Raw genomic sequence first — 57,504 nt, forward strand, 5'->3', positions numbered from 1 at the left:
GTAGCAGTGTCACGGATAACACTTTATTTTTGCTGGGAATTTCATCTGAGTACACTGTGTTGCGCCCTTCGTCGCAAACTATTATTAGCCAATATCCTGAAATGCATACGAGCCCGATGGTTGCAGCCCAACTTATTGAACTGGACCATGCGCTTAACCTAGTTTCCGCTACTACTATTTTCCTGCCGGAGTCCGAGCTTCCCTACGCGACAGTAAAGCCTCAAGAGTGGGGAATTTTAGTTGCCACCGCAGAGGCCGCAGCCAAATCAACCAGCTATAGCTATCTAGCCAATCAATCTTCGGCAGCAATGGCTGGGTGTCCTATGATCACAAGCGGCTACGGCTATGGCTTGTTGTGTTGGAAAGCACTCAACAACTCAACACTCACGTATACGCCCGCAAATAGCACCATGATCCCCGTAACGGTGGTTGACAACACAACACCTAGCCTGATGAATCAACTAGAAGACAACCAACACGGCATCATTTTTAAAGACGGTAGCAATCCCGTTGACCCCGGTGGCACTTGGACGCACCCAGATAATATTGCTACCAGCAAAGAAGACTTAGCACTGGCAATTGCCATGTATCATTTTCGCTGGGGTTCTCCTGTTGCAGCAAACATCATTTATCCAGCGGGTAATCCAGCACAGCCTGTGATGTTTAGAGAAGTAGAATATCAAGCAGCCAACAGCAGTAATTTGCCACATAACGTTTGTAATCACTTTGCAGCAAGCTCGGGTTACCCTGAATATCAAGCCGCCGATGCCTGCATGACACAAACCGGATTTGGGCTATTTTCACTTACAAGTCTGACCTTTGATCGCTGGCAAGGTGGTAACTATTACCCTAATCAAAACGTAGGTGGGCAAGATAATAGCTGGTTTCCGTGGTTCACTAACTTCGTGGGTGACCCGCCAGTGACTGACCCTTTGCAAATACAAGCAAGTATAGAAATGGTCTCTCGGATTAAGCACCACAGTGCAAATTATGGTCGCTTAAGACAAGATACATACCTTAATGGCCAATTATTTAGCCAAGGCACGGTAGCGGGGTATTATCTAACTCGAATGTGATACGTGTTGCCAGCCAATGCACATCAACTGAGTGATAGCACCTTAGCTATCACTCTTGGTATCATTATTGTGCTTGTAGTTGTTGTAACTGATTTTGCACAGATTGCCACGTTTGCTCGTCATTAATGATCCGACCATGTCCAAGCCCTTGTGTACTCATAAGCTGCACGTGAGGGTATTGTTTAACCACGGTTTGAGTATTGTCATAGCGCGCAAAGCGGTCTTGTACATCATGGATGATAAGCACGTTGTCATGCTTGGTTAAATGCAGCTCTGGCAACAAGCTTTCAAAGGGCATTTGGTGCTGCTGTTCGACAGATTGGATCACACTCTTAAACAAAGTCTTTGATATACCAGTAGATAGAATGCGTTGCTCGAAACCATTGTAAAAGTCAAATGGCGGGGCTATCAATATATGTGACCGAGAACAGATGGTGTTCAGTGCCGCAACACACCCCATAGAGTGGCTAATCGCAGTGTAAACAGGCTCATTAAGATGTGTTTGCACCGCATCAAGCGCACGAATAAACAACGGTAAATTTGCCTCCTTTCCTGCACTCATACCATGGCCATAGTGATCAAATGCAACCGCTTTAAAGCCACTTGCCGCAACCCTTTCCATTAATGGATAAAACTGACTGGCACTGCCCGACCAACCATGGGTAAATAGCACCACAGGCCCTTGCCCAAGTTCATACATATGTAGCGCTTCAAATTCGGTGTTAATTGTATAATTTGACATGCCTTGAGGTTTACTCACTTTAGCGCGGTGACGCACAGGAGTCAGTAACAGTCGGCGTGCAAACTTTTTGCCAATCGCGGGGGCAATACGAGCGACCGTGCTAGATAAGGCTTTGATACCATAATAACTGAGCGGTTTTGCACCTGACCTGTCTGAAAAATAAATTTTACTGCTCATAATGTGCTCCTTGGTGGCGCTCAACCAACTGTTGTATAGCTCGGTTAAACCTTGAGTGGCTATCATCCTCAAGACCAACCCAAGCCATATGCTGTGACCCCAAATACAAAGAATACAGCTCATAAGTGAACTGCTTAGCATCGGTTTGCGCATTTAGCTCTTGCTGTGCGATAGCATCAGACACAAGTCGATTTAAGTAGCTGATCCAGCTTTGTAGTTGTGCTTTGACTGAGTCGCGTACAGCTCCTGGCTGGTCGTCAAACTCAACAGCTGCTGAAATAAAAATACAAGTACAGGCCTGCTCTTGATACCAGCTTTGCCAAAGCTCGCAGGTTTTGAGCAATTTAGCTAACGCAGAAAGATTTTCATCTACAGGCTTTATCACCGTGTTCACAAAAATACTCTTTGCATGTTCTAGCACAGCCAGTTGCAAGTTCTCTTTCGAGTTAAAATGGGCAAACAGCCCTGATTTAGACATGCCAGTGGCAGCGGCCAAACCACCTATCGTCAAGTCATTTAAGCTGGTTGCTGTGGCAATATTCAATGCTGTAACGAGCACCTGCTGCTTAGTTTGTTTACCTTTTCCCATAAAGCCCCGAAAAATAGAACGAACGTTCGTTTTTTATAATACAACAAAATTCTGTGTTTGCAATGACCCACGCTCAACTTTCTCGCTCAGGGGTTATTCAGGTAAGTGGTTGTAGGGTTTAAAGCATGCCAATCACGCCGCCTTACGGTAGAGCTATACTTTTGAAAAATATCTATACACCTGGTCGTTATGAAATTACTATCCATTGTCACAGCGAAACATAGCGATTTACTATGAAAAAATTCCCCCTTTTTGTGTTACTTTTACCGTTTATGTTGCGGGCCAGCATTGAGCCAACAACGCTTGAAATCCACCCGCTGAAAGAAAATATATATCAACATATTTCCTATTTGGATGTGCCACCATGGGGGCGTGTTGCTGCAAATGGCCTTGTCGCTGTGCATGAGCAGAATGCTTACATTATCGATACACCATGGACAGTTACAGACACAAAACAATTAGTTGCTTGGATCAAAGCACAAGGGTTAACTCCAAAAGCGGCTGTTATCAGCCACTTTCACGAAGATGCTAGCAATGGTATTGCCTATCTCAAAAGCGTCGGAATTGACACCTATGCCAGCACAATCACCAACGCCTTATTGGCCGACAAACACCACCCCCAATCTAATATTAGTTTCTCAAGTCAAACCTTAGCGATTGCCAACGATACAATTGAAATATTCGCCCCTGGAGCAGGCCACACTGAGGACAATATTGTGGTCTGGTTAAATCAGCAAAAAGTGCTTTTTGGTGGTTGCTTTGTTAAAAGCCTTGAGAGTACAGGTTTGGGTAATATTAAAGATGCATCTATTGCCCAATGGCCTACATCAATCAGTAACGTATTAAAGAGATATCCAGAAATTAGGCAGGTAGTACCGGGGCATGGAAAGGTTGGCAACATGAGTTTACTAACCCACACAGCAGAACTGGTTCACAAACAGATAATTAAAAAGGCGCCCCACTGACACTAAATAAAGCGGCTGTATTTAAACAGCCGCTACAACATTGAAACTGTGCTTAATGACCAGTTTCATACCATGCGTTTGCGGTATTGGTTTGTTCCCACGTACCATCTTTGTAAAGAATAAGTGCTGACGCACTATTTGGTGAGTACGCTCTTATTGTAACGCTACAGCTTGTACCACCGCTACAGCTTGCTTTACCATCCCAACGTACTTCCTGAATCGGCTTAGAAATGTTGCTTAAATAAAACTTACCCGATGTTGAATTACCAAATGAGTAGTCAAATGCGCCACAGTTTTTAGTGCCATTTCCATATGAATTACCACCACGTTTGGGGTATACATCACACACTAAAGTTGTCGCAAATGCCGAGCCAGCAAATAGAGTACCCGCGATTAGAGTCATAGTTTTGAATGTTGTTTTCATTTTATTTCCTTGTATTAAAACTTAGTTATTATTAATGCAACTTTGTTGCAACATAAGGAATAGACAAAGAATGAAAATAATGCAAGTTGTAGAGATAATTTTTTTCATACTCCCAAACAGAGTGGAATACACTATTCTTTTCGATTCATCCAGATGATATCACTGCACCAGTTCCCTTTTGAGTGAATATAGGGTCTCGCTATCTGTGACAAACTGGGGGGCGTGCGGGTATTTTTGCAGTAGTTTGTCAGATACTTCAATGGCTTTATTTAGCTCATTAATCGCCTTTTCTTTATCTTCGCCCTGATTCAAGAGGACTATGTGATAATATGCGGCATAAAGATCTCGCTGCCACTCACTGTTGCTGGGGTCTCGCTCTGCTAGTCTTTGCGCTATCTCCAACCTTGCGTGAAAACTTTGCTCTGCGCTAACTAAATCACCCCGTTTCAGCTTGATATTACCCAGCCTTTCAAATGACAATGATAAGTCCCTTTGCCACTGGCTGTTGCTGGGGTCACTTTTCGCCAGCGTTTGTCGAATCTTCAAAGCGGCTAAATAACTTTGCTCTGCGCCGCTGAGATCCCCCTTTTGCTTTTCAATATCACCCAGATTATTGAGTGAAATCGATAAATCTCTTTGCCACTCACTGCTACTGGGATCACGTTCCGCCAATTTTTCCGCAATGCTCATAGCAGCTAAATAACTTTGCTCTGCGCCGCTGAGATCCCCCTTTTGCTTTTCAATATCACCCAGATTGTCGAGTGAAATCGATAAATCCCTTTGCCACTGGCTGTTGCTGGGGTCACGTTCCGTCAATTTTTCCGAAATTCTCAAAGCGGCTAAATAACTTTGCACTGCGCCGCTCAGATCGCCCTTTTGCTTTTGAATGCCACCTAGATTATTAAGTGAAAGCGATAAATCCCTTTGCCACTGGCTGTTGCTGGGGTCACGTTCCGCCAATTTTTCCGCAATGCTCATAGCAGCTAAATAACTTTGCTCTGAACCGCTCAGATCCCCCTTTTTCTTTTGAATGCCACCTAGATTGTCGAGTGAAAGCGATAAGTCCCTTTGCCACTGGCTGTTACTGGGGTCACTTTTCGCCAGCGTTTGTCGAATCTTCAAAGCAGCTAAATAACTTTGCTCTGCGCCGCTGAGATCCCCCTTTTGCTTTTCAATATCACCTAGATTATTAAGTGACACCGATAAGTCCCTTTGCCACTGGCTGTTACTGGGGTCACTTTTCGCCAGCGTTTGTCGAATCTTCAAAGCAGCTAAATAACTTTGCTCTGCGCCGCTGAGATCCCCCTTTTGCTTTTCAATATCACCTAGATTATTAAGTGAAAGCGATAAATCCCTTTGCCACAGGCTGTTGCTGGGGTCACGTTCCGCCAGCGTTTGCCGAATCTTCAAAGCGGCTAGATAACTTTGCTCTGCGCCGTTGAGATCACCCTTTTGCTTTTGAATGCCACCCAGATTGTTAAGTGAAAGCGACAAATCCCTTTGCCACTCGCTGTTACCAGTATCACGTTCAGCCATTGATTGTGCTAATTTCAAAGCTACTTTATAGCTTGACTCAGCGCTTGCTAAGTCACCTTTTAAGGTTTGAATATCGCCTAACTCATTTTGCACCGCTGTTTTTAGCCTTAATTCTGAGTCAGGTATCAAAGCCAATGCTTCATTTGCGACCAACATTGCTTTGTCAGTAAAACCATAACTTTGAAACAGCCTGATTAAGTAAATTCTGTCCCAGTGAGTTGCCTCTCCAAGGTTATAGAGCTTCTGATAGGCATTGAGTGAAGTATCAACAGATACACCATATGATAACTTCGCCAAACGACGCAGTTTGTCGATATTTGTAGCCAAACCTTGCTCAACTTCTTTTGCCAATAAGTCAAAACCTGCTTGGGCATCTCCCTGTGCAATTAGCTCCAACGCTTGTTGCTCTTGCGTATTGCCCTGCTCTACGGTTTCTCTGACCGCTTGTTCAGTTCTTGATTTATCCTCAGCAGACCAGCCTTTACTGAGCTTCTCAAGTTTAGCTAGCACCTCTGTAGTTCTTTTGTGTCGATACGTATCCAACAATCCGAGCTGCGCCTCACTGAGCTTACCTTGCTGCTCTAGCTTTTCGAGCCACTCAAGCTCAGCTTTTGATATTTTGGTACATTCAAGGCCAACAGATACCACCGCCTGCAAATCACAAACAATGCCTTTCCCCTTGTTTTTAATATCATCGTAATAGCCAATAACGGCAGCTATACCTGCTACAAGTGCAATGATTTTCGCCCAAAACCCCATTGGGGATTGGTTTGATGAAGACGAGGCTTGCGCTGGTATTTGCTCACTCATAAAACGTCCTTTACGATAAGTGATTAAGTTATGGTTATTTTACTGTTGGGTAGAGATATACTTTTATCCTAACTTATTTTTTATAAAAATAGTGTGGTTAATTTCACCTTATAACCACGCAAGAAAAAAGCAGCCATTGTTGGCTGCTTTTAGATAAGTATGGTGCACACACCATACAAAGGTACTTGTTACTCTGTAATTTCAGTCTCCTGGGCTACCACCCATCTGACTTTGAATATAATTGGGTAAGCCAACTAGTTTGATCAGGCCTAAATGTTGTTCAAGCCAATAAATGTGATCCATTTCGGTATCATCTAACAGCTTTTCAAGCATCTCACGCGTGACATAGTCTTTTTCTTTTTCACACTCAGTAATGATACTTTTTAAGCTTGCGGCCACCGTCATCTCGGCAGCTAAGTCATTTTCAAGCATTTGTTGCACGTTATCACCCACATGAATGGGTTTTCTGCTAGCCGTATCAGGTGTGCCTTCTAAAAACAAAATACGCTCAATAATGTTTTTTGCATGATCCAACTCTTCGTCGTACTCATGCGCCAACTTGTGACCTAATTTGCCAATACCCCAATCTTCATACATTTTAGAATGCGCTAAATATTGATCCATTGAAGTCAATTCAAGTGTTAGCTGCTGGTTGAGCAAATCGATAATCTTTTTACTACCTTGCATGCTTTACTCCTCAATCTGCGATTGCAGATAATTTTCAATGCCAATGTGCTTGATCAGGTATTGCTGCGCTTCAATCCAATCTACATAGTCTTCTTCATATTCTAGAATATCTTCTAGTAGTTCACGGCTCACGTAGTCGTGCTCTTGTTCACACAAAGCAATGGCTGATTTAAGCTCTGGAATTTGCTCCATTTCAAAGGCGAGATCGCAACTGAGCATTTCTTCTGCTTGTTCACCAATACGTAGCTTTTCTAGATGCTGTAAATTGGGTAAGCCCTCTAAAAACAAAATACGTTCTATCAAATCGTCGGCTTGCTTCATGTCTTTGATAGACTTTTTATAGGCTTTTTCGTTTAGCTCCTCCAATCCCCAATTTTTGTACATACGAGCATGAAGAAAATATTGGTTTATTGAGGTGAGCTCTAACGTCAGTATTCGATTTAATACATTTAAAACTTGCTTGTTACCCTGCATGGGGCCCCCTAAGAATACAAACACACGCCCATTAAAGCTAGTCGAAAATAAGCACAACGCAAGACTGATTCGCACTAAACAGAAATTTAATATATTCTTTTAAAATAAATAACTTATAACATTATTGAGAGTGATTCACATTGTTAATTGCAGTTGTAATTACAATACTTTTTTCGTAGTGCTCTAAAGCTAGTTGAAAGCCATTCTTGATGCAAGTATTGCTAACTGACAAAACTCACTCCTCGATTAACTTACAAGTGCTTTTTAACTTGAACATTTAATCGTTTAGCTAAACGCACTAGATTGGCTCTGTCTAGCTGCAACGCTCTGGCAGCCGCTGACCAGTTGAGGTTATTTGCCTCAAGCGCTTGGATGATCCGCTGTCGCTGAAACTCATCTACAGCTGGTTTTAGAGGTTCAATATCGGTGCTAATTCGCTCATCAGCCAACTGCTTTGTATTTACTGAATTGAGTGTCTGCAATTCACAATGCACAGGCTCAATACAAATAATTTCCGTAGGCCACTGCGCCTGCTTTGCCTTGAGTGCACTGCGACTTATAACATGCTCAAGTTCTCGTATGTTACCCGGCCAGTCGTAGTTCATAAGCAATTTTGACAAGTGGCTATGCATAGTAAGCTGTTTAATTCCAAGCTTTTTCCTAACCCGCTCGACAAAAAATCCTGCTAATAGAGGGATATCTTCGCGCCGTGCCCTTAATGGTGGAACACTGATAGGGTAAACACTTAAACGGTGATACAAATCTGCGCGAAACCTGCCTTGAGTTACTTCATGCTTGAGATCACGGTTGGTGGCCGCTATTACCCGCACATTTACTTGTTGTGTTTGATCTGCTCCTACGGGCTGAATTTCGCCACTTTGCAACACCCGTAATAACTTACTTTGAATACTCGGTGGTAACTCTCCTATCTCGTCTAGAAAGATGGTTCCTCCATCGGCCAGCATAAATTTGCCTTCTCGATGTTTATCAGCGCCCGTAAATGCGCCCTTGCGATGACCAAAAAATTCACTCTCTGCCAAGTTTTCGGGCAATGAGGCACAATTGACTTGCACAAATGCCTGCTCAGCTCGTTGTGATGCATTATGAATATTTCTTGCCACCAGCTCTTTACCCGTGCCCGTTTCACCCAAAACAAGCACAGTGAAGTCTGAGCTGGCTACCAGTTGCACATCATTGTTTAAAACATTCATACACTCGCTTTGCCCCACCATGTCATGGGTTGCTTGATTTAAGGCGGTCATCAAGGCATTACCGTGCTGTGCTTTTCTAAGTAATTGCTCACCGTAGAGCACACATTTAAGTTGTTCATTTACGATGTCATTGATGTGCTGCAAAAAAGAATCACTAAAACCATCAAAACTGCCGATGGTCAAACTGTCAAAAGTTAATAACCCCAGTAATTGTTGGTCATCAAACAGCGCCATGCCCATGCAAGAATGCACAGGCATATCTCCTTCTGTTGCCAACAACAAGCCATCGTAAGGATCTGGTAAGTCGCTATGTTCATCAAACCGAACTGGGCCACGCGCTTTGCTGATTGCCTCAAGCCTTGGATGCGCGCCAAGCTCAAAACGACGGCCAAACGTATCTCGCGTCAAGCCTGCGAGTGCCACAGGCGTCAACATCCCGTTTTGATTGAGCAATAAGGCCACTGCATCGGCGTTGATACAAGCTTTAACCGCTTGGATCAGAGCGCTGTAAAAACCATTCACTGAATGTGATGTGTGTGAAGGCTGAGCACGGGTTAGGGTCATACTCAGGGTGAATAATTGAGAAAGCGTTTGCGGATTCAAGTCAAAATGACCTATTTAGTTTATTTGGCTGCAAGTAAAGATATGTCAAATTGACTCAAACCGCAAACGAAAATTATTTAAAACACTGAAATGCAACAACTTTTAATTTGGCATAAAGTCTGCAAAAGCTAAGTACTGTTAACCTCTAGAAGTGTTTACTTATGCAAGATGCCACTTTTTTGCTCAAAGCCGCCAATTTCACTCTCGTATTGCTGGCGCTGTGTTTTAGTACCAGTGTGCTGGCAAGCTACCCCTTGGCACCATATTTTGCCTTACCTACGCAGATAGCGCTGCATATCTCAAGTATCATCATCGCTGCACTGTTTAAACTCAGCTATGTTGTGCGCTGTGTTTGTCAGTATCAATTAGGCATGGAGGTGAAGTAATGCGCCCCATCAACTTGATTGAACCTATCACTGAGTACAAATGGTATCAAATACAACATTGGCCTTTATTAATGCTGGCGTTTCGACCGATGTTTTTATGTGCGGCTATTTGGTCTGTGCTAAGTATCGCACTTTGGGCCGCAATGCTAGCTGGCGTCCTTAGCTGGCGCGCCGACACCCCCGCAACACTTTGGCATGCTCATGAAATGATCTTTGCTTTTGCAGGCGCTGTTGCTACAGGTTTTTTGCTTACCGCCGCGCAGAACTGGACCAATGTCCCAAGTGTTAGCGGCTATAAACTCGGCTTATTGGTGGTAATTTGGTGTCTCACCCGCGCCATATTTTTTGTTCAGCCAAACCTTGTTTGGTTAGTACTGATGGGGCAATTGGCCTTTTGGCTCGCCGCCATCGCTTACCTGAGCACTATGTTGCTGCGTGCTAAATCTAAGAACAATTATATATTTATCTTCATTCTCGCTGCGCTTTGTACATTCAACTCACTGTTTTTATTATTAATTGAGCAAGGTGATTTTGCACTCGCGCGCTCGTTTAGCCAACTGGCAGTGTTGATGTTTATGTTACTGATTGGCGTCATCGGTGGTCGAGTGATCCCATTTTTTACCGCGCGAGGTTTAGCGCTTGATACGCAGGTGCGAACACCGAAACTTGACCGTCTATTGCTTTGGATAAGCCTCTTTGGCGTGGCCGGATTTGTACTCAGTGATGTATTTAAACTCTCGCTTAACCCTGGTTACTTGCTTGGCCTTGCAGCTTTGTTACACCTCACTCGCAGTGTACTGTGGTTTAAGCGTAAAGTGCTGAGCGTTCCACTGCTTTGGTCTTTACACCTTGGTTATGCCCTTGGTGCTATCGGTTTACTACTGCTGGCTGTCAGCTTTTTCAACCCCATTATTGCCTTTACCGATGCGCTGCATTTAATCACGCTCGGTGGTATTGGCTTGCTCATTATCGCCATGATGGCGCGAGTGTCATTGGGTCACACTGGTAGGCCGCTACAAGTCCGGCGCAGCATCAGTATTGCCTTTATAGCCGTTGCTTTGGCAGCGATATGCCGAGCGTTTCTCCCCAGTTTGATAAACCCACACCTAGCATGGCTGTACAGCGCTGCGCTGTGGTGTGCTGGTTTTACCTTATTTGTTCGTTACTACTTTACCGTGCTCACGCAAAAGCGTGTCGATGGTCGTCGTGGTTAATTTTTATTTGGAGTTTATATGTTATCTGAACGCACTATTTCGTTGGTTAAAAGCACCGTTCCTTTGTTAAGTGACGCAGGCACAGCTGTGACTGCTCACTTTTATCAGCGCATGTTTTCACACAATCCTGAGCTGAAAAACATTTTTAATATGACCAATCAGCACACGGGTAAGCAACAATTCGCGCTGTTTAATGCCATCGCCGCCTACGCAACGCATATTGATAACCCACAGGTTTTACAAGATGCCATCGGCCGTATTAATCATAAGCATGTGAGTTTAAATATTCAGGCGGAGCATTACGACATTGTTGGGCACCACCTTATTGAGACTCTTAAAGAACTCGCACCTGAGCAATTTACACCAAAGATTGAACAAGCATGGCGTGAAGCCTATGGTTTTTTGGCGGATTTGTTTATCACCCAAGAAGAAGGGCTTTATCGCACCGTTGAGCAACAACACGGGGGGTGGCGAAATGGTCGTGAGTTTGTGATTGCCAAACTTGTACAAGAATCAGAAAACGTGAAAAGCTTTTACCTTAAACCTTGCGATGAGCGTGCTATCAGCCACTACCAAGCGGGCCAGTTTATTGCTGTGAGCGTACAGCCTTCACAAAATGAGCATACGCAAATTCGCCAATACTCACTGTCACAATCGTCTAAACATGATCATTATCGCATTAGCGTAAAACGTGAAGGGTTGGTCTCAACTTATTTACACCAATTGGCTGTTGGCGATACCTTAACCCTTTACCCACCCGCTGGTGATTTTGTGCTGAAAAACACCACGAATGACAAGGTGTTTGTTAGCGCAGGCGTGGGCATAACTCCCATGATGGCAATGCTAGAACAAGCGCTAACAAATGAAACTGAGGCTCGTCTGTCATTCATTCATGCCTGTGTTGACCCGTCCCAGCACAGTTTTAAACAAGACATTGAGCAGCTCGCAGCGCAGCATTCAAACCTTGCCAAAGAAGTCTGGTATGAACACAGCGATAAAGGTGATAAAACCGGTCGAATCGAACTACAACAAAGTGCACTATCACTCCCCTATGAACATGGCGAGTTCTATCTGTGTGGCCCCAGCGCGTTTATGGCGGCGATTAAGCAGCAGTTGCTGGCGCAGGGCGTCGCGTCAGAGCGAATTTTATATGAGGTGTTTGGGCCACATGAGAGTTTGTAAGCGCTCATCACGTTAATGGGTAGCGCTTTTGCGCCACCCTACTTACGCAGCATCATCGCTATCACCCAGCCCAAGTGCAGCAGCCAAGGTTTTAACGTCTTGGTGCTGTTCAAAAAACGCCACCACTGCCTGAATATGGCTCTGTTTTTCACCTTCAAATTGTTCAAGATAAGTGCGAATTTCAGCAAACTGCCAAGTAAGTTCAGCATCTGTAGGGGTAGCAGTAATAGCGGTAAAAACACTTGCAATGGATACATCATCTAGTAGATATTGAATAAATGCCAAAACGGCTAAATGCTGTTTGTTCGTGATATAATGCTGTGCTCGCTCAATACGCTCACGCACCTGTTCAGGCGGCTCATGTAATAGTGCCATTTCGGCCGCATTGGCTAGCACATTAGCTAACACGCTTTTTATCTGCTCGTTTTGCGAATCTTTATACTGAGCAAATAGCAAATCAAAACTCTGAATTGCTGCATCCAGCTTCCCAAGCCGTCCCAGTGCCACCCCTTTATTCGACTTCGCTGAAGCAACTCGCAGTTTAATTTCTTCATTGTCTGAACTTTCAAAACGGGTGATGAGGGCATCATAAGTGTCGATTTCTTGCTCATGCATTTCGAGCTGACCTTGAGCAACTCCTTTGTTTAACATGGCCATAGCAACGCGTTGCAGGATTTCTTCATTGTCTGAATTGTCAAAACGGCTAATAAGCTGCTCATAAGTGTCGATTTCTTGCTCATGCATTTTGAGCTGACCTTGAGTTATGCCTTTATTTAACATGGCCATAGCAGTTTGTTGCAGGACTTCTTTGTTGTCTGAATTGTCAAAACGGGTGATAAGTGCATCATAAGTGTCGATTGCCTGCTCATGCATTTCGAGCTGACCTTGAGTTATGCCTTTGTTTAACATGGCCATAGCAGTTTGTTGCAGGATTTCTTTGTTGTCTGAATTGTCAAAACGGGTAATAAGTTGCTCATAAGTGTCGATTGCCTGCTCATGCATTTCGAGCTGACCTTGAGTTATACCTTTGTTTAACATGGCCATAGCAGTTTGATGCAGGATTTCTTCATTGTCTGAATTGTCAAAACGGGTAATAAGTGCGCCATAAGTGTCGATTGCCTGCTCATGCATTTTGAGCCGTCCCTGAGCGACTCCTTTATTAAACATGGCCATAGCAACTTGATGCAGGACTTCTTTGTTGTTTGAATTTCCAAAACGGCTAATAAGCTGCTCATAAGTGTCGATTGCCTGCTCATACATTTCGAGCTGACCTTGAGTTATGCCTTTATTTAACATGGCCATAGCAACGCGTTGCAGGATTTCTTCATTGTCTGAATTGTCAAAACGGCTAATAAGCTGCTCATAAGTGTCGATTTCTTGCTCATGCATTTTGAGCTGACCTTGAGTTATGCCTTTGTTTAACATGGCCATAGCAACGCGTTGTAAGACTTCTTCATTGTCTGAATTGTCAAAACGGGTGATGAGTGCATCATAAGTGTCGATTTTTTGCTCATGCATTTCGAGCTGACCTTGAGTTATTCCTTTATTAAACATGGCCATAGCAACGCGTTGTAAGACTTCTTCATCGTCTGAACTTTCAAAACGGGTGATGAGTGCATCATAAGTGTCGATTGCCTGCTCATGCATTTCGAGCTGACCTTGAGTTATTCCTTTATTAAACATGGCCATAGCAACGCGTTGTAAGACTTCTTCATCGTCTGAACTTTCAAAACGGGTGATGAGTGCATCATAAGTGTCGATTGCCTGCTCATGCATTTCGCGCTGACCTTGAGTTATTCCTTTGTTTAACATGGCCATAGCAACGCGTTGCAGGATTTCTTCATTGTCTGAATTGTCAAAACGGCTAATAAGCTGCTCATAAGTGTCGATTTCTTGCTCATGCATATTGAGCCGTCCCTGAGCAACTCCTTTATTACACATAGCCTTCACGACACGTAGTTGAATGTCTTCGTTGTTTGAATTTCCAAAACGGGTGATGAGTGCATCATAAGTTTCCATTTCCCGTTCATGCATTTCGAGCTGACCTTGAGTTATTCCTTTGTTTAACATGGCCATAGCAATTTGTTGCAGGATTTCTTCATTGTCTGAATTGTCAAAACGGGTGATAAGTGCATCATAAGTTTCCATTTCCTGTTTATGTATTTCGCGCTGACCTTGAGTTATTCCTTTGTTTAACATGGCCATAGCAACGCGTTGCAGGATTTCTTCATTGTCTGAATTGTCAAAACGGGTGATGAGTGCATCATAAGTGTCGATTGCCTGCTCATGCATTTCGAGCTGTCCCTGAGCGACTCCTTTATTAAACATGGCCATAGCAACGCGTTGCAGGATTTCTTCATCGTCTGAATTTTCAAAACGGGTGATGAGTGCATCATAAGTGTCCATTTCCCGTTCATGCATTTCGAGCTGTCCCTGAGCGACCCCTTTATTAAACATGGCCATAGCAACTTGTTGCAGGACTTCTTCGTTGTTTGAATTTTCAAAACGGGTAATAAGCTGCTGATAAGTGTCAATAGCTTCCGCCGATAGCTTTAGCTCACCCAACGTCACACCTTTATTAAACATGGCGATGGAAACAAGTTCATCGGTGCTAGCACTTTTTGAAGATTTAAAGCGTGAAATTAATGTGTTATAGGTTTCTATTTCATTTTCAGGCTTTTTAAGTTTATGAAGGGTAAATGCTTTATTTAGTAACACTCTGGCAAACAATACATCGTCAACATCTTGATTCTTTGCAGCTGCAATTGCTTTGTTAAATAGCTCTAAGGCTTGTTGGTAGTCTTTCTTACCATAACTTACCGAGGCAAGCTTAAATAACTCTTTGACGGTTGCCTGCTCTTTACTCACTGTTCGAGTACTGCGCTCAATGATGCGCAACGACTCAGGGTCTGGCTCCGTTTTCTCTACAATAGATTGCTGCACGTTTTCAAACGCTTCATCTATTTCCTGCTGTTTTGCTTGAATAAGTTGACGTGCTTCTTCAATATATTCCTTAAGTTCTGCAACCGACAAGTCAGCCTTCTTTAACCGCGCTTCTACCACATTCTTAGCTTTATCTATTATTTGCTCAGTGTGCTTTTCAATAAACGTATCCATTTTCTCTTCGGCAACGTTCAGCGCTTCTTTTTTACTTTGTTTGTATACCACAACACCAATAAGGGTGATAAACAGAGCTAGCAGCGAAAACCACCAACTAATCGAATCTTTTAAATCCGACGTTCTGCTATCAAAGCCATTGATGCGGGTATTATGGTTTTTCTCTTGCTCGGTAAACTGAGTTTGTAGATTGGCCAGTTGCGTTTTTAAACCTTGCTGAGCGCTTTGCAAAGCTTTTACATCACTCCCTTGTATTTGTTGCAACTTGAGTTGTTCATCAAGCCGCCCTAGTTGAATACGCACCTCAACCAGTTGCTCTCGCAGTACTTCGGTTTGTGCTGAAGTTAAATTTATGGGTGTTGATGTAGCGCTTGATTGCTGCACCACAGGGTTATTTGCCATGCCTTTTTCTGGGAGTGAGAGCAACAACAAAAAAACAAGCAACAAAAAAGTACGCATTGAAGATCCTTATCTAATTGGCTTTATTTCGCAAATAAGTTGATAAAAGCTCAGTAAATTTAACGTAATTATTATCTATGCACCAGATATAACACTCAAATACATATTTTGCCTGTCGTTTATTATTAGCCATTCAAACACGAAATCTCCCGCCTGAGGCTTTAACGCGTTATTTTCTTAGTATGTAAAGGGCCTTGACAACTGTCAAAATTAACAGGTTCAGCCTCCTTCCTAGAATACACCGGTGATGTCTGAAAAGGGAGTTTCAGCGTTGTTAGAAGCCCAAGATTGAATCGGTATGAAGCTGATAGGGATACATATCAGCCTAGATAATAGATTTACTGGTAAATGCTAGCGCGTACCAGACAACCAGTGCATCACATTCAGTAAAAACTGCTCATTTTGCTCAGCTTCTGGAGATACAACCCCCATTTTTTTACCGGTTGGTAAATAGACTTGCGAGGTAAACATCGCCGCTTCTGCGAATACCGCAACTCGACCTTTGCCAAGTTCTAATACCGCGCCCTGAGACCAGCCGCCGATCGCCTGCTTTTTGGTATCTTGATTGATAACGAACGGTTTGTCTGGCACCAACGCCCACGCACCTTGAGGCAGTTGTAACAAAGACACTGCTTTATCAGGTGCTTTGAACGCATCGCCACCCAAGGTCCTGACTTGGCTTATTTGTTTTGATGCCACAGGTCCATCGGTGATCTCGTGACTTTTTAGCAATTGGTTATCGGTGTTATAGGTGACTTCCTGTACATGGCCGTTAACAAACTCAAACCCAAAGGCCTGCGCCAGTGGTTCAATCGCTTTGGGAAAGGGTATATGGTCAGCAATTAGCAACAAAGCGCCACCTTGCTTCACCCACAGCTGTAAAGTATCTACTTCTTTTTGCGTAAACGCGCTGTGAAATGGGCCATCCCAGTTACGACTATTATCTTTGTGCAGTGCATTGGCTATGACCAGCACATCAACATCTTTTAAACTGTCAGAGGTAAAGGCTTTTTTACCCTGCTTAAGTGTGTAACCGTCGCTTTTCAAAACCTGTACAAAAGGCTTGTAACGTCCCGTTGCGGTATGAAAGTTATAGTGAGCTTGGTCAAGTACCACCACGGGGCTTTGTTCATCATTAAAGGTAACAGTGGTATTTTTGGGAATAAAGTCGGGGTCTGCCTGCTGAGGTAAACCATCATTGCTGTCACAACCAACTAGGTTAAATATCAATACACCAAACAGTAACCGTTTTAATATCGCCACAACCATGTCCTTTTATTATTTAATGGCACCACCATAGCGTATCGCGCGTTTAGCGAGAATCGGTTTTATGTATATTTTTGTAAGTGCTCTAGTTACGCAAATTCTTCCACAAGGTTTTCAGCACCTGTGTCAAATGAACAGGAATTATCACAAACAGCGCTTTGCCCTTGTGAAATTCGGGGTTCACTTGGCAGTAGTATTTGATCTCAGCCTTATCGCTATTTTTAAGCGTTTCTAATTCCTGTTGCGAATAATTGCTCACTCTGTTGACTGACACCAAACAACGCAGCATGTTAGCACCACTTACCTCACCGCCTGAGTTAAATTGCTCAAATATCCCGATTGGGGCTTGATGCGCAAAGTGTGGCCAAATTATGGCTGTTTTCTTGGCAATCGCGCGATACATCGCGGGGCTGAGCATGGTATCGGCATAATAATGCTTGCGCCAAGGCTTTTTCAGCCAACAAAGAACGCTATGCACAATTGAAAATACAAATGTATTACCACCGTTACGGTAGTGAGGTAAAAACGCAGCAGATGCGCCAATAACAGTGATATCAAGCTCATGACTGAAGGTCAATAAACAGTATCCAACTAGTTTATTATCGACATAATATAAACGCAGTTTGCGCTCAAATGGCTCGTCGCTATCAAAATATTTGGCAAGATATTGCTCAGGCGCAATGTTGGCAAAGCTTGCCGCTATGATGTCTGATATATCACTGCGTTGAACTTGAGTTAACCACTGTTTCGTTTGGGTGAGATCCCTTGTTGTCAATGTCATTGTAGTAGGTTATTCCTGACCTAAAAGCGGGTATCAAAAGTTACCCACAACATGGTTTAATTTGCTATTTTTATCAATCTTCAAAACAGTACTCTGACTGTGCTGAGGCCTGAAATTATAGTTTACCTGATAAATGGGGAAGGAGTGCAACCAATACTTGCTGGTACATTTTAGTTGCAACAAGAGCTTAATAGCCTGAAAAAACCGTGAGCAACGGTGTTAAATGGCTGGCTTACGCGCCAGCCAACGTCAACATCCTACATTTTATTTTTTGCTTCTGTAGGCAGCTCACAGAACATCCAACTACCACAACCAAATTGACCTGCTCGACTGTAATAAATACCACCAGCAACCTGTGGTGTCATTTCCTGTTGTAATTTATGTGAGTCATTCGACAAGTTTTTAATTTTCTTTTTATTGAGTTTTAGTTTCATCACTTATTCCTTTTTTAAAAAAGTCTGAAAAATTGCAGACCTCCCATATTAAAATGAAACGCTCACAAACTCGCCCGACATAACTTGCAGTTGGCAAGAGGTGTAATACATGTATGTCGTTATTCAAATCTTAAGCGTCATTATGTATTTATCATTTGAGTATGTTAGATTGCTAAAAAATAAATGATTTGAGCAATTAAGGGGCATCACCTATGAATAAATCCGTTTTATCTGGCGCAGTAAAGAAGATACTCGTGGTTTGCATGGGTAACATTTGCCGCTCTCCTACTGGTGAAGCGGTGCTCAAACACAAACTTACACAAGCACAGCTAGATATTACTGTCGATTCGGCTGGCACCATTGCCTACCATCAGGGTAATCCTCCCGACAAACGTAGTGTTGCTGCGGGGGAAAAGCGTGGATATAACTTTAGCGGTATGACGGCCAGACAAGTCAAACCCCAAGATTTCACTGATTTTGATTTGATCCTAGCCGCGGATAAAGCCAACCTAGCTGACTTAATGGCGCTTTGCCCTACACAACACCAACATAAGATAATGTTATTTCTGGATTTTTCTGACGGAGAATCCGGCGAGGTCCCTGATCCATACTATGGCAGTGGCGATGGTTTTGAAATGGTACTAGACCTCATTGAGAACGCTTGTGACCAGTTAATTAATGAACTTCAAAAAAGAACCTAAATAACCGTTTATTTTTCTCGCCACATGCGGGGTCTTATGGTAAATATACCGCCCCGTTTTTGAGAGCGACTCCTTTGGCAACATCAACCAATTTATTTGAGCAAATCGCACTGGACCTTCAGGTTCATGGTGTCAGTATTCAGAGTTTAGATTTACAAGAACCCGCCCTTTTGGCGTTGACTGAAAGACTCGATATTTTATCACAACGAGACTTTCATAGAGCCGGTATTGGTCGCCAAGAAGAGCACATGAAAAATGAGCAAGTTCGCCGCGACAAAATCCATTGGTTAGAGACCAGCGACACTCATGAATCGCTGTTTTTGAGCTATATGCAAGACTTGAAAGTCTATTTGAATCGTCGCCTGTTTTTAGGGCTGTTTAGCTACGAATGCCACTTTGCTCACTACGAATCAGGTGCGTTTTACAAAAAGCATCTGGATGCATTTAAAGGTGAAGCAAACCGAGTTCTCTCAACCGTATTATATTTAAATCCTAACTGGCAAGAAGGTGATGGTGGCGAACTGGTAATATACGATCCAAACAATAGTGATGAGATATTACAAATTGTGACTCCTAATTATGGCACTTTAGTTACCTTTCTAAGTGAGGAGTTTCCACACGAAGTATTACCTGCCAAAAAAGCACGTTATTCGATTGCAGGCTGGTTTAGAGTCAATACCAGTGTCGGTGGCAACATCGACCCTCCTCAATAATATTAGCACCTAAAAACGCTACACTTTTTTACTTTAACATCTTGCCTAACAAACATATCATGCTCCCCAAGTAAAATGTGCATGGAGCATGATATGAAACGGATACTCTTATGTGTCACCGTAGTAACTTTAACTTCTGGCTGCGTATTCGTGCCAAAAGAAGTCTCATATTTTCATGAGCGGTGTCAAATCTACGCAAAAAAAGCGGTGCTAGATAGTGAAAATACGACGCGCCTGGCAAGTTGTAGTGGGTCAAAATGTGGTATGTACCTAGTAGGAGCCGGCGTTGTCAGTGCTGCAAGTCTGGTGGTCTCAGGGAGTATAGTACTCATTCAAAACGTGGTACATTGGCAGGAGAAGAATAAAAACTGTAACCCTTTGAGTGAGCAAAAAACTAACGCTCAACCCAAGCAAGATAGCACTACATCCACGCAAGATGGTGAGCCCAACGAACTCTCTGAAATAGAACGTCGCTAAGCACTGGGCATGCCCATGTAGTTGAAAGGTAAACCCATGATCACAGAAATGACAAAACAAGATTTTGCTTTATTTTGGCCAACCTTTGAGTCCGTTATAAAAGCACAACAAACCTATGCGTTTAACCCTGACATGACATTGGAGCAAGCATACCAATTGTGGTGCCAAACACCACTCAAAGCGTTCGCCTTCAAAGCAGACGGCGAAGTATTGGGCACCTATTACCTCAAAGCCAATGCCATGGGCCCAAGTAGCCATATTTGTAACTGCGGTTATATGGTCAGTGAAGCTGCTCGTGGACAGGGAATCGCGAAAACGCTCTGCGAGCATTCACAACAAGTTGCTAAAAAGCTAGGCTTTAAGGCTATGCAGTTTAATAGCGTGGTCAGTTCTAATGAAGGAGCTATCAGGCTTTGGAAGAAGTTGGGCTACGAAATCATCGGCACCATTCCTAAAGCCTATAAACACCCGAACTTGGGTTATATTGACAGTTATATCATGCACAAACTGCTAGATTAGCAACCCGCGACTAAACCGACTTAGTCATCACTTTGCTGTGCTGGCTGGTGCGTACAAGGTAAGAATACCTTGACCTGTAGCCCCGCCACCGCTGCTTTGCGATAAATATTGTGTAAGCTTAAGTAACCGTGGTGCGCTTCTACAATTTCTCGACATAAAGCCAAGCCTAAACCACTTCCTGTCGCTTTAGTTGAGTAAAATGGTATCAGTGCATTCGCCATTACTTGCTCACTCATACCTTGCCCACTGTCGGTAATGCTCACCATAATCCCCTGCTCCTGTGCCTCTATTGCTAAATGTATTTGATCTGCATTAGAGCCTGATTCATGAGCGTTTTTAAGTAAGTTAATAAGCAATTGTTGCAGCTGCATGTTGTCTGCGTAACACGGCGTTGATGGATAACTATTAGGTGCAATAAACTGCCATTGCTGTGCAAGTTCATCGATCAGGCTACGCCAGTCCACCAACTCAAATTTGGGCGGCGGTAACTTAGCGAACTTACCATATCCTTGTACAAACGCCGTTAAATGTTTTATACGCTCTTCAATTGTAGCGAACACTCGCTGTAATCTCGGCTCATCGAGTCTCTGTGACAATATTTGTCCGCTGTGTAACATGGATGACATAGGGCCGAGCGAGTTATTTAGTTCGTGACTGATAATACGGATCACTTTTTTCCAAACCGCCACTTCCTGACGGTTTAGCTCACGTGTTAATTGCTTTAATATAAATAGCTTATGATGCTGATTATTAAGTAGAAACTGCCCTGTCGCCAAATGCCAAGTTTGTGTTTCTTCTGCTGTACTGAGTATGTTAAACAAACCATCTTGACCAAGCTGAATCGCCTGCTGTAGCTCTGTTGGGGCATTTTCAAATGCTTGTGACAAACTCATACCTTCTATGCGCGTTTTCGATGACACCAGATTGCGAGCACTTAAGTTGCTAAACACCACCACATTATTACTGTTTATCAATAACAATGCCTGAGGAGAGCTTTCGAGTACCTTATCGAGCATTAGCTCCCTTTGATGGATCCATTGTTTTTCTTTACGTAGTTGTTCAGCTGTTTGGTTGTACAAAGTACATAACCAGCCAAGCTGATCATCACGATGATAGGCTAACTGGTTAGAAAACTCGCCATCTTTGAAATTTTGTAAACCAAGCTCCAGCGCATCCAAACCTTTTTCAATTGGCGCACATATCAAGGAAGTAACTAAAGCAGAGAGTATTAAAGCCCCCCCCAAAATAGCCCCCCCTTGGCTCCAAGGAATTTGCATAACGATAAAAACCGCCAACAAGCACACTGTTATCACTGACATTACAGTGAGCTTTATTTTACCTACCAAAGATAACCACGGCTTTTGTATTTGCATGCTAATACTCTATATCGAATTTTTGCAAACGTCGGTAAAGAGCTTGCCGTGTTAGGCCAAAATGGCGCGCTACTTTTGCTATCACCCCTTGATGAGTATGCATAGCACTTTCTAGCTCTGCTTTGGAGGGTTCACGTTTGGTTGTCAAGACACCTCCAGACGCAGCGTTAGCAGCATAATCAAGCACAAAATCTTGCTCATGCAATTCACCTTCACGCTTGAGTACCCCCGCCCGCTTACAGGCATTTTCTAGTTCACGTACATTTCCTGGCCAACTATAGGCCTGCAAAGCGCGCTGCGCGGTATGTGATACAGTTCGCTCAGGTAAAAAGTGATTGACCAAAGGAATAATGTCGTCTGGACGCTGCGCCAATGGAGGCAGTTTTAATTCGATCACATTGAGTCGATAGTAGAGATCCTCGCGAAAGCGGCCAGCTTGAATGTCTTGCATTAAATTAGAGTTCGTAGCGGAGATAACACGAACATTGACTTTGCGAGTTTGCACTGAGCCCAAACGTTCAAACTCACCGGTTTGCAATACACGTAGCAATTTCATTTGACCCGATAGCGGTAAGTTACCAATCTCATCTAGAAATAAAGTCCCCCCATCGGCAGCTTCAAAACGTCCCATGCGCTGCTTATTCGCACCAGTATACGCACCCGCTTCGGCACCAAACAATTCGGCTTCTATTAAGTCATGAGGCAACGCGCCTGCATTGACCTTAATAAAGGGCTTATTTTTTAATGGTGAGTTGGCAACAATGATCTCTGCAATACGTTCTTTGCCACTGCCATTGGGGCCCGTAATCAGCACTGAAACATCAGATTTAGCTAGCTGTAACGCCATATCAACAATGCGCTCCATGGCAGTGCTGGCGTATACCAATCCCGCTAAATCTGCATCTTGCTTGGATGCGTTACGCTCTTGCTGTTGGCGTTCAAATTTTGCATTGCTTTGACGCGTTTTACCCAGTTCAATCAGATTGCCAATACTGGTGAGTAACTTTTGATCATCCCAAGGTTTGCCAACGTAATCAGCAGCGCCTGCCTTAACCAACTCAATAGCGGTTTCTAATTCCGTCCATGCTGTAATTAAGATGATGGGTAAATGAGGGTTGATCTCCCTAAGACGATAAAACAGCGTTTTACCTTCTTCACCGGAGGTGGTATCACTGGAAAAGTTCATATCTTGCAAGACCAAGCTGATGTGCTGATAGCGCACAATTTGTTCAGCTTCAAAAGTCGTCTGCGCAGGTACTGCACTGTAGCCGTGAATTTCCAGCAATAAAGACAATGCTTCCAAAATGGCAACATTGTCGTCAACGATGAGTATCTTTTCCATATTATTATTTATACTTCAATGTGCTACACCAAAGGCAGTGTAGCACAAATGGTTGAAAATCAGTTAGATGGTTCGTGTGGCCACGCTTGGGGAAATATTTGCCGCACGTTGTGCTGGGCCGATGACCGAACACACACTTATGAGCAATACACCAAGTGCGGTTAAACCAACATATAACAAGGGGAGCTTAGCAATGGAGTAATGTTGCATTAGCTGTTGCCCAAGTAAAACAGCAAGCACGGCACCCAATACTAAACCACCGATACATATCATCACGCTTTCTACTAGGAAGTAGTTAATAATATGCGATTTACGCGCACCAAGCGCCCGTCGAGTGCCCACCTGTTTGGTACGTTTATTGATATTAAACATGGTTAAACCAAAAATGCCCAACGCGGTGATCAAAGTCAGTACCACCACCATGACCAACAGCATACGCATGGTCAGCTTATCTGGAGCAACAAAGCCATCTTTTACTTGCTCTAAGCCCTGTATATTCTCAACTACACGCTTGCTATCGAGTTGCAACATAAGCGGTTCGATTTGTTGCATCACTTCTGTACGTCTACCAGGTTCAGTACGCACCATAAACTGTGTGAGTTTTCGTGCCATAACAAAGGGCAGAATTACAGAACGATCTTTTCGTTCTGAACTTAACCACGGGCCTTTCATCATATCGGTAATACCAATGATTTTTAGTGGAAAATCCCCCCGATAGATTGATTTGCCAAGGGCGTCTCCATCTGGAAACAAGGTATCAGCCATAACCTTGGTGATCAGTGCAATATTTGGGTATTGCTCATAGTTATCCGTAACCATAATTTCAGATTGATAAAAATTTCTGCCCTCTAGCACCTTTACACCAAAGGTATTTAAAACATGTTCATCACCTTGAAACATACTAGCATTTACCCCCTTGCTTTTCTCACCAGTTGGGCGCAGACGAAAAGTGCTCGCAAAACCGCTGCCACTCAGTGGTACAGAATCAATCATCACTGCATCCACAACGCCAGGTATTTGCCTTAAGGCTTGTTCATCCAGTTCAGCTTGCAATTTAAAGTTGGTATCTTTGCCAAAAGACATTACCTCAAAGCTAAAAATATCCTGCTCTGAATAACCTGTTGGCTGATCTAAATAGGCAATTTTCTCATTAATAATAAAGGTTGAGTTACTCACAATTGCAGTTGTAATCGCTATCTGTAGCAGTAACAGTATGGCCCCGACTTTTGAGCGACGCAGGGCATTAAATATTGGTTTAAGTTCTGACATAACAACGCTCCTTATTGGGTTTTTAAGTACACAGCAGGGGTTGTTCTACATACCAGCCAAGCTGGATATAAACCCGCTATAATACACGCGACAATCGCAATGGAAGGGGCGGCAAGCAGCATGTTTAAATCCATATTAGCAATCGTATTGTACGACCCATTACTGGCTCTCACGCCCCAAAGACCTAACTGTGCAATCACAATCCCCAATAGCCCGCCAAACAAACCAAGTAGAGACACTTCGACTAGATGCTGATAAAACACCTGCCATTTCGATGCGCCTAGCGCTCTGCGCACGCCAACCTCTGGCGCTCGACGTAAAAACTTAGCCAGCAACAACGACAGAATATTCGCCACACAGACTGCTAAGAACATAAAACTCAGCGTCACCATTATTTTGTTGTCTTCTTTGACCACGCCTCGATACTCCATCAACTCCATCACGTTAAATACATTGGCGGATAATTTATCGCGGTTGAAGCGCCCCAAACTTTGCTGCTGAATCATGTAATTCATTAAAAACTGCTCAAAATCGGCTTTTTCTTGCGCATTCTCAAGCTCAACCCAAAACTGTAACCACAGACTCTCAGAAACGAGTAAATCCGAAAATGTTCTGTCACTTTCATTCTTCCAACCATTGGTGTTGCCCCAGGTAAAAATTTCATTGGCCAGTCCCATGGTAATTGGCATAAAAATGCCCTCCGACGGTTTAAATGAGCCATTGTTGAGGTCATAGAATTTCACAGATATATCCCAATCTTCGATAATACCAACGACTTGTACTCTCATATCATCTAGGTAGAGGGTGCGCCCTACTGAGTTTTCACCATTAAACAGCTTATCGTTGATACGCTTAGAAATTACCACTACGGGCGCGACGTCATCCTGCTGCTGTTGTGTCCAAGCGCCGCCATACAAAAACTGCAAGTTAAACATCTGAAAAATATCTTTTGAAGCCAAACGAGTTGGCTCTTTGAATGGCTTTATCTGATCATTGTCCAGATGCACGGAAAACCCAGATTTGTACATCGCAGTGCGTTCATAGGGTAAGTTAGCATTGAGTAAATTCATCGCATCCTGATAAGTGACCTGAAAAGGTACGTCATCCTTTGACCAGTAAGTGTTACCATCATCCATCGTTTGCAGTTGCACATGGTGTAGCTGCTTGCTTTTACTAGGAATTGGGTCTTTCGCCATCATGTAATACACTGACAGACTCGTCATTGTAACGCCTATTCCTATCGCGATGGCCAGCACCATAAGTACACTCACCGTAGGGGTGCGTTTAAAACTGCGCCAGCTCAAATCTAAGTAATGAAAAAGCATCGTTACGCTCCCACTGCTGCGGCAGGATTACCTTGATAAAGGGTAAAATCTGCCAATTGTCCATCCACCACTTGAATATTGCGCGGTGCTCTGCGCGCAAGCTCTGAATCGTGAGTCACCATCACAATCGTTGCGCCTTCACGATTGATTTGCTCAAGTAATTCCATTACCTGACGCGCCATGAGGCTATCAAGGTTCCCCGTCGGCTCATCGGCCAATAGAAATCTTGGCTCCCCTGCTAAAGCCCGAGCTATGGCAACACGCTGCTGCTGACCACCTGATAATTGCTGCGGCAAATGCTTCGCGCGACTGGCCAAACCCACTTGCTCTAAACGCTGCTCAACACGGCGCTTACGCTCCGCCGCCTTAATGCCTCTGTAGCGCAATGGCACTTCAATATTTTCATATAGATTTAAATCTGGAATAAGGTTAAAACCCTGAAATATATAACCAATTTTTTGGTTCCTAAGGTCTGCACATTGATTATCATTCAAGCGACCAACATCAACACCATCCAACAGATACTGGCCAGAAGAAAATGGTTCAAGCATGCCTGCAATATTCAAAAAGGTCGTTTTGCCCGAGCCTGATGGACCTGTTACAGCAATAAACTCACCTTCATTAACTTGTAGGTCAAAGTCTCTCAATGCATGTGTTTGCACCATATCTGTTTGATATATTTTGTTTATTTTATTCATTGTTAACATAATTTTGTTCCTTTCAATATGTTTGGCCTAACATGCATTGCTCAGCGCAACATAACACGTTCAGCACGTTTAAACGGTGTGTAACTAGAGATCACTATTTGATCGTTCTCTTGTAGGCCACTTAACACTTCCACCTTTGAAATGCTCATTGCACCGGTTGCTATATCTACTCTTTGCGCTTGGCCGTCTGAAACTCGATACGCCACAGCTCCTCCCTCTTGCATAAAGGCACCACGCTTGACCATCAAAACATCAGATTTGTTTTCCAGTAAGATACGCGCTGATATGCGTTGATTTTGTCTAATACCACTCAAGCCTTGTTGAGTGAATCTAACTCGAGTCGTTACTTCTCGTTGGTTTACCTCTGGTGATATCGCACTGAGCTCACCCGTCACTTCATGACTACCTATTTTGAGCACCACCTGCATGCCTAGTCCCAATTCATTGGCATAGCTTTCACTCACTTGTAGCTCAGCTTCAAATGCGCTCAAATCAACTAACGTCATTACAGCTTGATTCTTTGCTACCAAGGCTTGTGGCTGGACCAGCATATTGCCCACAATCCCAGATACACTGGCCGTAATATCGAGGTTGTCCACTTTGCGCTGTAGTTCATCAACGACCAATTGCTGACGAGACACCGTGCTTTGTGCCGATTTTAACTCAAATGCCAATGTATCTTTGGCAAGCGCCACTTCTTTTTGCGCATGTTTAAAGTTCAACTTCGCGCGAGCTAGGTCATCAACTGCCTTTTCCAAATCAATTTGACTTATTAGGCTCTTTTCAATTGAGAGCTGTGCTCGCCGGTTTTCACGCATCGCAGCACTGAGCTCTACCTGTGCCAAGTCCAACGTTTTATTGAGACTCAAAGTTTGCCTTCTTGCTTCGAGCTTTTTACGCTCCAACTCACCATATAAGCGCTGTAACTCTGAATTTTGCTGCTGTAGGGCATTTTGTAGCTCTGGGCTATCAACTGTTGCCACAGGTTGATCCTGTGTAACTTTATCTCCCGCTTTAACAAGTAACGTGATCACGCCTTGCTCTGTTGCGTATATGCGAGGTGCATTCGCGGCAACAATCCGCCCAGTTGTAGCTATATCTCTAACAAAATCCCCACGCTCTACTTTGGCGATTTTTAATTCATCCTTTTGCACCGACAATTCTGCGCTTGAAGGCCCATGCATAAGACTGGCTGACGCTGCGACCGTCACAACCATAGTTACAGCCGCCAAGAGAGGTTTGCCAAAGCGTTTATTTTTTTCAACTACCTGATCCTGTCCACTGGTATCTTTAATCATAATTAGCCTCAATGACTGATTTTTGTTTCAAATAGGGTAATCAACCAGGCACCCAACAAAACGATACTTGGTGACAATAAGAAAAAGACATATATCAACATACCTACCCCTTAATCACTGCACTGTTACTCACTATTCGATTTACATGCCAGAAACACAAATCCATTAAAAACAATACATTACAATTCACTACTGAAAGATAGATGTGTCCACGGACACAAAAAGTGTCCGCTACGGACACCAAAATAGGCGTCCGTAAGTGCTGTATAAAAGAAGCTAAATTTAGGTATGGGGGGCATTGCTCAGCCTGCTGAGCTTTGTTACAGTTTTCATCCATTTTTTCGATGTGAACAATGAAAATTATGAAGATCAAAAGTCTGTTATTTCCATTACTACTATTAAGTAGTGCAGCTCAGGCACTGCCTGAGCAAATCATTCTGTTTCGCCATGCTGAAAAAGCACAAGGAGATAATCCTGAACTGACAGAAAAAGGTCAGCAACGAGCTCAACATCTTGCATCAATGTTTGGTGATCGAGCCATAAAACATGCGTTTAGTACCGATTATCACCGAACACAACAAACCATTGCACCACTGGCTAAGCATTTTGAACTAGATGTAACCAGCTATGACCCACAAAATTTAAAGGTTTTTTCAGAGCAGATCTTAGAACTAGCAGAAAATGTCGCTATTGTTGGTCATAGTAACACCACGCCCCAGTTGGTAGAGCTGCTTAGCAATCAACAGGTAAGCATTGCTGAAGACGAATTTGATAAGGTTTTTGTCATCACGTACGGTAAGTTTGGCAAAGTGAGTTTGTCGACTCTCAGCTCAGATAGTGAGGGTGAATAAGCAACATCAATTGCTTTAATCCTTGACTCATATTCGCTGTATTTTGGCCCGCGAACCCCAGCCGGATATGAGTGATGTCAGCAGCGCTCGGTAATAACGAGCGCTCACTGTTAGAATAGTAAAACTCGTCTTGGGTTTGTAAATAAACACCGTTCTTACTTGCAGAGGCTTTAATGCCATACACATTAGTGCCACAATCTACCCACATCGCCATACCTCCATCTGGATACACAAAACGTAAGGGCAAACCCTGCTTTTGATAGCCTAGTAGCTCTTCAGCCATTGCTTTCCCCCTAGCTTTGTACAACTTTGTCATACGCTTTAGATGTCGCTCAAATTGACCTGTTTGCATCCAATAGGCAACGCCAAGCTGGGTCAGCACATCATTCTTATGGTTAATTAACTGTTTATGGGCTCGTATTTGTTCAAGTATTTGCGTGTGAGCACAGATATAGCCCACTCTTGCCCCCGCAAACATTATTTTTGAGAATGTGGATATATAAATGACTATTCCCGCAGGATCATCTGAAGCCATTGGTTGTAAGGGCTGGCATCGATAATGAAACTCATGATCATAATCATCTTCAATGATCACAACACCATACTGGTAACAAAGCTGATATATTTGTAAGCGCCTTGTGGGTGATAAAGTCACCGTAGTCGGATACTGGTGTAAAGGAGTGAGATACAATAACTTGATGCGATAGCACTTAAGCTGTGCTTCCAGATCCCTAACACATAGCCCTTGCTCATCCTGATGGATATCTATAATGCGCGCGCCACAAGCTGAGAAAGCCTTCCTCGCTGGCGGATAACCGAGCGTTTCGCAGGCAACATAATCTCCAGGTGATATAAATACCCTTGCTGTCAGGAATAAAGCTTCTTGAGAACCGTTACAGATCACGAGGTCTTGCGTATCTAGATTACGCGCTCTTTTAAGATATGCTTGGATCTGCAATTTTAATTCTGTTTCCCCCCCGACCGCGCCATAATGTAACTTTTTAACATCGACTCTTTGACACACATTACTTATCGCACGCTTAAATTCAACAAACGGAAACTGTTCAATATCGGGTAAGCCACCTGCAAAATTATATTTATACTGGGCAAGTTCGGCGGTTACAGGGTCACTCATTGGATGAGCAAAAGTGAGCGGTTTAGGGGCGTATTTCGGTTGCTTTTCTTGCTCCACGCTCGAATCAATCGGCAAGGTACGAGTAACAAAGTAGCCTGATTTTTCCTTTGCTTCCAACCAGCCTTCAGCTACTAACAATTGCAGTGCATTCATGACCGTATGGCGATTAAGTTGATAAGCTGATGCCATCACTCGGGCAGAGCTTAACTTAGAGCCTGTCACCAGTTCACCCGCCTTGATAGCCTCTCTCAGCGCTGTGGCAAGTTGCAAGTAAATCGCTTCATTACTGTCCCTAACTTGAAAGGCAATTGGGTGCATTCTGTATGTAATCCTAGCGATTCAATTATCAGTAGCATACCCCTCAATCTGGTCTAGGTAAATAATAAAATCTGGTTGTTTATGTTAAACCAAAAACCAGATTAAAGTAGCCATATTGAGACCGTAAGCAGGAATGAAGTATGTTCGAAAAATACAGTTTAAAAACACAAAAGGTGGCATTACAACCCTTAACGCAACAACATTTAGGTGAACTTTTTGAAGCAGGCCAAGACCCAAGACTATGGCGCTGGATTTTAACCAACTATTGTAAAACACCTGAAATACTTAACGATTGGTTCTGGCAAACTGCTCAATTTGATGCACAGCAACAACTAGTCATGGCTATTGTCGATCAAGCCGGTAATAAAGTAGTGGGGACAACACGTTTGTTTAGATTAGACACTTATAACCTCAGCGCAGAGATTGGCCATACCTTTATTGGGGTTCCTTGGCAGCGTAGTTACGTCAATACTCACAGTAAATATCTGCTACTCAAATACGCCTTTGAAACGCTCAACTTAGTTCGTGTCACTTTTTGTACACATGAAAGCAATCAGCAATCCCGCAATGCCATAGCAAGACTTGGTGCTCGCTTTGAAGGTATTCACTTCAAAGACAGGTTGCTAGCTGATGGTAATTTTCGTAACAGCGCACGCTTTAGCATTATTGATGAGCAGTGGCCTGAAGTAAAAGCCAAACTTGAGGAGCAGTTATAATGTACCCAGCTAGATATTTCCAAGAGCAAAACCTGGAGCGTATTTTATCGCTTCTACAGCAATCACCTTTGGCTTCTATCCTATTTGGCAACAATTCAAATGGACTAAACGAAGTGGTCTATACGCCTTTAGTGTTTGATGCTGCCAAAGAGGTTTTTATTGGTCACGTAGCAAAAAATAACCCTTTAGCACAGCAAAACAATATCATCGTAAAATTATTATTTCACGGACCCGATGATTACATTTCCCCGAGTCATAATACTGACTTAGCCCTTCCTTCATGGCTTTATGCTAATGTACAAATCGAAGGACGCTTTGAATTGATCACAGACCATGAGCTAAAGCTTGAAATGATGACGCAAATCACCAACCATTTTGAACATGAGTTCCAAAAGCCTTGGCTAGTTTCGTCCCTTGAAAAAACTAAGCTCAACGCTTTGTTCGACCATATCGTATTTTTTAACATCTCATTAGAGCAGTGGCACGGTAACTTCAAACTAAGTCAGAATAAGCCACCAAAAGTCAAAGCCCAAATAATGCAAAGCCTGAAAATTAGAGGGAACGAGGCTTTATCTGAGCTTGTTGAAAGTTACATTGATGACTAAAACGCAAATAGCAACGCGTCAAATTAGTGAGTCGTTATCACTAGGTTAGTATCGTACGTATAATGTCTGCCGCTTGAGGCAAGCTGACCAAGCGTCCGCTTGCTTCACTTTCACTAATCCCCTGAATCGCCTCGAAATCATCTAAAAAAAGCACCTGATCATAGCTCTTTGTCATGCTGTTTTTAAAGTAAACCATTACATAGCACCGTGTTGACAGCCCATCCAAAATTCTAAAGAAATTAATATCGTCGCTGGATAATTTTGGCTTGATATATTGCCCTTTTAGTTCGCCAAACATGTGCTTAACGTATATTTGGCGCCCATTTAAGCGATATTGAGTCACGTTTTTAACAGCAAACTCATTCTCATTTTGCGTTTGTATATCCTTTTCTACATGCACAAATTTTTTCTCACCGAATACGCTACACCAAATACGCTCTAATAACGTTTTCTCATTTGTGTTTCCATCTGTATGTAATTGTGCAAAAACGTTTTTAACACTTAAATTCTCCATAAACATGTACATACATTTCCTCCTTGTCGCTTGCTTGGCACACACCAACCGTAACGTACTTAAAACAACACACGCTTTTTCACAATCATGTGAACTGAACCGTGCCTCTATAGGTGTAAATTTCGCACAGAGCAATATTAATATGTTAATAATTGGAATAAAAAAGATAAAAATCGGGTAAATAAGTAAAAAAACAGTGAATTTAGATCTAAAAATATACTAAGTATCAAAGTAAAACCTAGAAAGCCCTACTTCAAAATAACGCATATGTACAAAACAAGTTTCCCATTTATAAAACAATGGCAACTTAAACATGTTGCCATTGTCGGGTGTAAATATAGTACTCACGATTTAATTGAGTTCGTCATCAACCCAAAATTTAGTTCCTTTAAGCACAGCCTGTAAAGCAAGGCCCGTTTCTGTTAGCGAATATACAGTTACATCATCAACCACAGCTTCCGCAGCAACCGCACCACCTTGGTGTTTATGTTTGGCTGCTGCATCTGCATTGCCACCAAATGCCCAGCCATGCTCAATGAAACGCGCCAAAGCGGATTGGCTATGAAAAACCATCACTATGCTAAAATCTTTTGCGCCAATTCCTATCCCCAAGCCTGCTTCTGCCATATTCATATATGTTCTAGCACCAGTCTGGCGATTTACTACCACGCCATAGCCGCCACCAAAACTGGCAAATATGACGTTAACATTCGCATTATCAAAAACAGCATATCCTACTGCATTTGCAATTTGCTGCTGAACATCAGGTTTTTGAGAATAAAGCTGACTCAACACATCACTGCGCATACTTTCAACTGCTGCACGCTTTTCAGCGACAGTATTTCCGCCTGATGAGGCACAACCCATTAGCAAAAAAACAGCCCCCAACAATGTAGTGACTAAATTGCCTTTCATATCAACCTCTCTTTAACAGAAAATAATTGCATTGAGTAATAGCCTAGTACACATAAGCTGGCTTAGATATGAATCAACAGAGCATAGGCTTCGATTTACTGAAAACAGATAAAAAAAAGGCCGCTTAGCGCGGCCAATATCATGGGTAATCATGAAGGGATAAGTGTGAAAACAAAGTCAGTTTACATAGCCCATTAGTAAAATAAAACCACATTATTACGCACGATACCATCGTAAAAATCGAACAGTACAACCTCATATGCCTTATTTAAAAATGATGTGTTTAAACCTTCATCAATGTTTTTGCGACATATACCTTAATCCCATGCAGACAGGAGTATTACCATGTTAAAACCTTTACGCTTTATTATCATCACAGGAATAACTAGCGCTTGTGCATTCGCATCGTACGCGCAGATACAATCACAAACACAGCAACTTGAAAGTCATCAATCAACAAACAAAAACGGGTACCGTGTAGTGGTCACACAGCATTGTAAACAAGTACTTGAAGCACCACTTAGCGATGAACAAGTAAACAGTTATCTAGCAATGAAAGAACAGTCAAAGAAAATGCAGTCACTGGAGTATCCTGTGAATAAGGTCAGCGCCCAGATGAGTAAATTAGGAAATCAAATTCAAACGATTACTCAACAAGCCTATATGGTAACCGATGGCAAGCTAACCATAGATAAAACACTACTGGCACAACAACAAGCTGTATCAGCTGAACTTGAGCAATTAGCAGCTAAGAACAAAGGAAAATTTAAAGCGCTAGAGGCACAAAGTCAGCTTCTACATAAAGCAGCCCAACACTTTGAAGCGTTGATAACACCTACTATCGGCGATATTGAACACTCTCATGTGCAAATTTTAGCGCCAGAAGAGCAAGCCCAAACAGACTGCGTAACGCGCAGCTAACTTTATTTATCCTATAGCATTGCAAACCAAGAGCCGGTCAAACACATTAGTTGTATGCTAGACCGGTTGCTACTTTTTTGTGCCTACATTGTTTTCATACTTTGTGAATGCATCGCTAACCTTGTAGTTTGCACTGTATCTTCTACATCTGTGATCAGCTCCTGAAACTTCACATATAAAGCTCCTTGCAGCGGTGTCTGAGGTACGTTTTTTAGTGACAATGGGTTTATTGGTCTACCATGTTTGTGCACTTCGTAGTGAAGGTGTCGCGCTTGTGATAATCCCGTATTACCTAAGTATCCAATCACCTGACCCTGGGCCACTTTATCGCCAAGCTTTAACCCATCTGCAAACCTATCCAAATGTGCATACAACGTGTGGTATCCTTGTCCGTGTTGAATCAGTACTCGATTCCCAAATCCACCTCCCCAACCCACTTTTTCAATTATCCCGTTACCTGCCGCAAATATTGGCGTACCAAGTGGTGCACCAAAATCTAGACCTGCATGAAGTCGGGTATAACCTAAGATAGGGTGTTTCCTGCGTCCAAAGTCTGATGACAACCGTGCACCATTTAGTGGTGTTTTTAGCAAAAACCCCCGTGTGGGACTGCCATTTTTGAAGTAAAAGCCATCAAGTGCTTGCTCATCTTCAAAGTGATAGATTTCAATAGGCTCTGCGTTACTGGATAATCTAGCATAACGTAGTTGAGTTGGTAGGCTCTGCTGTGCTTGCAATTCATCTGGTGAGAGTGTTATCAGCTCATCAAACAGTAGACTTACACTATCCCCTTTGTGGATCTGCCTTTGAAAATCAATGAAGTGAGAAAACGCAAAGATTGTTTGATTAATAATATCCAGCGGCACATCGTTATTTTGGGCATCATCAAATATGCTATTCGACACGTCAAAAGCACGCAAAGCGGGTACTGTTCTAACCTGTAACTCATACACCCGTTTTGTCCAGCCCTTAGCGACACGCTCCATACTCATACGCTTTGCAAAAGTTGTGGCAAGAGTTAAAGACAATAACGCTTCGCCAGTGTGCTCTACTTTGATTTTTTGACCCACTTGAATGCGATCTAAGTCCAATTCTGGCTGGGCAAGTTTTTGCACTTGCCAAGCATCATTGGCGGTAAAACCAAACGGCTTAAGTACACCAATGAACGACTGTCCTTGTGCCACGGTTATTATCGTTGTTTTCACCCGTTTGCGTTTTTCTTGATTATCAGGTTCAACGCTTTGTAATGCTTTCGCTGTATGCTCTGCAACGACAGGAATAGGCACTTTTTTAGCCGTGTCATGCTGTGATACGCCTCCCTCGGAACAAGCACTAAGCATGGCAATGATAACAATAAGATAAGTAAATTTTTTCATCGCTTAGTTCAATTCTACTACTTTTAATGGATCGACACGCTCACCATCAAGCAAAATTTCGAGATGTAAATGTGGCCCAGTCACTTTACCTGTCTCGCCCAAAGTTCCTATATGCATTCCAGCTTGAACCCACTGCCCCTCTGACACCAAAATTTGATCCAAATGTGCATATACGCTTTGGTATCCATTACTATGCTGGATCAAAACAACCTTTCCGTAATTCGCAGGTAAGGTACGCTCATCAGCGACCAGCACTTTACCTGTTGCCACAGAAGAGATTGCTTGCCCTTTAGGCGCAACAAGGTCCACTCCATTGTGTGGACGGTTCTGCCGAAACGCGCTGATATGTTTAAAGTGTGAACTAATGGAGTAATGCTTTAATGGTGCCTGCCAGTTTGGCTGTTGCACAATAAATAGTGACTTTAACTGGCTTACAATCGCCACAGAAATCAATGCACATAGTGTCAGGGCAATCAATACGCGGCTAGAGCTACTCTTTTTAGGCCTCATGATCTCAGTTAAACGCAATTTATAATCAGCTAAAGACATGGCTCTTGAGGCAAAGGCGACGCTCGAATGCTCTTGATAGTTTGTGCTATTGTACTTAAGTGCTGTAATCATGGCTTGTGCGTAGACTTTTGGGTTGATCCCATATCTGGATAACGTTGATTTGTCACACCTCGCTTCTATTGCGTTACCTAATTCCACCTCCATTTTTGCCAATGCGGGATTGAACCAAAAAACACAAGACAAAATATGCCAACAGGTTGAAAGCTGATGGTCCCGATAATCCAGATGAACAAGCTCATGATTGAGCAAAGCTTGTTTTTGTTCCTCTGGCAGCGTCAAAAAATATTTGGGTAAGGCAAGCTTGCTGTTAAATAGACCCGTTACAAATGGAGAACAGTTTATAGGTAACATAAACGCATCAATATTTTTTGTGCCAATTGATACCTTTTCGCCCGTAGTTAATAAACTCAAAACATTATTTCTATTGTGCCAAAAGCGGTGCAAGCGCCTTAGGGTAACACTCAGATAAATACATAGTAATATTGCAAACATAGTGCTTGAGTCAGTGTGATAACTGCTTTGTGTCACCAACTCGGTATGCAGTTGGAACAATTCGGCTTGCTCAGAAACGTCAAATAAAACGTCAGGAAGAGATGTGAGCTGTGATGATATATCTAATCCAGTAAAGGGCAATATACTGATTATTAACAGCCCCCACCACATGCTTGGCATTGCAGGGTTAAAGCGCTTTAAATATCGACCACATGCGAGCAAAGCAAAGCACAGCAGAACCCACACCACCGCATTAACCAAAGGTGATATTAGTGCTAAGAAACTCATACTAACTTCCCTTTTTATCCTGTACCGACAACGATTCTAGTAGGTCTTCAAGTTCACTTAGTTCTTCTTTTTCAATCAATCGGCTATCTGCAAACAAAGTAACAGGCAACGGACCATCCAATTCAAATACGTTTTTTGCAAACTCCTGCGCATACAATGCAAGTGTGGCAACCTTATCTACTTTGGCTTGATATGATTTTCGATTACCCTGCTCACCTACAAGCAACAGTCCTTTTTCACCCATGCGCTCCAATGTTTTGCGGGTTGAGGAATAGGACCAATGAAACTTGCTCTCTATTACTTCATGTATTTCTTTTGCGGTTCTTGGCTGCGAGCGCCAGAGTAATTTTAATATTTCCAGTTCTGTACTGTTTGGTTTCATCATAACAACCTCCTTATGTGACATGCGTCGCACTTTAACAAACAAAAATGTGCGACGCAAGTCGCACATTGATTTGTTTATACTTTTTCCTAATCTTGCTAATTGAGAATGGGCGATAAGTGCTCCGGATCCGTAACCAGGCTTCCGTACACCGTGCGCTGTATGTTCTTGGAATGGGTTTTCTCTACATCATTTCCCCAAACTATGAATATCTACCTTTAATACTTGCGGCCTCACATTCCAAATGACTTTTAAAAGGCGAGCCCTTAGCATTATAGTTTGAGCCTGTTGTTTAACCTTTAACCCATACATTCAACACTCTGACCAGTATTTCATGGGATATCAGGCGCTTATCATTTCCAGCCTCCTATTTGGCTTGGCGCATTTTTCAAGCTCAGTGGAGTATATGTTGGTTGCAAGTATTGCCGGTTTTTTATACGGCGCGGTGTATGCGTTTACTGGGAAATTATACTGGGCAGTTATTACGCACTTTTTAATTAATTTTGTGCATTTGGCGCTGTTTACTTACCCAATAGTGAACCATAGCTAACACTGCTAAGAACAAGTTTAAAAAACGTTCAAAGCTCCACAAGCCAAAATTTTATGCTTAACTTACCCGCTACAATAAAATTGTGCAGTGCAGGCTTAATGGTCAGCATTTCACACTACTGACATTCCCTGACACCCATTCATGATTTACTACTTAACGACTCAAACAACCCTGTAAGGAAATCATAATGTCACAAAATGTCGTTGAAATTGTTAAATTTAAATTGGCTCCTGGTGTAAGTGAGCAGGACTTTCTCCCACTAAACGAAGCATTTCAGGCGTTTATCGCTGAGCAGCCAGGACTACTGTATCGCTCACTTGCTAAGCAGCCTGACAATCATGGTTATATTGATGTGATCTACTGGCAATCTATGGAAGACTCAAAACGAACCGCTGAGGCATTTAACAACTCTGCCGCGTGTATGGACTTTTTGGCTCTTATCGACAAAGATTCAGTGGTTATGACGCACAATATGATCATTGCACAAAGTGCCTGTACTGGTTAAGCTGCCTAGTTTAGCGGTTTCAAATAACGTACGTTCGCATGCATAAATCAGATCGACTTTTTCAGTTAGTGAACCTTCTTAAAGGGAGGCGACTGGCTATCACAGCTAAGCAGCTAGCTGAGCGTTTTGAGGTATCTGAACGTACTATTTACCGAGACATAGAAAGCCTGCAAAGCTCGGGGCTTCCTATTTTTGGTGAGGCGGGAATTGGCTATATCATACACGACCACCCTCTTCCCCCTATGATGTTTAGCCTTGATGAACTCACCGCTTTGTTACTTGGCAGTAAAATGGTCAGTGCATGGACCGACCCAACACTAAGCGGCCACGCAAAAGCCGCAATGGAAAAAATCGAAGCAGTTTTACCTAGCCAGCTAAAACAGCAAAGCGAATACTCCCCCTACCTTGTCGCCAGTTTTAACCATGGTGCGAAACAGCAAGCTTTCAGTGCGTTGTTACGTGACGCCATCAACGCCAATTACTGTGTAAAATTACAATATCAAGATGCCAATAATGCACAAAGCCTGCGTACCATCGAACCTTTAGGAATGGTTTATTGGGGGGGAAAGTGGACGTTAGTGGCATATTGCCAACTACGAAACGATTATAGAGAATTTCGACTAGATCGAATGTTAGACCTCACCGCAACAACCATCCCATTTGCCACCAACACAAACAAAAACCTCGAGCACTATGTTGCCTTAGTAAGAGCCAAATACGCTGACCAAAGCTAATCGTGGTATTTTCTATCAAATTTAAATACACGGCAGACTCGCATTGTATACATCATTCTTTAATCTTGGCCTGCAACGCAGCTTTGCTTTTACTAACTAAGGAAACATATTCATGAAGCACGTGTTATTCACTATCAGTATGTGGAGCAGCTGAAAAACCACAGCAGCAATGACCAGCCCTGCTATCGGATTGTCACTGTTTGATGCCTTTAGAGAGCCAATAGAACACAGCCAAATACTTACCTCGCTAAGTACGCAATGGGAAAATGTGTCAACACGAATCACCGCCAATAATACCGATTTTGTGGACTTTGTTATGATGGCAACACGCAATCACGGCCATGATAACGACCGTTATTTTGATGCGCTATTTTTGCTATTAAACGCGCAGTAATAAAGCATAGGCGACTGAAAATACCTATCTACTCTCACTAAACACCCCAAAATTAGCAACGCAATGTTGCTGTTTTTATTGCGTGATATACAATAATAAAGGGTGAGGTTTTTGTAGTAGTACTCTGAGGAGTGAAATGTTAGACGCTGAGATGATGACCGCAGTACTTGCGGCATTGCCCGATCCAGCCTTTTTAATTTCTCGCAGTGGCAAATATGTGGCTATCTATGGCGGTCAAGATGTGCGCTATTACCATGATGGCACTAGTTTAATCGGTCAGTACATCAGTGACCTAGTTAAACCAGAAAAAGCAAACTGGTTTATTGCCACCATTGAACGCGCATTAGATTCGAAAGAGCTGCTCATCGAAGAATATGAACTGAGCAATAAAGATGTTAAAGGCCTCTCTGATGAAGGTCCTGTGGAGCCAATTTGGTTTGAAGGGCGTATCAAAGCGCTTGATTTCAAAATAGATGAGGAAGGTGTTGTACTTTGGGTAGCTAGCAACATCTCACAACGACATGAACTTGAAACGAGGCTGCGACAACAAAGCGATACCGACCAACTCACCGGACTGTTCAACCGCCGTCGACTAGAGCGAGAGCTGAGCTATCACTTCAACGCGTTCAAAAGGCATGGCTACGCCGTGTCTATTTTAATGTTCGACTTAGATCACCTCAAATTACTCAATGACTCCTGTGGACACCATGCAGGAGATCAAGCGATCTGCAAAATCGCACAAATTTGTCAGGAATCTTTGCGCCAAACTGACATCACCTGTCGCTTTGGTGGTGATGAATTTGTTATTGTTCTACCACACCTTAACTTGGACCAAGCCAACACGACCGCTGAACGATTAAGAGTTGCTGTTGAACAAGCATTTTTGCACAACCACCAGTTACATACTCAAGAAAACATTCCCGTAAACATATCTATTAGCATTGGCGTTACCGAAGTTTCGAACCAAGATGACTCCTACGAGCAGGCGCTAAAGAGGGCCGATAAAGCACTGTATCAGGCAAAAAGAGGTGGCCGAAATAGGGTCGTCAGTGCCTAACAGTGCTTTGCGTTAGCTCAAGACTAATACAAAAGGTTTAGCCCCCTCACTGCGATTGTCTTAACAAGGCTGAGCATAAAAAATAAATCTTGCCATGCTTCATTAGCTTATCAGCTTTTCACAAAGTGATAACAACGCCATGAATGTTGCTGCCCTAAACTTAAAGTAATAGGTAATAAGTTATAGGTGATTTATGAGAAAATACTTCAAGTGGATAGCTGCATGCTTGACGTTACTTGTAGGCGTCGTAGCCTTACTCATAACATGGCCGATGATCACACAAGACGAGTATACACATCGACAGGTAAAAGCGACCTCTCCAGCTGCTAGCAACCAACTGCTAGATTTTCACCCTCATATATCAGCCGTTGCCCGTCCTACTGAAACATATAATTTCCCCATTTTACTTGGTGAAGTTGGACCAAGCCAAAACCTCTACTCAGGCCCCAATCAATACCCCTTTTTTTGCATGACCTTAGACTCAGGGCTTGGCCAACCAGAAATCGACAATCAACAAGGCTATGGTGTGCCCGTTTATAATAAACAAAATAAGGTGATCGGATATAGTAAAGACTGTGGTGTACAATCTCGTCTGTCTTACTTTGCCATTGATGAAAACTTACAGCCTTACCCAATTTCAAATGAAAAACTAGCAACCAGCACGGATAAACTATTTAGAGTTGAACAAGGCACCATCAATCGCTTTATCTATACGTTAATCATGCCCATTTCACCTCAAGAGATCGGTGATAGATTAGCTAAGTCACAATGGAATCAGCGCCTTATTTATCAGTTTAACGGTGGTTCAGGTATCGGCTATCGTCAAGGCAGGCAAAGCGCTTGGAAAGTAATGAAGCGCCAAGCGCAGCAATTATTGGACGGCTATGCCGTAGTCAGCTCAAGTGGCAATAAAACCAGCTACACATACAACATGTTACTCGCCGAAGACACAGCCAGACGGGTAAAAAAACAATTTACTAGCCTATACGGAGAACCCATTTATACCGTGGGTATTGGTGGTTCTGGCGGAGGCTTGGCTCAGTACCTGATAGGCCAAAACAGTACGGGTATTTTAGATGGGTTAATTCCCCTGTACAGCTACCCTGATATGATCACCCAAACCACCTACGCGTTGGATTGTGACCTGCTGAACAACTACTTTACCTTTAGAGCAAAAAATCGAAAATCATGGCGCGATTGGGAACGTAGACGCCTGATTGAAGGCATGAATGCCATCAACGACTTTCCGCAGCGTGCCGGTTTTTTACAACCGCTCAACCAATTGATGGCGGGCTTCGTGCCTTCATTTCCAGAGGGTAACAGCGAATGTATCAACGGCTACTTCGGCCTCTCTGCCTTTATTAACAATCCCAAACAGGGCTTTTTACGCCAGTTCTTCGCAAAACCCGTTGTCGAGCAAACAAACTGGAGCTATTGGCAAGACATGCAACATGTGTTTGGCACAGATGCTCATGGATTCGGCCAGAGCACTTGGGACAATGTTGGGGTTCAGTATGGCTTAAAAGCGCTGCTGGACAAGAAAATTACCATGGCAGAGTTTTTGGATATCAATAAAAACATCGGCGCTTGGAAATATCAAAACGAAATGCATCGCGAGCATATTGTTACGCCTTTGGGCACCCAAATCCCCCTATGGTTATCACTATGGGGAAGCGATAACATTACAGAATCAGGTACCTATTCGGCGAGTCGCCATCACGGTTCTTTGCAAGCCATGGAAGCGGCATACCGCTCGGGTCAAGTATTCATCGGTCAGGTTCACCTACCCATAATAGATGCCCGCCACTATTTAGAAAATGACTTGGATATGCATCATATGTCTGCGTCTTTTTACAGCCGACTACGGATTGAAAAATCTCAGGGACATCATCAAAATCACGTGATCTGGGTAGCACACAAAGACCATGATCCAACCACACAGGCGTTTGCCATGATGGATAAGTGGCTGCTCAATATCAAGCAATCTACCTCCGAGGGCATTATCGCCGCCAAACCCGATGAGTTACAGGACACCTGCTTTAACGCCGATGGCAGTGTTTTTGCCAAAGGGGCTGAGGTATTTAATGGTCAGTGGAACCAACAAGCCGATGGGGCCTGTCAGTCTCGCTTTCCGATGTATAGCACCAGCCGTATCGAAGCCGGTGCGCCTTGGGCCGGAGACATATTTAAATGTGCCCTCATGGATGTCGATAGCGCTGTTAGCAAGGGGATGTACGGCACAGACATCACCGAAAGAGAGATTATTGCTCTTAAAACAATTTTTGTTGATGGTGTCTGTGACTACAGTCAAGGTGATGTTGGCAGACCAAAGGACATCTAACCTATTTTAATACCGATATTTTTGTTATAGTTTTGGTCCAATTTAGGCGACAAGAAACAAACATGGAAGCATTATTTTCATACGGCACATTACAGCAATCACAAGTGCAACTAGACACCTTTGGTCGCCTATTAGAAGGCGAAAGTGACACTTTGCTTGGCTACCGTATTGCAGAAGTAAAAATCACCGACGCAGCAGTGATTGCCAGCAGTGGTAAAGATATACACCCCATTTTAATTCGTACAGGCAGCGCAAATGATAAAGTCGAAGGCACGGTGTTTCTGATCACCGATGATGAACTAGCACACGCTGACAATTATGAAGTAGATGAATATCTTCGTGTGTCGGCCAGGCTTGCCTCTGGCAAACAATGTTGGATTTACGCTGCAGCTGAGTAAAAAGCGATGACCAAAACTGAGAAGCGCCTAGAAAAAGAGCTAATCAAACTGCTCACACTCGCGTGTGAAAACTTAAAGGCATTGAGTCCACATTTTTGTTACTTAAGTCACACAGGCTCCATGAAAAAGCTCAGTACCACGCTAAATGTGCAACTCTATTGCTCTGAGCCACTTACAAAAAGCGAACTTAATCAAGCACTAGAATTGCTAAACAATCACCTTAAAGCACTTTCATGCTCACTTAAAGCCAGTCAAATTAACGTTAAAATCGACTCAACAAACTGACTTGTATTAATTTGTTAATAAATGTTAGTTGCTATTTTATATACATAAAAGCTTAGCTAATATTAGCAATCATTTCTTGTGTACATTCTTATTAAGGATATTCGATGCGCCACTTTAAGCTTACTGGTATTGCTTTATGCTGTCTGATCGCAACAGCTTGTTCGACAGAAACAACCGATTCAAACGATGTAAAAACAGAAGCCATTTGGTCAGATATTTACGTTACAACTAATGGCAATGACAGTCGTGTGATTGCAGAGCTCAATGTAAGTAGCCGCAATGGTAACAATCTCAATCTGGTTCAAGGCGACAAGTTGTTTGTCACCGTTAATAACACCAGCAAAGATATGGAAAAAGACGCTGATTTTTTTGACATAGACTATCGTGCAACATTGCCAACCTATGCAGAAGATACACTGTACGAAGTAAAGCTATATCGCTCTGAAGACAAAGTTACGCTAAAAAGTTCTGTAACCTTGCCACAAGCAATCGATATCCTAGCCCCTCAAGCTGAGCAGACCTTTCCAGTAGATGAAATATTGGATCTACGCTGGATAAAGGCAGGCTCTCCAGCAGACGATGAAACATTAAAAATCACCATTTCCAGCGAGTGTAAAAACGGCGACGAAGAGATTAGCAGCTCTCATATTCTTAGTGATGTTGAGGATGATGGTAAAAAATCGATTGATTTTGAGGCCCTTGAGCTGTTCAAAAATGAAAAGTTAAACAGTAACTATGATTGTACCGTCAACTTTGAGTTTGAACGTCGCCGCTACGGCAGCACTGACAGCCGCTATGCAGCGGGTAGCCGTACCTATGCCATCTCACATACCACTTTAGACAACATAAATATCACCTTAAAGTAGCAATGTAGATTACGGTAAGTAGACATTCTCACTACTTGCCGTTCCCAAATTTAATAAAAATATAATTTTAGTTCCCTAAAAACAAACCAATAAGGTAGGCTATACTGACAGGCTTAAGACAAGTGCACGGAAGAGCGAAGATTTCTTGTCTAGAAGAAAAAAAATCGAACTGTAACTAGGAAGTTATTCAAAGGATCTGGTTACAAATAAAATTTATTGGAACAATTAGGCTATGTCGCTCACTCAGTTTTCAGATGAATTTATCACCTCAAGCTTTAATTCTGAACACTATGAACTCATTCACAAAATTGGTGAAGGTGGTTTCGGTAAGGTCTTTAAAGCTAAACATAGAAACACCAATCAACTCGTTGCTATTAAGTTTCTCGCTCTTGAACCCCACTGTGAAGAACAAAAAAAACAACGTTACATAGAGCGCTTCAAACGCGAAACAGAACTTAGTAGCCAGCTACAACACCCACACATAGTGCGCTTGCTCGATAGAGGTCAGGTAAACGAAGGTATTCTATTTGGCGTGTTTGAATATGTAGAAGGTGTATCGCTTAGAGAGTACCTAACCACAGAACATGCGCTTGACTCAGTCGTTGCCACCGATGTCATGTTACAAGTGCTAGATGCGCTGATCCACGCGCATAGTAAGGGCATTATTCACCGCGATATTAAGCCTGCAAACATCATGTTGACCAAATCAGGTGCCAAAACCTACGCCAAGATCCTTGATTTTGGTATCGGTACTTTGGTAACTGAGAATCGCCAGCCAGATTTTAATACCTTAACACTCACACAAGAAACGCTCGGCACCCCCTCGTATAGCGCGCCAGAACAACTGCGTGGTGAGCCTGCTTCTGCCAAGTCTGATTTATATGTATGGGGCTTGGTATTTTTGGAGTGCTTAACTGGTCTACCCGCCGTAACCGGTAACAGTATTGCGTCGATTTACCACAAACAATTAAGTGATGTACATATTCCGATCCCCAGTGCATTGCTAGGCCACCCGCTGTCTGAGTTATTACGTAGGGTACTTCATAAAAACGCCACTGAGCGAGTGATCACAGGCGCTGAGATCTATTCAGAGCTGTCGAAAATGAATGTCTCAAATCTTGTTGGGGTGCTGGCGGACGTACAGGCACAACACGGTTTTGATGACACGACGATACTTATTCGTGACGACGACCCTAACCATAGAGCGGTGCAAGAATACACGGCGCTGACCGAGCGCAAACAACTGACCGTACTCGCTGTAAGACTCAGCGTTAAAGCACTGAACAACAGTGAAAAAGACTATGACGTTATCGACACCGTTTACAAGTCACAACGTAATAACCTAATTGATATCGCCACCCGTTATGGGGCCTATCACGTTGGTAATTTGGCTGATACTTGCTTGTTTTACTACGGCTACCCAGTTGCCAGCGATAACGACACCCGCTTGTGTGCGCGTACCGCCCTTGAAATGGTCAGTGAGCTAAGCAAACGTAACGCCCTAATGCATGAAGCACATAATGTGGCTATCAATGTCCACTTGGGTATGCACACAGGGGTATTTGTTACCTATGCCAATGCGATTCCCGAAGGCCACAACGCCAATATCGCCGTAGCCCTTGCTCGTGAAGCGGGTGAGAAACAAATTTTGTGTACCGCTGAATCACGCGCTATTTTGGACTCTTACTCAGAGTTTACCTCATACGGACAAAGCCAATTTGGACCCATATTTGAACCTATCAGCGTCTATAATTTAGTAGGTGAGCGACGTGTAGAAGCCTTTGGTTTTATGCGTGGCACGAGAAGTAGCCATGAATTGATTGGTCGTCATCATGAGCTTGAACAAACCCTGTCGATGATTAAAACGCAGGCTGATAATACTCGTATTGCGCACATTCATGGTGAAGCCGGAATTGGTAAATCGCGGTTACTGCAAGAAATTCGCGCTAATTCACCACAGTTCCAGCATTTGGTTGCGCAGTGTTTACCTGAACATCAAAACAACGCGCTTTACCCTATTTTGACGTTAGTGCGCTACCTATTTAACACCTCAAACCTCGATGCTAAAGCGGCTACTTCACTGTTTACTAAGCATTTAAGTGAACAAGATAGCACATTAAATATTGAACAAGCTTTGCCTATCTTATTAGTGTGGCTCAACATCGACTTAGCAGAAGAACTGCAACCATCGGCATTAGCACCCGATGCGCAAAAAGAGCTACTGTACAACGGCTTAAGCGCCCTACTTTTAGCCAATCAACATAGTTTGAATGAATTCAAACTATACATAGTTGAAGATATTCACTGGGCTGACAGCTCAACCCTTGAGTTTATTCACCACTTTGCGCAAAAGCTCACTGGCGGACACGTACTGCTGAGTACTTCAAGACAGAAAGTTCCTAGTCAGTTACATGATTTAACGCTGATGGAAGTGAACCTACAAAAGCTGACTGAGCAAGCCACCGAAGACTTTATTGTTAAACTGTTCGATGGCCGCAACGTGGCGCGTAACGTATTAGATGTATTAGTGAGCCGCACCGACGGTATCCCACTGTTTATCGAAGAATTAGTGGGGATGCTAAAACAAAAAGGTTTGGTTGCTGACAATGACGGACAGATTGACTTTGTAAACCCTGACAAACTCGATCAAGTACCCACCAGCTTACGCGAGTCGCTACAACAAAAGCTAGATGGCCTACAGTACGCCAAAGAAACCGCACAACTGGCCGCCACCATCGGCCGTGAATTTGAATACGATCTACTGGTAGCCGCCTCACCGCTGAGCGAAAACCAAGTACAAAACGACTTAAACGAGCTAGTTGCCAATGATTTAATCATCCACCAGCGCAGAGTCGAAAACGACAGCTATATCTTTAAACACGCCTTGGTGAGGGATGCGGCGTATGAGAGCCAAAGCCCAGAGAGTGAGCTGAAAAATCATTATAGTATAGCCACTTGCTTGGTCGAACAAAAAACAAACTTAGGGCTTACAATTGCAGGTCTAATAGCTAAACACTATGAAAAGGCTCAACATTATAGCGAAGCTGTAAAATATGGTCTGAGATATTTCAAAAATGTAGTTAAGTTTGATCTCTCACATGATGTAGAGAACTACTTAAAAAATTTGCTAGCTCTCAATGAAAAAATAGACGATAAGACTCAAAAAAACGAGAATGAATACAACATTCTAAGCCTTTCAAGGCCTCTATTAATGGCCATTTACGGTTACGCAAGTAAAGAGCTTAAAGTTGTGTCGCAGCGAGTTGATGATTTAACAAAAATAATTCCTCAAGAATGCAACAATACTCAAAAAGATGAAGTCCATTCGGCTCTTTGGAACAAAGCTCAGATAGCACATGTTTGTTCAAAAAGAGCTGCTGCGCTTGAAATGGCTGAATCATTGGTATCGTCAGCCAGAAAGGAACAATCAAGGCAAAGACTAGTTGAAAGCCTTCCTTTGTTAGGTTTGTGTTTAACAACCGATGGAGAAATTTCCCGTTCTCTAGATGCTTATAATGAGGCGCTAGAGTTATACTGTGAAAAATCAGATCTCGATATATATCAAAAAAATGGCGTAGATCCGAAATGTCATGCATTAATAAATAAGTCACTAGCACTGTGTGTTCAAGGCGACTTTTTACTCGCACGTGAATGTACAAATGAAGCGCTCGATTGGGCACATAAAGTAGACAAAGGCCTTTCTCTTGCTCTTGTTTATACGTATCAAATGATGTTGTATGCACTTGAAGACAACAAAGAAGATGTTATCGAAAATGAAGGTACGCACAGGGAGTTTTATTCCGAGCATCCTGAATATGAATACTTATACCAGTTTTCTAAAGCAGTCTCTGCGTGGGTAGAAAATGATGTTGAGTTCCAACTTAACTTCTACAAATCTAGAAAAGAAACGGATCAAACCTACCTTCACTCTCTATACAATGCAATTTTGTGTAAAACCTATAAGTCGTGTAACGATAGCGAGAACTACTTAAAAATTAAAAAGGAAACGATAGATTGGTGCAAAGACATGGGTGAACTAGCCTTTTTTGACTTTGTATCCTCTTGTTAACATTAACTTTGTAATTGGGAATTATCATGTCTGAAAATAATGAAAAACAATACTTGAGCTTTCGCTCAGCTTTTATCGGTGCTATCGCAAGGTCTTGGTATGATGAAGAGTACAAGGAAAAGTTCACCTCTGCACAAAGCAGTCAAGGCAAAGGATTACTTAATTTTTTACAAGAAAACCCAGCATCTGAAAGCACTAGGTTTTTCAACCCTTGGAAAAACCTAGCTATACAATTTAGATATCCAAAATTAGTTTGGAATCCTGTAGATGGACATAAATGGCTTGGCGACAATAGCGGAATTATCCTAAATATTCCTAAGATTCCTGATGACAGAGAGAAGTCAGCAGAACTACTAGCTCGCTATTACAATGTTTTCCCAACTTTTTATGGATTAATTAAAACACCAATTGATGCTAAATTGACATACGATACGTTAAGCGAAGAACATCGTTGTATTGCAGCGCTAAAAGATAAAGACTCAGCTCCACTATCTGAGTATTCACGACTAACTAACTTATATGATGTTGATATGGTTGGGTACACAGACGAGACTATGAGGCATTTTTCCGCCGTTGTAATGGAAGCTGTAGCTCTTTATTGGAGATCTGAAGAGTTTAGGAATGAACTGACTCCAGAGGGAGAGGACGGGCGCTTAGATGTTGAAGGTTATGTATCAGACAAATCACCAGTACTTTCAAAATGGCTTGACTTTAAAAACCCTTGGAACATGAATATTATGTTCCGCTATGATAAAAACTTCACTTTAGAGTCTGGTGATATTGATAAAGACTACATACCAGATAATATTATCTGTTTAGCGTATCCCGAAGCACCATCTAACGAGCAAGATAAGCAAAGCGACTTATTGCCAATGGCTCTAGCCAACTATAACCAAGACGGTTCGATTCTGCCGTTTTCTTGCTCTTAATTTTTCAAAGGAAGCATGAGGGTACTAATCACCCTCATTGCATTACAATAACTATATGAAGAATTCCTTTAACGAACTTGGTTACTCTAAACATCTACAAGTACTTGATCAAAAAATAATTACAAGCGCTCATAAAAGTGCATTAGAAATTATGCAAAAAGCTCAACAGAGAATGGCAAGTAACCCAACTGCTTTTAACAAAAGCCAGCTTGTCAGAGCAATCAACCCTCATACTATGTCATTGCCTATTCTGAATCTTCTAAAAAGCTCAAGCGTAGGTGAAATCGCAGCAAAGCTCACCAATAGTAAAAGAATCCAAGTATGGGGAAGTCAGCTATATATAAAGCCACCATATAGCGCCAACTCTGGAGTTGGCTTCCACACAGATTTTCAATACATAGAGTGCTTTGAAAAAGATGTACTAACAGCTTGGATACCGCTAAATGACATACCCGTTGATTCTGGCAGTTTGATTTATGTTTCTAAATCTCATGAAATTAGCGACAGTATTGTCCATTTAATAGGGGCAGAGCAAAGCAACTTGAAAGCCCAAAGGGAGCATATTTTAAATAACACAAGCGCTAACTTTCGCTGGCATGAAACTGTGTCTGACGCTTCGGTTGGTGACATATTTTTTCACAGTTATAAAACGATTCATGGTAGTGAGGAAAATAAAACCCCAAACGCCAGATTAGCTATTGCTGTAGGTTTGCTTTCCGATTTCTCACAAGTCATCCTCGAAAAGGATACCTATGGATACGCCCGTAACTTAGATAACCCAAACATTTGCCCAACTATTTATGCAAAACAATAACTTTAACATCATCGACTGTGATAGACATGTTATCGAACCACTTCAGATGTGGGATGACTATCTACCTAAAGACGAAAAAATAAAAAAAATTTCATTGTCGTTTGATAACCCTGAGGCGCAAAAGCAAAGGGTGTTGAATGGCTACCCAGATATTTCAATTCCTCCAACTTACTTAATTGGTGAAAAGCCAATTTTAAGTAACTGGGATATTGATCAGCAAGTTGCGTCAGCGCTTGTAAATGCTCAAAGCATAAAAGAAAGAAAGTCAGCAACTAACCCTGTCGATCAAGTAGCTTCAATGGATGAAACAAGTGTTGCACAAGCGCTTATTTTTCCTACGTTTGCCAATTACATCGTGAATCACCAACACGTTGACTCGCATACATCTCTAGCTTACGCCAAGGCGTATAATAACTGGTTGCAGGACTATTGTAGCTATAGTACTGAGCGTTTGTTCCCAGTTGCTCTTATTAGCCGCCACGATAGCAGCACCTTGGTTGAGCAAGTTAAAGAAGTCGCCTTACTAGGCTGGAAAGCCGTTGTATTACGGCCTGAGCCAATAATGGGGAAGAATTTAGGTCATCCTGATAACGAAGCGTTTTGGGCAACATGTGCAGAGCTTGATATCGTGGTTACCTTTCATGGCGGCACACATTTGCAAGGACAAACAGTAGGTATGGAAAGGTTCAACACTCGCTTTTCTCTGCATGCTTGTTCTCATCCAATGGAAGCTCAAATGGCGTTTATTGACTTACTAGAGTCAGGAGTTTTTGAGCGCAATCCAAACTTGAAAACTGCATTTTTAGAAGCTGGCTGCTCTTGGGTTGCTCATTGGCTGTGGCGGCTAGATAACATTTGTTACAACGAGTTTCCAAGTTTGACGAAAAACAACATCAAAATGCTTCCGTCAGAGTATTTTAAAAGGCATTGTTGGGTTGGTTTAGAAATTGGGGAGCCTATTGCTGATACTCTCAATATAATTGGCCACCAAAAACTGATCTTTGGCAGTGATTACCCACATCCCGACCACTTGCACTTCGACTTAGCCAGCATTCAAGATGAAATGCCAATACTATCGACTGAGCAAATTCGCGATATTTTAGAAAACAACCCAAAAGCTTTATTTGGATTATGAATTTAGATACTTCAAAAGCGCTCCACTGGCTACCTAACTTGGACATATTCACACTACCGAATGACGATTTGGTGGTAGTGTCACCTGAGCAAGAGGTCTTGTTTAGTAATGAGGCTTTTCCTTTGTTTAATTGGATCGATGGTACTCGTTCGATTGATGACATAGAAAAGCTGGCACAAAGCCCAAAAGTGTTTGCACGGTTTGCGCAGGTTGTAACTCATTTTTTAACCCACCATGTATTTTTAACACAACAACATAGCGGGTCTAAAAACAACAACATGTGCATGAAACTTAGAAAAGTATTACCTAATACTTATTCTTGCATTGATGAGTCGTATATCAAGCCACTGCTTCATGGGTTTGAACAGCTGATTGTTAACGCTCAACTTCGTTCAAACTTAGTTATTACAACCGACATGCTCGATTGCAGATTACGGAGTATTTTTGAACAAACCACGTTGCCTTGCATCATTATCGAACTGAGACAAGGCACGCTGCAAATTTCCAATTTACTTAACAGCGTGGTGGATTTATGTGCATTGCAATCATCTTTGATGCGAAACAAGCCTGTGCTTAAATTTGTGAGTCAGCTTCAACAAAAAACATATACAAGACCGACTCCTAACCTGAGTTTTATTGACCAATTAACATCAGCGCAGGTGAATACCGTAATCGATTTAGCTACATCACAAACTAATGCAGCCAGCCCTTACCTAGTTGAGTACCAGTTAGCAAAAGAGGTAATTAATAGACATGCTCTCAATCCTGACCTAAACAAAAACGAGCAAAACGGTATAAAATCAACACTTACTTTAAAGTCACAAATTGCAAACTACAACAAAGATGGCGGCTCAAGGACAGTACAAGCTGAGGAAACCGTAGCAAAACTACTGCCTTTTGTGAGCCCTTTGACGGGCTGTATTAACCATCTAACAACGCTTGAAAGTACATTAAACCAACCAGTTAAAATTTACAGAACTGGCTTTTTTAAATGTCCTCCTATGCAAGAGAATATTAAGCTCAATGAAGGCAGTTTTGTGCAAACTTGTCTCGGTAAAGGGGTGACGCATGTACAATCTAAAGCAAGCGCATTGTGTGAAGCAATAGAGCGAAGAAATGCTCAGTTTACTGGTACAGAAAAGTCTATTTATGCAAGCCCACATCAATTGGATGCATTGAGTTATCAATTTAATACTCTTCTGCCATATAGTGAAAAGCAATACGCTCAGTTTCAAAACACAAACCACCTAGACTCAACTCGAATTCAGGCAGCGCAGCCCTATGATAACTCACCGATAAACTGGACTGAACTGTGGTCACTATCAAGCAATGAAAAAGTGTATGTGCCGACTGTATGCTGTTACGCAAATACGCCATATCTAGAAGACAGGTTCGGGAAATGGCATTCAAATGGCTGTGCCGCAGGTAATAATGTTGAAGAAGCAATACTCCAAGCTCTTTTTGAACTAATAGAACGAGATGCCACAGCAATTTGGTGGTATAACAAGCTGCCAATGCCATCATTCGATATTACCCTAATTGATCCCGAATACTTAGCACCATTGCACCAGACTATTTCACACAAGCATGATTATTGGGTGCTAGATCTAACTGTTGATACATCGGTGCCAGTGATGGCTGCAATAGGCAGAAATAAAGAGACAGACGGCTGGACATTTGGGTTTGGTTGCCACTTAAAGCCCGAAATGGCTGCACAGCGTGCCTTAACCGAGCTATGCCAATTAATTCCTATTCGTGATCAAAACAGCGCGCCGTTTGACTTTAACGATATCAAAGATGACTCATTCTTGTGGCCTTCTCGCCATGCGAGCAAAGCAAACTATGCTATATCTCCCAGCATTGATATAAAAGAAGACATCATTAACATCGTCGAACACTTGGGTACGTTAGGCATGAAAACATTGGCGCTAGATTATAGCCGTAACGACATACCACTCAGCACAGCCAAAGTATTCGTTCCTGGCCTTTGTCATATCTGGCCGCAATTGGGCAATCCACGCTTGTACGACACACCTGTAAAGCTCGGTTGGTTGGCAGAACCGCTCACCGAGCAAACGATTAATCAGCAAGGTTTATATATCTGACATTTAATGTAAAATTGGCCTAATGTTTCAAGTGTTATGAGTGGTCTTTGCGTTTGTGAGGCCACATGAAAAGGAAATCCTATGAATAAATTACTCTGTGCTACATTAGTAAGTGCTGCGCTTATTTCTGCGCCAAGTTTTGCTGATATCGGTGTAACAGCCTATGCGGGTCAAACCTATAGCCAATCGCTCACCACCAGCAAAGGTCTAGAACACGAAATTGCTGACGATGCCCATTTTGCTATCAGTGTCGACAGACATATGGATGATACTAAATATGGCTTGTACTACAGCTTTTTTGGCGGTGAGTTAGAAAGTAACTCCGAGCAGAAGATAGACTCTGAGCTGTTGCTGTTTCAAAGTGCGGTGTATAGACCGGTCACAGAAAACCTGTCAACCTATGCTGGAGCACAGTTAGGGGCAAATTACATTACAACAAACTTTGTAGAGAAGGATACATTCTTTGCCTCGGGTCTGTTTGTAGGTCTTGATTATAAGCTTGCGGGTGGTTTGAGCGTAGGCTCAGAGCTAAGGTGGGTTGCCACAATCATCAAAAATAGCTCAAAGATCAGCTGTGACAATGATGCCTCAACAGCCGACATCTGCGGCTGGCACTTTGATGGCGATGTATTAAATCAGTTTCAGGCCAGCCTTAACCTAACCTATCGCTTTTAATGAAAAAGCCCAGAATTCTGGGCTTGATGGGTCAAGAAGCGAGCTGTGTATGATTACTTGTTGAATTCCTGCTTTGATAGCTGGCCATCTTTATTGATGTCCAAGTCATCAAATACTTTAATGAGCTGCTCTGACACGGCCGCCTCGCTTTTACTGATAGCGCCATCTTTATCGAGATCGTAATCGCTAAAGCTACCAGCCATCACTGCACCACTGGCCATTATGGCCACTGTAGTTATCAGTGCGTTTAGTTTTTTCATCATTCTCTCCTTAAATTGCAATTGCATTTATCTGCTGCTAATTAATAGTGACTAAATTCAGTTTCGTTTAGCTTGCCGTCTTTATTAGCATCTAGCGCGTCAAAAATATCACTCAGTGCCTGAGATACAGCCGCTTCATCTTTGCTTATCAAGCCATCTTGATTTTTATCAAAATCGCTAAAATTGGCGGCCAAGGCTGCGCTGCTGCTTAAAATCAGCAAGCTACCGAAAAGGGTTTTAATACTGTGCATACATAACTCCTATTGCTTAAACCGAGCAAATTCTCTTGGGCTCGAAGTATCGCTTTTGTCGCAATCTAGCTTTGCAAATTGCTCAATCAGCGCGCTTGATATTTCTGTCTCGGGCGGCGTAATAAGTCCATTATCATCAACATCAAGTTCATGAAATGATAACCCCATAGCTATTGCGACCGAGGAAAAAGCGCTATGACTGTAGCGAATATCAATATGGTTGGGGTATTCAATACTGTGCTTCCTTATATTCGCTCGGTGAGCCCCATCGGAGCTCACCCCGGCGTTTACAAGTTAGCCTGAGAACTTCTCGTACTCAGATTTAGAAAGCTCTCCGTTTGCGTCCGTGTCTAAATCTTTAAATTGCGCCATTAGCTTAGGGAGCGCTTTTGATTCGCTTAGACTGATAGCGCCGTTACCATCAGTATCTAGCGCCTCAAAACTGCTGCCTGCCTGTGCCAGCAAAGATACTGAAGAGATCAAAGTCAGTGATGTAGCAATAATGATGTTTTTCATAGTTAGCTTCCTTGTGTTTATTTAAGCGCTCGTACCGTAGCAGTACTGTTGAGCGGTAATGCGTTCAGACTAACTATTCCAACTTTGATACCAAACTTTAAAAAACATTTATTTACAATAAGTTATGATTTTTATGGCACTTTAGTTCAGGGTAGGTTTAAGGGCGCTGTTGCTATTTTGCAACAGCTTTTTATCCATGATGATAAGGCTATTTAGTTTTCAATCAGTTAGCGTGTTGCTTTTTGGCAACAAGCCAACACTTGAATGACCAAATATACAACTTCAAACCGTGACAGCACGCGTAAAGAATCTGGGGGTGGTACAAAATGCTAAGTCTGTTAGGCAACAACATCTGAAAGAATTCAGCTCGCTTTTTATTGGCTCAAAACAGTTTGTTGCTAAATAGCAACAAACCAACACTGTAGTGGCTGAACTAACGCTCAAAAACGCGGATAAAGCAGACGGGCTTTTTCAGATAAACACGTTGTGTCAGTGTCGTTCAGGCACTCGTATTTAAGCCAAATTGATAGACTTCTAACTTTCTTATCAAGGCATTGTAGTTGTTGATATCCTCTGGTATTGCAACAAATTCAGAGTAACGAAACAAATTCAAAATGATAAACCAAGCTCAGATAGAGCAGACCAATTAGGAACACGGCATTGCCCAAATACACATGTGCCTTCCTGACGAAGGTCAGGATCTCTTAAGTGAATGGCATTTAGCCTATAATAAGCATGTTATTCCAATTCAACGCCACCTGAGCCCTACCTATGACCAAATATTTTTTGCCATTCAATGAACTGCCTCGTGATAACTATACGCAGGGAATATCAACATCAGGAAACATGACTTTCAGTGGTACAAACAGCCCCTGCTCAAACCCGCGCTGTGAATTGTTGTCATGCCGTGAAGTGTTAGACACCTTTTCCCTTTGCTATTTGCGTTATACTAATTCGTTACTAGTAAGGCTGAGATAACCACACACGCCAATACATGTTTGCGTTCTCAGCTTTAAATAGCGCAACGTAAAAGGGCAGTCATTATGGCAACACCAACCCCAGTTAACGGTCAAATCACCGATGCCGTGACACAAGTCAACACCAAAGTGGCTGGCGACACCCCAGCCACGGCCATGGGCAACCTATATACTGCTCTCAATCCGATGATGTATAACGCCGCTTTCACAAATGCAAAAAAGCCTGGCTAGGCCAGGCTTTGGGACGAGATTAAACTCTTCTAGGGATTACTTGTTAAATTCGTCCTCTGACAGTTCCCCGTCTTGGTTTGAGTCCAACTCGTTGAACACTTTCATTAAGCTTTCTGATGCAGACGCTTCGCTTTTGCTGATCACACCATCTTTGTCAGCATCCAAATCTGCAAAGGTTGCCGTTGCAGCCACTGCTGCTGCGCTGCTCATTATTACCATTGATGCAAAGAGTGTTTTAAGTACGTTCATAATCACCGCTCCTACTTTTTGAATTGTGCAAATTCTACAGGGGTTAGCTCGTTATCTTTATTGCTGTCCAATTCTCTGTACTGCTTAGCAAGCTCTTCAGAAACCTGTGCTTCTGTTGGGCTGATCACGCCATCATTGTTGCTGTCTAGCGTTTGAAATGTTAAATCTGCTGCAAAAGCAACGGTGCTGATCAAAGAAGCTGACGTTAGGGTAAAAACGTGTGTAAGTTTCATGTTGTACTCCAATTTTATATTTTTATCTCGTAATACGCTTATCTGGGCGTGATATTGAGGAACTGTAAAGCCTTACTCGCTCTTGAAGTTCGCGAACTCTTCAGCGCTTAATGAGCCGTTTGCATCGGTGTCTAAATCTTTAAAATGAGCCATCAAACTTGGTAGCGCTTTTGACTCGCTTAAGCTGATTGCACCGTCTTTGTCCGCATCAAGAGTCGTGAATACTTCAGAAGCCCGAGCCGTTGTGGATGCAACCGTTGCTGATGCAGCCATAGCGAAAAATGCGATTGTAATAAAACTGTTTTTCATCATCTGATTCCTTATGTCTTTGCTCAATGTCAACCCAGCGCCTACTCGCTGGAGACGATTGCGGCTGATAACTTGTCGCCAATGTGTGAGCGGTTAATGTGTTCGCTCTGACTATTCCAACTTTGATGCCAGAATTAAAAATCATATTGCAAACAAAAGGTTATAAACAAAGGTGGCGAATAGTTCAGTGTCGATTAAGGCTGGCTGTTGCTTAATAGCAACATGTCGCAGGGTCTGATTATAAAATTTAAACTTTATCAATAGGTTAGGATGTTGCTTTTTAGCAACAAACGGTTTTGAAGGAAGCAACACATGGGAACTGTACGTTTAAAATGGCCTAAGCTCCCGCACTTTGCACAGCTTAAAAACTCGCCAGCTAGGTTTTTTTCTCAATCCCTAAGCCAACAGGCCAGAATGGCAATGTTATTGGCACTGGTCCCAATCGTCATTCTGGCCTTATGGTACGCTCAACAAACCGCTTATCAGCAACAGAAAATCAGTGAAATATACACTAAAAATCAGTCACTTATACTTTCATTTAATGGTTTGAAAAGTGATATTTCAGCGCTCGAAAAAGCACATCTTAACAACCAGTTGCTAAACAACGCCCAACTTCAAAAAAGTATTGAAAACAAATGGCAAACCACCAAAAAGCGCATCAATTTTTTAAAAAATTCATAT

60 protein-coding genes (2 of these 60 running past the window's edge) are annotated in these 57,504 nt (G+C 42.6%); 30 read left to right on the top strand and 30 right to left on the bottom strand.

Annotation, left to right across the window (positions count from 1 at the left end):
* A protein-coding gene (locus tag BIW53_RS15865; protein ID WP_070993005.1) for a hypothetical protein crosses the window boundary here: on the top strand, positions 1-1,076 show its 3' portion. 907 nt of this gene lie to the left of the window's left edge; only the last 1,076 of its 1,983 coding nucleotides appear in the window; its start codon lies off the left edge, out of view; its stop codon occupies positions 1,074-1,076.
* 64 nt (positions 1,077-1,140) lie between these two features.
* On the opposite strand, the gene BIW53_RS15870 is transcribed toward BIW53_RS15865, so the two are convergent.
* Together BIW53_RS15870 and BIW53_RS15875 are read right to left on the bottom strand one after the other, a co-directional pair.
* Positions 1,141-1,995: an alpha/beta hydrolase gene (locus tag BIW53_RS15870; RefSeq protein WP_070993006.1), complete on the bottom strand. Its 855-nt coding sequence runs from the start codon at positions 1,993-1,995 to the stop codon at positions 1,141-1,143.
* Positions 1,985-2,584, bottom strand: coding sequence for a TetR/AcrR family transcriptional regulator (locus BIW53_RS15875; RefSeq protein ID WP_070993007.1), 600 nt, complete (start codon positions 2,582-2,584; stop codon positions 1,985-1,987). Before BIW53_RS15875 ends, BIW53_RS15870 begins: the two co-directional genes overlap by 11 nt.
* Before the next feature lie 233 nt (positions 2,585-2,817).
* Between BIW53_RS15875 and bla the strand changes: the two genes are divergently transcribed.
* The gene (gene bla, locus BIW53_RS15880) at positions 2,818-3,549 is read left to right on the top strand and encodes a subclass B1 metallo-beta-lactamase (protein ID WP_070993008.1); all 732 of its coding nucleotides are present in this window, start codon (positions 2,818-2,820) and stop codon (positions 3,547-3,549) included.
* Positions 3,550-3,601: 52 nt separating this feature from the next.
* Here the strand turns inward: bla and BIW53_RS15885 are convergent, their stop codons facing one another.
* The 5 genes from BIW53_RS15885 to norR form a co-directional block, all read right to left on the bottom strand.
* Positions 3,602-3,973: a hypothetical protein gene (locus BIW53_RS15885; protein ID WP_070993009.1), complete on the bottom strand. Its 372-nt coding sequence runs from the start codon at positions 3,971-3,973 to the stop codon at positions 3,602-3,604.
* A 159-nt stretch (positions 3,974-4,132) separates the two neighbouring features.
* Complete coding sequence (locus BIW53_RS15890) at positions 4,133-6,319, bottom strand: tetratricopeptide repeat protein (protein WP_070993010.1); 2,187 nt, start codon at positions 6,317-6,319, stop codon at positions 4,133-4,135.
* Positions 6,320-6,520: 201 nt separating this feature from the next.
* Positions 6,521-7,006 (bottom strand): bacterioferritin, encoded by a 486-nt coding sequence (gene bfr, locus BIW53_RS15895; protein ID WP_070993011.1) that lies wholly within the window; start codon positions 7,004-7,006, stop codon positions 6,521-6,523.
* Between the two features lie 3 nt (positions 7,007-7,009).
* The gene (gene bfr / locus BIW53_RS15900) at positions 7,010-7,480 is read right to left on the bottom strand and encodes a bacterioferritin (RefSeq protein ID WP_070993012.1); all 471 of its coding nucleotides are present in this window, start codon (positions 7,478-7,480) and stop codon (positions 7,010-7,012) included.
* A gap of 251 nt (positions 7,481-7,731) precedes the next feature.
* The gene (norR, locus tag BIW53_RS15905) at positions 7,732-9,255 is read right to left on the bottom strand and encodes a nitric oxide reductase transcriptional regulator NorR (RefSeq protein ID WP_070993082.1); all 1,524 of its coding nucleotides are present in this window, start codon (positions 9,253-9,255) and stop codon (positions 7,732-7,734) included.
* Between the two features lie 200 nt (positions 9,256-9,455).
* Between norR and BIW53_RS15910 the strand changes: the two genes are divergently transcribed.
* From BIW53_RS15910 to hmpA, 3 genes are read left to right on the top strand one after another with little or no spacing between them, the layout of a single operon-like run.
* Positions 9,456-9,680 carry a hypothetical protein gene (locus BIW53_RS15910; protein ID WP_070993013.1) on the top strand — a complete coding sequence of 75 codons (225 nt, stop codon included), beginning with the start codon at positions 9,456-9,458 and terminating at the stop codon, positions 9,678-9,680.
* Positions 9,680-10,894, top strand: coding sequence for an NnrS family protein (locus BIW53_RS15915; protein ID WP_070993014.1), 1,215 nt, complete (start codon positions 9,680-9,682; stop codon positions 10,892-10,894). The genes BIW53_RS15910 and BIW53_RS15915 overlap by 1 nt, the downstream gene beginning before the upstream one ends.
* Positions 10,895-10,912: 18 nt before the next feature.
* Complete coding sequence (hmpA, locus tag BIW53_RS15920; protein WP_070993015.1) at positions 10,913-12,076, top strand: NO-inducible flavohemoprotein; 1,164 nt, start codon at positions 10,913-10,915, stop codon at positions 12,074-12,076.
* Between the two features lie 42 nt (positions 12,077-12,118).
* On the opposite strand, the gene BIW53_RS15925 is transcribed toward hmpA, so the two are convergent.
* The 4 genes from BIW53_RS15925 to BIW53_RS20975 all read right to left on the bottom strand — a co-directional run bounded on the left by BIW53_RS15925 (position 12,119) and on the right by BIW53_RS20975 (position 18,133).
* On the bottom strand, positions 12,119-15,652 hold the full coding sequence (locus tag BIW53_RS15925) for a tetratricopeptide repeat protein (RefSeq protein ID WP_070993016.1): 3,534 nt from the start codon (positions 15,650-15,652) through the stop codon (positions 12,119-12,121).
* A gap of 351 nt (positions 15,653-16,003) precedes the next feature.
* Positions 16,004-16,915, bottom strand: coding sequence for a DUF4350 domain-containing protein (locus tag BIW53_RS15930; RefSeq protein ID WP_139158868.1), 912 nt, complete (start codon positions 16,913-16,915; stop codon positions 16,004-16,006).
* An 88-nt stretch (positions 16,916-17,003) separates the two neighbouring features.
* The gene (locus BIW53_RS15935) at positions 17,004-17,699 is read right to left on the bottom strand and encodes a hypothetical protein (RefSeq protein WP_070993018.1); all 696 of its coding nucleotides are present in this window, start codon (positions 17,697-17,699) and stop codon (positions 17,004-17,006) included.
* Positions 17,700-17,956: 257 nt separating this feature from the next.
* On the bottom strand, positions 17,957-18,133 hold the full coding sequence (locus BIW53_RS20975; protein ID WP_158678281.1) for a hypothetical protein: 177 nt from the start codon (positions 18,131-18,133) through the stop codon (positions 17,957-17,959).
* A 212-nt stretch (positions 18,134-18,345) separates the two neighbouring features.
* Here BIW53_RS20975 and BIW53_RS15940 point away from each other — a divergent pair, with 212 nt between their 5' ends.
* From BIW53_RS15940 to BIW53_RS15955, 4 genes are all read left to right on the top strand, one after another.
* Complete coding sequence (locus BIW53_RS15940) at positions 18,346-18,834, top strand: low molecular weight protein-tyrosine-phosphatase (RefSeq protein ID WP_070993019.1); 489 nt, start codon at positions 18,346-18,348, stop codon at positions 18,832-18,834.
* 74 nt (positions 18,835-18,908) lie between these two features.
* Complete coding sequence (locus BIW53_RS15945) at positions 18,909-19,547, top strand: 2OG-Fe(II) oxygenase (RefSeq protein WP_070993020.1); 639 nt, start codon at positions 18,909-18,911, stop codon at positions 19,545-19,547.
* A gap of 93 nt (positions 19,548-19,640) precedes the next feature.
* On the top strand, positions 19,641-20,024 hold the full coding sequence (locus BIW53_RS15950; RefSeq protein WP_070993021.1) for a hypothetical protein: 384 nt from the start codon (positions 19,641-19,643) through the stop codon (positions 20,022-20,024).
* Positions 20,025-20,060: 36 nt separating this feature from the next.
* Positions 20,061-20,543, top strand: a complete 483-nt coding sequence (locus BIW53_RS15955) for a GNAT family N-acetyltransferase (RefSeq protein WP_070993022.1) — start codon at positions 20,061-20,063, stop codon at positions 20,541-20,543.
* A 20-nt stretch (positions 20,544-20,563) separates the two neighbouring features.
* Here BIW53_RS15955 and BIW53_RS15960 read toward each other — a convergent pair whose 3' ends face one another.
* From BIW53_RS15960 to BIW53_RS15985, 6 genes are all read right to left on the bottom strand, one after another.
* Positions 20,564-21,916, bottom strand: coding sequence for a sensor histidine kinase (locus BIW53_RS15960; RefSeq protein ID WP_070993023.1), 1,353 nt, complete (start codon positions 21,914-21,916; stop codon positions 20,564-20,566).
* A 1-nt stretch (position 21,917) separates the two neighbouring features.
* Positions 21,918-23,258 carry a sigma-54-dependent transcriptional regulator gene (locus BIW53_RS15965; RefSeq protein WP_070993024.1) on the bottom strand — a complete coding sequence of 447 codons (1,341 nt, stop codon included), beginning with the start codon at positions 23,256-23,258 and terminating at the stop codon, positions 21,918-21,920.
* 63 nt (positions 23,259-23,321) lie between these two features.
* Positions 23,322-24,527 (bottom strand): ABC transporter permease, encoded by a 1,206-nt coding sequence (locus BIW53_RS15970; protein WP_070993025.1) that lies wholly within the window; start codon positions 24,525-24,527, stop codon positions 23,322-23,324.
* Positions 24,528-24,538: 11 nt separating this feature from the next.
* Complete coding sequence (locus tag BIW53_RS15975) at positions 24,539-25,852, bottom strand: ABC transporter permease (protein WP_070993026.1); 1,314 nt, start codon at positions 25,850-25,852, stop codon at positions 24,539-24,541.
* A gap of 2 nt (positions 25,853-25,854) precedes the next feature.
* A complete protein-coding gene (locus tag BIW53_RS15980; protein WP_070993027.1) occupies positions 25,855-26,559 on the bottom strand; it encodes an ABC transporter ATP-binding protein in 705 nt (234 codons plus the stop codon).
* 41 nt (positions 26,560-26,600) lie between these two features.
* The gene (locus BIW53_RS15985; protein WP_070993028.1) at positions 26,601-27,857 is read right to left on the bottom strand and encodes an efflux RND transporter periplasmic adaptor subunit; all 1,257 of its coding nucleotides are present in this window, start codon (positions 27,855-27,857) and stop codon (positions 26,601-26,603) included.
* A 362-nt stretch (positions 27,858-28,219) separates the two neighbouring features.
* Here BIW53_RS15985 and BIW53_RS15990 point away from each other — a divergent pair, with 362 nt between their 5' ends.
* A complete protein-coding gene (locus BIW53_RS15990; RefSeq protein WP_070993029.1) occupies positions 28,220-28,708 on the top strand; it encodes a SixA phosphatase family protein in 489 nt (162 codons plus the stop codon).
* Here the strand turns inward: BIW53_RS15990 and pdxR are convergent.
* Positions 28,683-30,161: a MocR-like pyridoxine biosynthesis transcription factor PdxR gene (gene pdxR, locus BIW53_RS15995; RefSeq protein WP_070993030.1), complete on the bottom strand. Its 1,479-nt coding sequence runs from the start codon at positions 30,159-30,161 to the stop codon at positions 28,683-28,685. The genes BIW53_RS15990 and pdxR overlap by 26 nt on opposite strands.
* Positions 30,162-30,301: 140 nt before the next feature.
* Here pdxR and BIW53_RS16000 point away from each other — a divergent pair, with 140 nt between their 5' ends.
* On the top strand, positions 30,302-30,877 hold the full coding sequence (locus BIW53_RS16000) for a GNAT family N-acetyltransferase (protein WP_070993031.1): 576 nt from the start codon (positions 30,302-30,304) through the stop codon (positions 30,875-30,877).
* Positions 30,877-31,482: an FMN-binding negative transcriptional regulator gene (locus BIW53_RS16005; protein ID WP_070993032.1), complete on the top strand. Its 606-nt coding sequence runs from the start codon at positions 30,877-30,879 to the stop codon at positions 31,480-31,482. The genes BIW53_RS16000 and BIW53_RS16005 overlap by 1 nt, the downstream gene beginning before the upstream one ends.
* Before the next feature lie 40 nt (positions 31,483-31,522).
* On the opposite strand, the gene BIW53_RS16010 is transcribed toward BIW53_RS16005, so the two are convergent.
* Positions 31,523-32,008, bottom strand: coding sequence for a hypothetical protein (locus BIW53_RS16010; RefSeq protein WP_084228198.1), 486 nt, complete (start codon positions 32,006-32,008; stop codon positions 31,523-31,525).
* A 339-nt stretch (positions 32,009-32,347) separates the two neighbouring features.
* A complete protein-coding gene (locus tag BIW53_RS16015) occupies positions 32,348-32,911 on the bottom strand; it encodes a lipid-binding SYLF domain-containing protein (protein WP_070993033.1) in 564 nt (187 codons plus the stop codon).
* Positions 32,912-33,256: 345 nt separating this feature from the next.
* On the opposite strand from BIW53_RS16015, the gene BIW53_RS16020 reads away from it, so the two are divergent.
* A complete protein-coding gene (locus BIW53_RS16020; RefSeq protein ID WP_070993034.1) occupies positions 33,257-33,832 on the top strand; it encodes a hypothetical protein in 576 nt (191 codons plus the stop codon).
* 83 nt (positions 33,833-33,915) lie between these two features.
* Here BIW53_RS16020 and BIW53_RS16025 read toward each other — a convergent pair whose 3' ends face one another.
* From BIW53_RS16025 to BIW53_RS16035, 3 genes are read right to left on the bottom strand one after another with little or no spacing between them, the layout of a single operon-like run.
* Positions 33,916-35,208 carry a M23 family metallopeptidase gene (locus tag BIW53_RS16025; RefSeq protein ID WP_070993035.1) on the bottom strand — a complete coding sequence of 431 codons (1,293 nt, stop codon included), beginning with the start codon at positions 35,206-35,208 and terminating at the stop codon, positions 33,916-33,918.
* 3 nt (positions 35,209-35,211) lie between these two features.
* A complete protein-coding gene (locus BIW53_RS16030; RefSeq protein ID WP_070993036.1) occupies positions 35,212-36,558 on the bottom strand; it encodes a M23/M56 family metallopeptidase in 1,347 nt (448 codons plus the stop codon).
* Between the two features lies 1 nt (position 36,559).
* Positions 36,560-36,940: a BlaI/MecI/CopY family transcriptional regulator gene (locus BIW53_RS16035; protein ID WP_070993084.1), complete on the bottom strand. Its 381-nt coding sequence runs from the start codon at positions 36,938-36,940 to the stop codon at positions 36,560-36,562.
* A gap of 334 nt (positions 36,941-37,274) precedes the next feature.
* On the opposite strand from BIW53_RS16035, the gene BIW53_RS21305 reads away from it, so the two are divergent.
* From BIW53_RS21305 to BIW53_RS16105, 15 genes are all read left to right on the top strand, one after another.
* The gene (locus tag BIW53_RS21305; protein ID WP_084228199.1) at positions 37,275-37,490 is read left to right on the top strand and encodes a CPBP family glutamic-type intramembrane protease; all 216 of its coding nucleotides are present in this window, start codon (positions 37,275-37,277) and stop codon (positions 37,488-37,490) included.
* Between the two features lie 187 nt (positions 37,491-37,677).
* Positions 37,678-37,995 (top strand): antibiotic biosynthesis monooxygenase family protein, encoded by a 318-nt coding sequence (locus BIW53_RS16040; RefSeq protein ID WP_070993037.1) that lies wholly within the window; start codon positions 37,678-37,680, stop codon positions 37,993-37,995.
* Between the two features lie 38 nt (positions 37,996-38,033).
* A complete protein-coding gene (locus BIW53_RS16045; protein WP_070993038.1) occupies positions 38,034-38,729 on the top strand; it encodes a helix-turn-helix transcriptional regulator in 696 nt (231 codons plus the stop codon).
* Between the two features lie 169 nt (positions 38,730-38,898).
* The gene (locus BIW53_RS16050; protein WP_070993039.1) at positions 38,899-39,123 is read left to right on the top strand and encodes a hypothetical protein; all 225 of its coding nucleotides are present in this window, start codon (positions 38,899-38,901) and stop codon (positions 39,121-39,123) included.
* Positions 39,124-39,259: 136 nt separating this feature from the next.
* Positions 39,260-40,180, top strand: a complete 921-nt coding sequence (locus BIW53_RS16055) for a GGDEF domain-containing protein (RefSeq protein WP_070993040.1) — start codon at positions 39,260-39,262, stop codon at positions 40,178-40,180.
* A gap of 193 nt (positions 40,181-40,373) precedes the next feature.
* Complete coding sequence (locus BIW53_RS16060; RefSeq protein ID WP_070993041.1) at positions 40,374-42,521, top strand: DUF6351 family protein; 2,148 nt, start codon at positions 40,374-40,376, stop codon at positions 42,519-42,521.
* 62 nt (positions 42,522-42,583) lie between these two features.
* The gene (locus BIW53_RS16065) at positions 42,584-42,919 is read left to right on the top strand and encodes a gamma-glutamylcyclotransferase family protein (protein WP_070993042.1); all 336 of its coding nucleotides are present in this window, start codon (positions 42,584-42,586) and stop codon (positions 42,917-42,919) included.
* Between the two features lie 6 nt (positions 42,920-42,925).
* The gene (locus BIW53_RS16070; protein WP_070993043.1) at positions 42,926-43,204 is read left to right on the top strand and encodes a hypothetical protein; all 279 of its coding nucleotides are present in this window, start codon (positions 42,926-42,928) and stop codon (positions 43,202-43,204) included.
* A 104-nt stretch (positions 43,205-43,308) separates the two neighbouring features.
* Positions 43,309-44,070, top strand: coding sequence for a hypothetical protein (locus tag BIW53_RS16075; RefSeq protein ID WP_070993044.1), 762 nt, complete (start codon positions 43,309-43,311; stop codon positions 44,068-44,070).
* A 232-nt stretch (positions 44,071-44,302) separates the two neighbouring features.
* The gene (locus BIW53_RS16080; RefSeq protein WP_070993045.1) at positions 44,303-48,139 is read left to right on the top strand and encodes a TOMM system kinase/cyclase fusion protein; all 3,837 of its coding nucleotides are present in this window, start codon (positions 44,303-44,305) and stop codon (positions 48,137-48,139) included.
* 26 nt (positions 48,140-48,165) lie between these two features.
* The gene (locus BIW53_RS16085; protein WP_070993046.1) at positions 48,166-49,068 is read left to right on the top strand and encodes a BMA_0021/BMA_0022 family TOMM bacteriocin; all 903 of its coding nucleotides are present in this window, start codon (positions 48,166-48,168) and stop codon (positions 49,066-49,068) included.
* Positions 49,069-49,123: 55 nt separating this feature from the next.
* The gene (locus BIW53_RS16090; protein ID WP_139158869.1) at positions 49,124-49,882 is read left to right on the top strand and encodes a phytanoyl-CoA dioxygenase family protein; all 759 of its coding nucleotides are present in this window, start codon (positions 49,124-49,126) and stop codon (positions 49,880-49,882) included.
* Positions 49,869-51,017, top strand: a complete 1,149-nt coding sequence (locus tag BIW53_RS16095; protein WP_070993048.1) for an amidohydrolase family protein — start codon at positions 49,869-49,871, stop codon at positions 51,015-51,017. The genes BIW53_RS16090 and BIW53_RS16095 overlap by 14 nt, the downstream gene beginning before the upstream one ends.
* Positions 51,014-53,122, top strand: coding sequence for a YcaO-like family protein (locus tag BIW53_RS16100; RefSeq protein WP_070993049.1), 2,109 nt, complete (start codon positions 51,014-51,016; stop codon positions 53,120-53,122). Before BIW53_RS16095 ends, BIW53_RS16100 begins: the two co-directional genes overlap by 4 nt.
* An 81-nt stretch (positions 53,123-53,203) precedes the next feature.
* On the top strand, positions 53,204-53,797 hold the full coding sequence (locus BIW53_RS16105; protein WP_070993050.1) for an outer membrane beta-barrel protein: 594 nt from the start codon (positions 53,204-53,206) through the stop codon (positions 53,795-53,797).
* 53 nt (positions 53,798-53,850) lie between these two features.
* Here BIW53_RS16105 and BIW53_RS16110 read toward each other — a convergent pair whose 3' ends face one another.
* From BIW53_RS16110 to BIW53_RS16125, 4 genes are all read right to left on the bottom strand, one after another.
* Positions 53,851-54,057 (bottom strand): calmodulin, encoded by a 207-nt coding sequence (locus BIW53_RS16110; RefSeq protein WP_070993051.1) that lies wholly within the window; start codon positions 54,055-54,057, stop codon positions 53,851-53,853.
* 41 nt (positions 54,058-54,098) lie between these two features.
* Positions 54,099-54,308 (bottom strand): EF-hand domain-containing protein, encoded by a 210-nt coding sequence (locus BIW53_RS16115; RefSeq protein WP_070993052.1) that lies wholly within the window; start codon positions 54,306-54,308, stop codon positions 54,099-54,101.
* Between the two features lie 9 nt (positions 54,309-54,317).
* Positions 54,318-54,476 carry a calmodulin gene (locus BIW53_RS20735; protein WP_245699455.1) on the bottom strand — a complete coding sequence of 53 codons (159 nt, stop codon included), beginning with the start codon at positions 54,474-54,476 and terminating at the stop codon, positions 54,318-54,320.
* Positions 54,477-54,602: 126 nt separating this feature from the next.
* Positions 54,603-54,824, bottom strand: coding sequence for an EF-hand domain-containing protein (locus BIW53_RS16125; protein ID WP_070993053.1), 222 nt, complete (start codon positions 54,822-54,824; stop codon positions 54,603-54,605).
* Positions 54,825-55,867: 1,043 nt separating this feature from the next.
* Between BIW53_RS16125 and BIW53_RS20580 the strand changes: the two genes are divergently transcribed.
* Positions 55,868-56,032, top strand: a complete 165-nt coding sequence (locus tag BIW53_RS20580) for a RebB family R body protein (protein WP_084228201.1) — start codon at positions 55,868-55,870, stop codon at positions 56,030-56,032.
* Between the two features lie 36 nt (positions 56,033-56,068).
* Here the strand turns inward: BIW53_RS20580 and BIW53_RS16130 are convergent, their stop codons facing one another.
* From BIW53_RS16130 to BIW53_RS16140, 3 genes are all read right to left on the bottom strand, one after another.
* Positions 56,069-56,281: a hypothetical protein gene (locus BIW53_RS16130; RefSeq protein WP_070993054.1), complete on the bottom strand. Its 213-nt coding sequence runs from the start codon at positions 56,279-56,281 to the stop codon at positions 56,069-56,071.
* Positions 56,282-56,292: 11 nt separating this feature from the next.
* Positions 56,293-56,514: an EF-hand domain-containing protein gene (locus tag BIW53_RS16135; RefSeq protein WP_070993055.1), complete on the bottom strand. Its 222-nt coding sequence runs from the start codon at positions 56,512-56,514 to the stop codon at positions 56,293-56,295.
* Between the two features lie 72 nt (positions 56,515-56,586).
* Positions 56,587-56,826, bottom strand: coding sequence for an EF-hand domain-containing protein (locus BIW53_RS16140; RefSeq protein ID WP_245699458.1), 240 nt, complete (start codon positions 56,824-56,826; stop codon positions 56,587-56,589).
* Positions 56,827-57,135: 309 nt separating this feature from the next.
* On the opposite strand from BIW53_RS16140, the gene BIW53_RS16145 reads away from it, so the two are divergent.
* Positions 57,136-57,504, top strand: the start of a protein-coding gene (locus tag BIW53_RS16145) for a sensor histidine kinase (protein ID WP_084228203.1). It continues 1,071 nt past the right edge of the window; 369 of the gene's 1,440 nt are visible here — the first part of the coding sequence; it begins with the start codon at positions 57,136-57,138; its stop codon lies off the right edge, out of view.

It is taken from the genome of Pseudoalteromonas byunsanensis (assembly GCF_001854475.1).
Classification (GTDB): domain Bacteria; phylum Pseudomonadota; class Gammaproteobacteria; order Enterobacterales; family Alteromonadaceae; genus Pseudoalteromonas; species Pseudoalteromonas byunsanensis.

Coding starts and splice junctions, on each gene's coding strand:
- BIW53_RS15875 (WP_070993007.1), bottom strand. CDS start 2,584: ATGGGAAAAGGTAAACAAACTAAGCAGCAGGTGCTCGTTACAGCATTG.
- BIW53_RS16015 (WP_070993033.1), bottom strand. CDS start 32,911: ATGAAAGGCAATTTAGTCACTACATTGTTGGGGGCTGTTTTTTTGCTA.
- hmpA (WP_070993015.1), top strand. CDS start 10,913: ATGTTATCTGAACGCACTATTTCGTTGGTTAAAAGCACCGTTCCTTTG.
- BIW53_RS16070 (WP_070993043.1), top strand. CDS start 42,926: ATGACCAAAACTGAGAAGCGCCTAGAAAAAGAGCTAATCAAACTGCTC.
- pdxR (WP_070993030.1), bottom strand. CDS start 30,161: ATGCACCCAATTGCCTTTCAAGTTAGGGACAGTAATGAAGCGATTTAC.
- BIW53_RS21305 (WP_084228199.1), top strand. CDS start 37,275: ATGGGATATCAGGCGCTTATCATTTCCAGCCTCCTATTTGGCTTGGCG.
- BIW53_RS15985 (WP_070993028.1), bottom strand. CDS start 27,857: ATGATTAAAGATACCAGTGGACAGGATCAGGTAGTTGAAAAAAATAAA.
- BIW53_RS16095 (WP_070993048.1), top strand. CDS start 49,869: ATGCAAAACAATAACTTTAACATCATCGACTGTGATAGACATGTTATC.
- BIW53_RS16135 (WP_070993055.1), bottom strand. CDS start 56,514: ATGAAACTTACACACGTTTTTACCCTAACGTCAGCTTCTTTGATCAGC.
- BIW53_RS15965 (WP_070993024.1), bottom strand. CDS start 23,258: ATGGAAAAGATACTCATCGTTGACGACAATGTTGCCATTTTGGAAGCA.
- BIW53_RS15870 (WP_070993006.1), bottom strand. CDS start 1,995: ATGAGCAGTAAAATTTATTTTTCAGACAGGTCAGGTGCAAAACCGCTC.
- BIW53_RS16045 (WP_070993038.1), top strand. CDS start 38,034: ATGCATAAATCAGATCGACTTTTTCAGTTAGTGAACCTTCTTAAAGGG.
- BIW53_RS16125 (WP_070993053.1), bottom strand. CDS start 54,824: ATGAAAAACATCATTATTGCTACATCACTGACTTTGATCTCTTCAGTA.
- BIW53_RS16110 (WP_070993051.1), bottom strand. CDS start 54,057: ATGAAAAAACTAAACGCACTGATAACTACAGTGGCCATAATGGCCAGT.
- BIW53_RS16115 (WP_070993052.1), bottom strand. CDS start 54,308: ATGCACAGTATTAAAACCCTTTTCGGTAGCTTGCTGATTTTAAGCAGC.
- BIW53_RS16090 (WP_139158869.1), top strand. CDS start 49,124: ATGAAGAATTCCTTTAACGAACTTGGTTACTCTAAACATCTACAAGTA.
- BIW53_RS20735 (WP_245699455.1), bottom strand. CDS start 54,476: ATGGGGTTATCATTTCATGAACTTGATGTTGATGATAATGGACTTATT.
- BIW53_RS16060 (WP_070993041.1), top strand. CDS start 40,374: ATGAGAAAATACTTCAAGTGGATAGCTGCATGCTTGACGTTACTTGTA.
- BIW53_RS16075 (WP_070993044.1), top strand. CDS start 43,309: ATGCGCCACTTTAAGCTTACTGGTATTGCTTTATGCTGTCTGATCGCA.
- BIW53_RS16050 (WP_070993039.1), top strand. CDS start 38,899: ATGACCAGCCCTGCTATCGGATTGTCACTGTTTGATGCCTTTAGAGAG.
- BIW53_RS15935 (WP_070993018.1), bottom strand. CDS start 17,699: ATGACATTGACAACAAGGGATCTCACCCAAACGAAACAGTGGTTAACT.
- BIW53_RS16140 (WP_245699458.1), bottom strand. CDS start 56,826: ATGATGAAAAACAGTTTTATTACAATCGCATTTTTCGCTATGGCTGCA.
- BIW53_RS16055 (WP_070993040.1), top strand. CDS start 39,260: ATGTTAGACGCTGAGATGATGACCGCAGTACTTGCGGCATTGCCCGAT.
- BIW53_RS15915 (WP_070993014.1), top strand. CDS start 9,680: ATGCGCCCCATCAACTTGATTGAACCTATCACTGAGTACAAATGGTAT.
- BIW53_RS15940 (WP_070993019.1), top strand. CDS start 18,346: ATGAATAAATCCGTTTTATCTGGCGCAGTAAAGAAGATACTCGTGGTT.
- BIW53_RS15925 (WP_070993016.1), bottom strand. CDS start 15,652: ATGCGTACTTTTTTGTTGCTTGTTTTTTTGTTGTTGCTCTCACTCCCA.
- norR (WP_070993082.1), bottom strand. CDS start 9,255: ATGACCCTAACCCGTGCTCAGCCTTCACACACATCACATTCAGTGAAT.
- BIW53_RS20975 (WP_158678281.1), bottom strand. CDS start 18,133: ATGAAACTAAAACTCAATAAAAAGAAAATTAAAAACTTGTCGAATGAC.
- BIW53_RS16080 (WP_070993045.1), top strand. CDS start 44,303: ATGTCGCTCACTCAGTTTTCAGATGAATTTATCACCTCAAGCTTTAAT.
- BIW53_RS16040 (WP_070993037.1), top strand. CDS start 37,678: ATGTCACAAAATGTCGTTGAAATTGTTAAATTTAAATTGGCTCCTGGT.
- BIW53_RS16085 (WP_070993046.1), top strand. CDS start 48,166: ATGTCTGAAAATAATGAAAAACAATACTTGAGCTTTCGCTCAGCTTTT.
- BIW53_RS16025 (WP_070993035.1), bottom strand. CDS start 35,208: ATGAAAAAATTTACTTATCTTATTGTTATCATTGCCATGCTTAGTGCT.
- BIW53_RS16030 (WP_070993036.1), bottom strand. CDS start 36,558: ATGAGTTTCTTAGCACTAATATCACCTTTGGTTAATGCGGTGGTGTGG.
- BIW53_RS15910 (WP_070993013.1), top strand. CDS start 9,456: ATGCAAGATGCCACTTTTTTGCTCAAAGCCGCCAATTTCACTCTCGTA.
- BIW53_RS16035 (WP_070993084.1), bottom strand. CDS start 36,940: ATGAAACCAAACAGTACAGAACTGGAAATATTAAAATTACTCTGGCGC.
- BIW53_RS15960 (WP_070993023.1), bottom strand. CDS start 21,916: ATGCAAATACAAAAGCCGTGGTTATCTTTGGTAGGTAAAATAAAGCTC.
- bla (WP_070993008.1), top strand. CDS start 2,818: ATGAAAAAATTCCCCCTTTTTGTGTTACTTTTACCGTTTATGTTGCGG.
- BIW53_RS16065 (WP_070993042.1), top strand. CDS start 42,584: ATGGAAGCATTATTTTCATACGGCACATTACAGCAATCACAAGTGCAA.
- BIW53_RS16005 (WP_070993032.1), top strand. CDS start 30,877: ATGTACCCAGCTAGATATTTCCAAGAGCAAAACCTGGAGCGTATTTTA.
- BIW53_RS16130 (WP_070993054.1), bottom strand. CDS start 56,281: ATGAACGTACTTAAAACACTCTTTGCATCAATGGTAATAATGAGCAGC.
- BIW53_RS15980 (WP_070993027.1), bottom strand. CDS start 26,559: ATGTTAACAATGAATAAAATAAACAAAATATATCAAACAGATATGGTG.
- bfr (WP_070993012.1), bottom strand. CDS start 7,480: ATGCAGGGTAACAAGCAAGTTTTAAATGTATTAAATCGAATACTGACG.
- BIW53_RS16000 (WP_070993031.1), top strand. CDS start 30,302: ATGTTCGAAAAATACAGTTTAAAAACACAAAAGGTGGCATTACAACCC.
- BIW53_RS15950 (WP_070993021.1), top strand. CDS start 19,641: ATGAAACGGATACTCTTATGTGTCACCGTAGTAACTTTAACTTCTGGC.
- BIW53_RS15885 (WP_070993009.1), bottom strand. CDS start 3,973: ATGAAAACAACATTCAAAACTATGACTCTAATCGCGGGTACTCTATTT.
- BIW53_RS16010 (WP_084228198.1), bottom strand. CDS start 32,008: ATGTACATGTTTATGGAGAATTTAAGTGTTAAAAACGTTTTTGCACAA.
- BIW53_RS16020 (WP_070993034.1), top strand. CDS start 33,257: ATGTTAAAACCTTTACGCTTTATTATCATCACAGGAATAACTAGCGCT.
- BIW53_RS15890 (WP_070993010.1), bottom strand. CDS start 6,319: ATGAGTGAGCAAATACCAGCGCAAGCCTCGTCTTCATCAAACCAATCC.
- BIW53_RS15990 (WP_070993029.1), top strand. CDS start 28,220: ATGAAGATCAAAAGTCTGTTATTTCCATTACTACTATTAAGTAGTGCA.
- BIW53_RS20580 (WP_084228201.1), top strand. CDS start 55,868: ATGGCAACACCAACCCCAGTTAACGGTCAAATCACCGATGCCGTGACA.
- bfr (WP_070993011.1), bottom strand. CDS start 7,006: ATGCAAGGTAGTAAAAAGATTATCGATTTGCTCAACCAGCAGCTAACA.
- BIW53_RS15975 (WP_070993026.1), bottom strand. CDS start 25,852: ATGCTTTTTCATTACTTAGATTTGAGCTGGCGCAGTTTTAAACGCACC.
- BIW53_RS16100 (WP_070993049.1), top strand. CDS start 51,014: ATGAATTTAGATACTTCAAAAGCGCTCCACTGGCTACCTAACTTGGAC.
- BIW53_RS15955 (WP_070993022.1), top strand. CDS start 20,061: ATGATCACAGAAATGACAAAACAAGATTTTGCTTTATTTTGGCCAACC.
- BIW53_RS16105 (WP_070993050.1), top strand. CDS start 53,204: ATGAATAAATTACTCTGTGCTACATTAGTAAGTGCTGCGCTTATTTCT.
- BIW53_RS15970 (WP_070993025.1), bottom strand. CDS start 24,527: ATGTCAGAACTTAAACCAATATTTAATGCCCTGCGTCGCTCAAAAGTC.